Below are 56,455 nucleotides of genomic sequence, written 5' to 3' on the forward strand. Positions count from 1 at the left end.
TCGGAAGTTCAAGTCTTCCCAGGCCCACCATCCTCCCCTCGGGGGCGTAGCTCAGTTGGGAGAGCGCGTGCTTTGCAAGCATGAGGTCGTCGGTTCGATCCCGTCCGCCTCCACCAGGGAGGAAGGGCAGGGCGAATGATGACAGATCATGACGCAGACCGGGAACCAGGATATCCGCGGGAGAGAAAACAGGTATCCGCCGAGGCGGGTATGGGATCTTTGACATGTGAAGAGAATTCGTGACCGAGGATGACCCGACAGGGCCGTCGCCCCAGCGATGGGGAGGCAGTCGGTTGGGTCATGATGATGCATCTTTGCCGGATGCGTGCGGGCTTTCTCCTGCGCGTGACGCATCCGTATGTCGAGATCAAGCGTCTGAAGGGCATCTGGTGGATGCCTTGGCACTGAGAGGCGATGAAGGACGCAGCACGTTGCGATAAGCCACGGGGAGCCGCGAGCAGGCTTTGATCCGTGGATTTCCGAATGGGGCAACCCACCGCTTCGGCGGTATCTTTCTCTGAATACATAGGAGGAAGAGGCGAACCCGGGGAACTGAAACATCTAAGTACCCGGAGGAAAGGACATCAACCGAGACTCCGCAAGTAGTGGCGAGCGAACGCGGACCAGGCCAGTGGTCGCAGAGGGACAACCGGAACCGTCTGGAAAGTCGGGCCGGAGCGGGTGACAGCCCCGTACGGGTAATGACCTCCGCGATCCTCGAGTAGGGCGGGACACGTGAAATCCTGCCTGAACATGGGGGGACCACCCTCCAAGCCTAAGTACTCCTCAGTGACCGATAGTGCACCAGTACCGTGAGGGAAAGGTGAAAAGCACCCCGACGAGGGGAGTGAAACAGACCTGAAACCGGATGCCTACAAGCAGTCGGAGCGGCCCTGTGCCGTGACGGCGTACCTTTTGTATAATGGGTCAGCGACTTAGAGTATGCAGCGAGCTTAAGCCGGTAGGTGGAGGCGCAGCGAAAGCGAGTCTGAACAGGGCGTTTCAGTTGCATGCTCTAGACCCGAAACCTGATGATCTAGCCATGGGCAGGTTGAAGGTGCGGTAACACGCACTGGAGGACCGAACTCACGCCTGTTGAAAAAGTCGGAGATGACCTGTGGCTAGGGGTGAAAGGCCAATCAAATCAGGAAATAGCTGGTTCTCCGCGAAAGCTATTTAGGTAGCGCGTCGGATGATTGCCCACGGGGGTAGAGCACTGGATGGGCTAGGGGGCCTCACCGCTTACCAAACCTAACCAAACTCCGAATACCGTGGAGCACAGTCCGGCAGACAGACGGTCGGTGCTAAGGTCGATCGTCAAGAGGGAAACAGCCCAGACCGCCAGCTAAGGTCCCCAAGTGGTGGCTAAGTGGGAAAGGATGTGGGAAGGCCATGACAACCAGGAGGTTGGCTTAGAAGCAGCCATCCTTTAAAGAAAGCGTAATAGCTCACTGGTCTAGACAAGCCGGCCTGCGCCGAAAATGTACCGGGGCTCAAGCCACCCACCGAAGCTGCGGATGTCGATCATCTCACGATGACGACGTGGTAGCGGAGCGTTGCCTAGGCCGATGAAGGGCACCCGTGAGGTTGCCTGGAGGTATGGCAAGTGAGAATGCTGACATGAGTAGCGACAAAGAGTGTGAGAAACACTCTCGCCGGAAGTCCAAGGGTTCCTGCGCACGGTTAATCCGCGCAGGGTGAGCCGGCCCCTAAGGCGAGGCCGAAAGGCGTAGTCGATGGGAACCTGGTTAATATTCCAGGGCCTGGCAGAGGTGACGAATCCCGAAGTGCGTGCGGCCTTATCGGATTGGCCGTGCGCTGGAGGGGTTCCTGGAAACAGCCCTGCCATACAGACCGTACCCGAAACCGACACAGGTGGACAGGTAGAGCATACCCAGGCGCTTGAGAGAATGGTGTTGAAGGAACTCGGCAAATTACCCTCGTAACTTCGGGAGAAGAGGGCCCCGTTCCTGCGCAAGCAGGGGCGGGGGGCACAGACCAGGGGGTGGCGACTGTTTACTAAAAACACAGGGCTCTGCGAAGTCTGGCATGACGACGTATAGGGTCTGACGCCTGCCCGGTGCCGGAAGGTTAAAGGGAGGGGTGCAAGCTCCGAACTGAAGCCCCGGTAAACGGCGGCCGTAACTATAACGGTCCTAAGGTAGCGAAATTCCTTGTCGGGTAAGTTCCGACCTGCACGAATGGCGTAACGACTTCCCCGCTGTCTCCAACACCAACTCAGCGAAATTGAATTCTCCGTGAAGATGCGGAGTACCCGCGGTCAGACGGAAAGACCCCGTGCACCTTTACTCCAGCTTTGCAGTGGTGCCAGGGTTCCCATGTGTAGGATAGGTGGGAGGCTATGAAACGCAGGCGCCAGCTTGCGCGGAGCCATCCTTGAAATACCACCCTTGGGATCTCTGGCATCTAACCGCGCTCCCTGAACCGGGAGCCGGGACCCTGCATGGCGGGGAGTTTGACTGGGGCGGTCGCCTCCCAAAGAGTAACGGAGGCGCGCGAAGGTTGGCTCAGAGCGGTCGGAAATCGCTCGACGAGTGCAATGGCATAAGCCAGCCTGACTGCGAGACCGACAAGTCGAGCAGAGACGAAAGTCGGCCATAGTGATCCGGTGGTCCCGCGTGGAAGGGCCATCGCTCAACGGATAAAAGGTACGCCGGGGATAACAGGCTGATCTCCCCCAAGAGTCCACATCGACGGGGAGGTTTGGCACCTCGATGTCGGCTCATCACATCCTGGGGCTGGAGCAGGTCCCAAGGGTTCGGCTGTTCGCCGATTAAAGTGGTACGTGAGCTGGGTTTAGAACGTCGTGAGACAGTTCGGTCCCTATCTGCCGTGGGTGTCGGAGTGCTGAGAGGCGCTGTCCCTAGTACGAGAGGACCGGGATGGACGCACCTCTGGTGTACCGGTTGTGGCGCCAGCCGCATCGCCGGGTAGCTAAGTGCGGACGGGATAACCGCTGAAAGCATCTAAGCGGGAAACCCCCCTCAAAACAAGCACTCCCCTTAGAGCCGGGATAGACCATCCCGTCGATAGGAGGCGTGTGGAAGCGCGGCAACGCGTGAAGCTAAGCCTTACTAATCGCTCGATCGGCTTGATCCCGACATCGCGCGTCATGCGCAGCAGAAAGCCCGCACGACAGGCATCCGTCGAAGACGCATCGCATCCTCATCACCTCGAAGCACCCGGGCGCTTGGTCGACCTGGTGGTCATAGCGAGGGGCCCGCACCCGATCCCATCCCGAACTCGGCCGTGAAAACCCTCCGCGCCAATGGTACTGCGTCTCAAGACGTGGGAGAGTAGGTCGCCGCCAGGTCCACCAATCGCCCGCGCGCTTCAAGGCAAACCAACCGTCACGAATTCTCCCGCATGTCCGTCGCCCTGACGCGGGGTGGAGCAGCCCGGTAGCTCGTCAGGCTCATAACCTGAAGGTCGCAGGTTCAAATCCTGCCCCCGCAACCATCTTAACCTGCTGAACAAGATCGGCCGTCCGGACATCCGGGCGGCCTTTTTCTTTGCCGCCCGGCAGGACAAGGCGGTTGCGCTTCCCCGCAACCATCTTGTCCTGCAACGGGCCGCTCTCACTGAGCGGCCTGTTCGCGTTTGTGGCGAGGCTCAGGATTCCCGCGAGATCGCCATGGAGATCGATGTCGAGCTTTCCCTCCCCGTTCGGGGTGAGGACGATCCGGTCGATGAGCGAGCGCAGGATGTCGGCTGCTTCCGCGCGGTTCTCTTCGGCGCTCAGCACATGCGCAAGGCTGGCAACTTGGCTGCGGTAGTGCTCTGCCATGCCCGGATGCAGCAGGGCAGGCTCTTCCTTCGTGCCCGCGAGTAGTGCTTCCAGCTCCTCGCGCCGTGCGCTGATGCGGGCGAGGCCGTCCTTGACCTCCGCCGCCGGAACGCCGTCCTTGATCGCCTCAATGATGTTCTCGCGCTGCCTGGTAAGGCGCGCGAGCTCGGCCTTGGCCGCGTTCAGTGTCGCATTCTTCTCGCTGCGCAGACGGTTCAGATGCCGCGTGTACTCCTCGCAAAATTCGGCGAGGAGGCTCGGGTCCATGAGCTGCGTTTGCAGGGCGGAGATGACGAGCCCTTCGAGCTCGTCCTGCCTGACGGTGAGACGGTTCTCGCATGTACCCTTGTTGCGGGCAGCCGAGCAGCCGTAATGGCGCGCCGAGACCTTGCTGCATCCGCTGCCGCAGCAGCCGCACTTCAGGAGGTATGAGAGCAGCATGCGCGGGCGCTGCCGTTCATGAAACTCCGGCAGCTTGCGCATGGCACCCTGCCGCACCTTCACCGCATCCCAGAGCTCCTGATCGACGATCCGCAGCTCCGGTACGTCCTTCACGATCCATTCGGAGGGGTCGTTCAGCCGTGAGACGCGGTTACCGGTGTCAGGGTTCTTGATGTAGGCGAGCCGGTTCCAGACGAGCTTGCCGACATAGAGCTCGTTGTTGAGGATGCCGGTGCCGCGCCTCCAGTTGCCGTTGATGGTCGATGGCCCCCAGCCCTTGCCGGACGGACCGGCGATGCTCCGGGCGTTGAGGTCATGGGCAATCGCGAGCGGCGACTTGCCGGAGGCATACTCGTTGAAAATCTGCCGGACGGTGGCGGCTTCGGCTTCGTTGATCCGGCGCTCGCCACGCTCGGGATCGCCGGAGGCGGCGAACGCTTTCACCACGTCATAGCCGTAGGAGTTGCCGCCGCCGGACCTCCCCGCCTCGACGCGGCCCCGCAGGCCGCGCTTCGTCTTGTCGGCGAGGTCCTTTAGGTAGAGCGCGCCCATCGTGCCCTTGAGGCCGATGTGAAGCTCGCTCACCGGGCCTTCGGAGAGCGTGAGCATGGCGACGCCCGCAAAGCGAAGCCGCTTGTAGACGCCTGCAATATCCTCCTGATCGCGCGACAGGCGGTCGAGGGACTCCGCGATCACGACATCGAACCTGCCTGCTTGCGCGTCCTGCATCAGGCCCTGAATGCCGGGCCGCATCAGGCTTGCGCCGGAAATCGCATGATCGGTGTAGTGCTGCGTGACCTTCCAGCCTTCGCGGGCGGCGCGCTCTTCGCACAGCCGCACCTGATCCTCGATGGAGGCTTCCCGCTGGCGGTCCGATGAGTACCGCGCGTAGATCGCAACCCTAGTCATGGCGCATCCTCGAAGCTTGAATCCCTAGGATATGCACCGTTTAGACTCGGGCTCAACGGCTTTTCGGGGGTTCGTTTGGCAAGATCGCGGGCGAGCAGCCTTGCGAGCGCGGCGAAGCCTGGATGAGGCTTCTCTTTCGCCTGCGCTTTTTCGCGCGCTGCTCTGGTTTTGCTGGCTCGCATGGCCTGCCGCGTAAGCTGAATTCCTGATCGTCTTCAGAATGCGCCTCGCGGCTGCTTTTCTCTTGAGCACGGGCTGGTCACCGGCTTTGCATGCAACGATCCCGTGGCTTTCACCACGGGATCGAGGAGGCGGTTGACCTTACAGGCCGGGGCCGCGCAGACGGCGCTGGGCCATCGCAAGGCTCAGCGTCTCAAGGCTTGAGAGCGCATCGCGCCTTGCCTGCGAGCCAGCTTCGCTTTGCACCAGCTCCTGCTGGGCGGCGTGGAACAGCGCTTGCAGTTCAGGAAGGCTGCGGCCTTGCAGGCTGCCGGGAGTGATGATCCTCGTCATCGTGTCCTCCTTGGTTCTTCAGGCCCTGCCCATCAGGGCCTTTCGCGCTGCCAGACACACAAAATCGCGACAGAAAGGCCCGCCATGGGCGGCAAGGGCCGTGAGGACCGAAAGGAGGAGAGTAAGAGGAGAAGATGACCGGCGCTGCCAGGGTGCAGGCACGGATGCTGCGGGGCGTCTTTAACGTCACCCGAGGGCTGTGGATGCGTGGAAAGCGGCTCAGACCAAGGCGTTCAGCAGACTTACTTGCATTTGCAAATTTGCAGCCAGCCGGACGCAGATGTTATCATATAATTATATTATGGTAATTATTGCGAAGGAGAGAAATGGCTGGAAGCAAAGGGCCATTTGAGCCGACTGGCTTTACGATACTGTACAAAGAGCTTGGGACGATCAGCGTTGACGAGTTGGCGCACGCTCTTTGGGAAGACATCCAGGTGCTGAAGGACATCTACAACGTCCGTTATGTGAGAGCGCCGCGCCTCAAGATATTCGTGACCGACGAGCACGGCGACCAGATCAAGGTCCGCCGCCCCGGAGGCGGCTATGTCCATTACATGTACACGAACCACTTCAGGCCCGCCTGCAAGGACTACGACTTATAAGGGTCGCGGCGGACCGGAAAGGACGGAAGAGGATTGAAACTGCCTTGCTACATCGATCTGGATCAGGCTCGTCAGGTGCTCGCCGAAATGGGGCTTGAGCTCAACGAGCGGCAGATGAAGCGGGCGGCGGACAAGGACGCAACCGGCCAAAGGAAACTTCCCTTCTTCGTTGACCCCATCGATGGCAGGCTCAAGATCGAGAAGGGGACGCTGGTACGCATTTATCAGGAATTGCAGGCGCAAGCGGAAAATAGATCGAAGAACCGAGAACGGTAATATTGTTCTTGTATTTACAGAGTCCATGTTTAATCATGTTTAGCAATGTCAGATATAAGAAAAAGAACAGGCAGAAAAGGTACGACTTACCAAGTACGTTACCCGAGTAAAGCTTCTAAGACGGGCTATGCCTACAAGACCTTCACCACGCTGAAAGAAGCGCGGGCGTTCAGGGAAGATGCTGGCGCAAGATTGGCCAGCACGGCACTCAGCACAGAGATAAGGACAGTCGGTCAAGGCGTTCAAAAATGGCTCGACGTATGCGAACGGGAAGGCCGGAACGGCCGGGAGCCGGTGACGAAATACACGCTCGCCAATTACGAATACCGCGCCGGTATCATCAATGATTACGCCTGGGACAAGGAGCTCCATGAGCTGACCAAGCCGGACATCATCCAGTTTCGCTCATGGTTGCTGGAGCAGCACAGCAGGGACGTGGCGAACAAGGTTCTCACCTCCTTTCATTCGATGGTAAAGGAGCTCGTCGGTCGCGGCGCGCTCGCCTACGACATGGCGGACGGGGTCACGGTCGCGGCGACATCGCGCTATGACGAGCCGGTCGTCATCCCGAGCGAGCGCGAGATTCAGGAGCTGCTTGCCGCCGCAGATCGTCTCGCGAATGCGAGGAACCGCAAGACCCAAAAGACGTGGGAACGATACCGACCCATGCTTTACCTCGCCGTGGATTCCGGCATGCGGCCGCAGGAATATCTGGTGCTCGCGAAGGCGAGCATCAAGGAGACAGGGGTTGAGGTTGACCGGGCACTCGAAGGCGGCGGAACCGAGATCACAGTCACCAAGACGCGGGCCGGGCGCCGGTTTATCGACCTGAGCACGGACACGCTCGGTATGATCCGCCACTATGCCGACAACAAGTCCATCAAGAACGAGTACGATCTCGTGTTTCCGACGAACACCGGCAAATGGCAGAGCGTTCGCAACTGGCGCAACCGGGGATTTGCCAGCGTGTGTGAGGAAGCCGGCTTGATGGTGAAGGTAAAGGAGGATGGCGAGACGGTCGAACGTCCGAAGTACAAGCCTTACGATCTTCGCCATTTCTACGCTTCGATGCTGATCGACCAGCGGGTGAACCTGAAGCGGATACAGACCCTCATGGGGCACCGAAATATCCAGACGACCTTGAACGTCTATGGGCACCTGATCGAACGTGTTGAGGCCGCCCAGCAAAGTCCCGTCAGCGTGCTCGGCTGCATGCGGCAAAACTCATGTGGCAAGTCTGTGGCGAATGCCAGCTAACACGCTGGTTTATTGTTCTTTTTTTCTGCTCGACACGCAAGGGGTCACAAGTTCAATCCTTGTACCGCCCACCACTTTCAAATCAATGACTTAGCTTAAAGTTACGGAAAGAAACGGCACTTCGGGGTACGTTTTCGCCACAAACCACTGCCCCTCGTAAACCCGCAGAAATCTGCCATCGTCCGGCTTGGCCCGTTTCGGCGTGTGGCAAACTTGTGGCGAATCCCTCTCAGCGAAGCCGCTATTCGAAAAGCGTTTCAGGCACGCGCCGCGCTCGTGGCGCGGCGCGAAGACGTCTTACGCGAGCCACACAGTGGAAGTGTCTGGCTGGTATACCCGACGCCTAAGAAGGGGATTCCTACCGAACCACCTTTTCTATGAAGCCTAGAGTCGTTGCGTTCTCGATCAGCGTGCGCACTTTCGACCGATCCAGTCCTTTCGGAACCTCAGCATCGATCTCCAGCTTTAGCGTGACTTCGCTTCCCGGCACCGTCGTCAACTGCTCAATGATGGCCTCTACGATCTGGTGAATCTCCCGCGCTGGCCGGTCCGGTGAGATCATCACCGTCCCGATAAAGCGGGTGGGTAACTTCTCCTCGGCAGGCGCGCTTGCGCCGCCGTCCGGAGGGGTAGAGCCATTGCCACCAGACCCAGAGGCTCCAGCTCCGTCGAAGCCGCCATTCGGGGCGGCAGGCGTCTCACCTTTGGGCGCCGGGCGGTTCGCTTCAGCGACGGCCGGCTTGATAATAACGCTGTCGCTGTCGATGACGACCGGAGCATTTCCGCCCCTCTCGATCACCAGACCCAAATAAGACTGAGAAGCCTCGTCCCAACGCTCTGCATATGCAAATGGACCAGGGATCATGCCTGAAATCGCTGCCTGGACCGCTTTCACGAGTACGGCCTGATTCTTTAGGCGCGGCAGGTACGTATAGCGGTTGAGGTACTCCCACATGTCCTTGAGCGAGAGGTGCGCCTTGCCGTTCCAGATATACTTTTGCAGGTCGCGGTCGAGCCGGGTTGGCCCAAGTTCGATCAGCAGGCCTTCGTCGCTCACCAGCTTTTTGCTGGCCCGCGAAAGCAGGCCGTCCTGGGCAGGTATCTTGCCGGACGTCCACTCGACATCCGCCTGCGCGCTCTCCTGAACCGGGTACAGGAGATAGCACCAGGCTTCCTTGAGACGGGTTTTGACTGTCTCATTGGCTTCGGAGAGCTTGGCCTCTGCAAGCGCACTATCGCTGTGGGTGAGGTTGAGCCGCTTGGTGTCGCGGATGATCTCGCCCCATGCCAGCGCGGAGCGCACGGCGTCCTTCAGATTGTCCAGTTGACGGGACTCCGCAGCGATGAACACCAGCATGTTGCGGTAGACGCGAGGCGTGCTCCCGCGCTGCAGGAGTATGTCCTTCGCCTCCGTCATGGCCTCGGAACCGTCTCGCCCCGTATGCGGGTGCGCAACGCCAAGGACGATAGCGCGAACGCCGCCCGCTTCGTCCGGCACGTCGGCCGAGCTGCCCGGCGCGACTTGCACAGCGTCGAAATGGCCGCGGTCGCCGATGCTGTTGATGTACTTATTAAGCTCCTTGTCGATGTTCATCAGGACGAGGGCTTCTTCAAGCTGGCCCGCCCGGTCCGCCGCGATCCGGTTGAGGCTGGCCGACATCGAGTACCAGTAGCGGCCAAGGTCCGCGTGCATGAACTTGGCTTGGTTGGTCAGGCGGCGCAACGCATCACCAAAGATCGACGGCCGCTCACCCGGCTGGACGACGCCCAAATTGATCTGCTTGTCGTCTAGTCCCTTGTTCTGTTGTTGATGCGTGGGAGCCGTCCCCATGAACACCGCGCGAGCAACACGGCGTGTGGCGGAGTAACGGTTGAGGTTGGGGGCTGACTGATCTATCTTATATGGGGTCGCAGTCGCGCCATCTACGTCCGCAGCGATGATAGATTGCCAGCTCACATCGAGGTAGTGCAGCAATTCCGGCTCCACGCGCGCGGAACTGATGGCAACGCTCCCCGGCATGATCATCACCGAAGGATCATTGCTCATCCAGAGCTCATGGATGACCTGCGCCATCAGACGCAGAACGCCGCGCGTTCTCTGGAATTTTTCAAGTGAACCCCAGCTCGTATAGAGCTGATCGAAGAGCTCGGGATGGATCGGGTAGGCTTTCTTGAGCTTGCGGCGGTAATCCTCGTCAGCGCAGCCCTGCGGGAAGTCGTTGGTGTTTTCGCGGTATAGCTTGGCGAACTGCTTGAGTGTATTGTCCCGGTGGTGAAACTTGTCGCCCGGTATCTGCTTGAAGAGCCGCCGACGAACGATCTCATAGCTCTCTTCCTGCGAGGCAGGTCGCCACGACGATTCCACTCGGGAGAAGGTCTGCTTCAGGCGCGCGAGCGCTTCCTGACCGCCTTCACCGCCAACTTCGATCTGAGACGCCGGTAGCGACGCGACGAGCAGGGTTCCGGGGCTCGCCTTAACAGCTTCGGTAAGAGACTGTACGAACGAGAGGTTTGAATCGAAGGAGCCAGACGGTAGGCCCTCGACCTTGTAGATTTGGCGCAGGTAGGCGACCCACTCGTCGATCAGGATTAGGCAGGGCGCGTACCGCTTGAAGATTTCTTCGAGAAGGTTTGAACCTGGGGCGATCCCGGTTGCGTCGTTCTCAGCAACCATGTCGAAGCCTTCGGCCCCGCCGAGCTGCCAGGCAAGTTCGCCCCAAGTCGTGCGGATTTTTCGGCCATCGGCGTTCAGAACATCCTGCGGACCGCGTGAAGTCCCGACGAGGACCGCGCGGTTCACCTTCTTCGGCACCGTGAGTCCGTGTTCGTCGAGAAGACGATCAAGACCCGGCAGGTCCTGGGCCGGTGTGCCGCTTGCCATGTGGTAAAGGGCGAGCATCGAGTGCGTCTTGCCGCCGCCGAAATTGGTCTGCAACTCGACGACCGGATCGCCGCCTGCCTTCGAGAGCCGTTTGGCTGCGCCGATGAGCAGCGTGCTGAGGCCGTCGGTCAGGTAGGTGCGGCTGAAGAACTCTTGCGGATCGCGGTACTCCGACGGGGCGCTGCCGGTATGCACTTTGCCGAGGTCAGCGGCGAACTCCGCCTGCATGAATTCGCCCGTCGCCACATCCTGGTGTGGTTCGACGATCTCACGCCACGGCAATAGACCGGCAACAGTCTCGACCGAAATGTCGAGCCGTTGGGTCTTCCGGCGCTCTTCGTTCCGCTGAAGCTCCGTGAACTTGGTGCGCAGGATCGTGTCGCGCATCTTGCTGATCTGCTCGGCGGTCTCCCCGGCGCTGATAGCCTCCATCAGGCGGCGCATAGTGTCGAGCGCGCGTTCGGCGTCGTCGTAGGTGAAGTTCTCATTGTGGGAGAGTCTGTTCCGCACCTCGAGCAGCTCGGATACGTAGGAGCGCTCCGGATGGCCGAGCACCATGGCGAAGGCGTCTTTCCAGAACGCCATCATGGTTTTGAGCAAAGCCTGCTGGTCCCAAGCTACCTCCCCTTTAGAGTTGGCTTTGAGGCCGCTCACGCGGTTCACGACCTCGAGCTGCCAGTGCCCGGAGACGGAGCTCTCAAGGCGCTTCTCGACAAAGGGGGTCAGCGCTTCGGGAAGAAGCTCCATGCCTTCGAAAACGTACTGTCTCGTGCTTTTAGCCACTGCTCAACCCCCTCAGAAATTCATTGCGACTTGGCGGTCGCCGCTGACGTCGTGTATCGCTGCTGCTTGACGAGTCAGCTCTGTCCAAACCGCAATGAGAGAATTGTAAGACGTCGCCTCTTTGGCGTCTTTTCTCTTATTTGAGCTGATGTCATATAGGCAGTAGGCAAGATCTTTTATCGCGTCGCCCATCTCTGGCCCGACTTGTTTTAGCAACATCGCCGCTGCATGCTCTCCATCGCATTCAAGACGTCGAATCACATGCTGACAGCATTCCCACACAGTTAAGTGAGGGTCACTCAGCGGACTCCAATCTGAATAGAGCTCCTCGCGCTGAAGAATTCGAACCTTTCCGGCCGCACTCTCAACAATCTCGGCATGTTTAACACTCTCAACTGAAATCCCTCGGGCCTGGGCGATGCTATTGGCGTTCCCATACTCACCCGAATTCATTCCATTCTGTTCAAACCACGTAATTGTGAAGCGCGTCTCTGGGTCGAATTCACCTTGGAAACCACCAATGAAATCGTCCAATTCATGATTTATTAATTGAAGAGCGGACTTCACTGTCATCGGCTTATCGTCGCTCTCTATTACAGCTTCATATCTACTGAATATACCCATTCCAGGCCCGATGGATGATTGGGGCATATCGGCAGGAGTTATGCTAGCTGCTTGAAGATGACTGAGAGCAGGCCGAAGCTCACGCTTCAAGGTTCTGATGAACTCCGCTCTAGTGATAACTCCTGCATTCTTAATCCTCGGCCTGCACACCAAGAGCACAGAACTTGCAAGCGCGTTCGTTCCGATTCCGACCGATCTTGTTGCCCGCTCGGTACGTACTGGCCAGGTTGCTACGACGGACAGCCCGGAATTTAGCACGCCTTCGAGAAAACTAACCCACCCCGGAGATGACACGCCTTCGTCGCTTATCTCCTTCTGCTTGAAGGCATAGTAAATTGTGATGGGCGAAGACGGAGATGCAACTGAGCAGAGGTTTTGCATGGCCTTCTGCATCTTCTGCATGAACCAGCTCTCTGCTTCTGACCGCGTGGGATGACGGAAAGGGGATGCGATCGCTTCTTCAGTCTTTGGCACTGCCAACGTGGTGGATATGCTGGGTTCAATTGTCTGTAGATTATCGCGCGCCCACAGATAGAATAAGTCCGACAGATCAGCGTATCCGATATTGTCGTAGTATGGCGGGTCAGTGCTGATAACCGCATTTGAGACCCGCTCTTGAGAGTCAGCCGCATCGTGCTGGAACACTGTGCCTAACGGGCCATCCGGAAGATTCTCAACCGACGTGGCGACCGACTGAGAAATGGATACAAAACTCATGAGGTTTGCAAATGGGTTTACCTCGCAATAATCCCAGCTCATTGGGATAGCATGTTTTGTGAAGAGATGAGTAACATTCATGTTGTTGTTATTCCAACATGAAATCGTATTGTTATAATCTGCCATCTTCGAAATTGACATCTGAAGATACTTGCATACGGTCGAGGCGTAATGCTCCGCTTTATCGGATATACCGAATTTCTTTTGAAAATCGTCAGCTATCAGTTTCCAAACTTCTAGAATAAGTTCCGAGAAGGTCTGTAGGCAAACCTGTTGGCGAGGCGAAAAGATATCTCGGAAATCATGCATCCCATACTGTTGGACCCGGAAGCCAAGAGCCTTTTCGGGGAGAGGTATAGACGGTACTTTCGACAACTGGTCCGGGGGGATTTTGACGGGAGCAAAATCGTCAACGGCGAACGCTGTCCGTCCGGAAGGTAGGTCGCAGACGATTGCAGCTAGTTGGGCTCCCATGCGCCCGGCATCAGCCATTCTACGTATGTAATCGAGAGGAAGCGCCGCTCCAGAGATTAGGCATTCACCTCCTGATTTTGACACGCTGGGCGCACGAAGAGAATGAAAGCGATCTGCAGGTTCTTTCTTAACTACGAAGGCAATTCCGTTCGGAGTTTTTTGAGGTTCCAACCATATCTGCTTTCCTTTTTTTGAGCTGATACTGAAAGATCGGATTAGAGGCGTGTTCAGCCCTGAAAACGCCGGATCAGGACATGGGACCGTTCGGGCCCAAATGTAAGCGCTCGGAGTGTACTTAGATGACTGCACGGCGATAGCGGGGTACAGGTGTCCTATTCTCTCCTGAGCCATCGCCTGCATCCGGCCTGCATAGAACACAATATCCGAGGCGACGCCTTGTAGACCCTGGGAACCTCTGGTTGACGAGAAGCTCTCGTTCGCCCCAGGTAGGCCGAAACAAAACTCGGGCACCTCGATCTGTCCCGCGGTAATAAGCAGAGCTATCGGGTTCAGGTCCGAAGCGTGGGATCTCAGTCCGATTCGTTTCGCCTCTAGTGGAATTGCGCCTCCCCCACAGAACGGATCATAGAAGTTTAACTCGTCGAGTTTGCTGCCCATACATCTCGCAGCAATAGATTTTAGTTCTTCAAGAGCACCGCGGTCTACGTCGGCGCCCCATCCGCATCCACGAGCAATCAAGTCAAATAGCCGTTCCCGCTCTGCCTCTTGAGATTCCTCAGTGGGAAACTGCTCCGGACTAGAGGATGGATCATCTATCATTTGAGCAAATAGCACTGCCCGTGCAGTTGTATTCGGCCTCCGTGCCCACCATTGGTGCAGTGATCGGGGATGTCCTTTTAAGAATGGATTGTTTTTTTCTTTTTCAGCATGCGCATTGATAGCCTCAAGCGGAATGGCGACCTCGATCAGTTTCTTCTTATAGGGCTGGGTCATTTGGGGTTCTCCGCCCGTTCGAGCAGGCTCTTGAGGTTGACTTGAATCGCGGTGATGTGGAATTCCGGTTCTTGCGAGAACGGGCGGCGGACATAGCGGGGCTCGCGCGCGTAGCCGTTTTCTACCCGCACGATGGCGAGGATGAACTTCTCCGGCTCGTGCAGGGAGGTGATGACCTCCTGGCGGGTGACCATGATGGTGTCTGCGCCATCAATCCGGCCCTTCACTTCGATGAAGCGCAGGTGCTGTGAGGACGGGCTGTAGGACGCGATGTCGTAACCGATCTTCTGCGCGGACACGTCCGTCGGCACGTTGCCGAGTTCCTTCTCTGCGGCCATTACCGCCTCCATTGCGGCGAGTTCGATCTCGCGGCGGGCGACCGGGTCTTCCGAGAAGCCGGATGGAGCGCCGTTCGTGGCATGCTTCGCCTGGCGTGCCTCTAGTAGCCCTCGCGGTATCACCACCATGCCGCCGCGTACGCGAGGCGGCTGCGAACTGATGAACTTTTCTTCCTCGAGCTGGGCCTGACGGGTTTTGAGGCGCTCGGCCAGGTCTTCGGCACGGCGCTGTGCGTTCTGCCAGTTCAGGCGCGTCTTCTTGCCTGCCTTTTCTTCTTCCTTGAGCTCGAAGGCCCGGCTGTCCCAGAAATTGATCTCTTTCTTAAGGCGGGCCTTAACCTCGCGCTCGACCTTTTCAATCTCGGGCAGGCGGCGGGCTTTCACCTCTGCGACATGGCCCTGCGCGAGATCGACCGTGGCGAACCGGACCGCCGTCCGTTCCAGATCGGAGCGCAGCCAGTCCTCATCGAGGAGATCCTGAACGAGCGAGACTTCATCGGCTTCGGCGGGCCGCAGGTTAAGGTGCGGAGCGATGCCGGCGTTCGTGGTGCGCCCGCTCTTGTCGATGGCGGCGAATTGAAGCTTCTGCGAGATGATGTGCGGGTTGCCAGTGCTCGTGCGGCGACCGTCCTGGACGCTGTGCTCCAGCAGGAAGATAGCCGAGAGCTCCTGTCCTGCGTCGGTGTCATCGATGAGGATGGCTCCCTGTTTCATGAGCTGCTCGTAATCCTCGCGGACAATGCCGATCACGGCTTCGAGCAGAGGGTGGCCGGGGCAGACGAAGGTCGCCACCGGCTGCTGATTGATGCAGCTCTTCTCGAAGCAGATACGCTCGTACTTCTTCTGAATCGGCGCGCCGGTGCCGCTCTGCCGGTCGCGCTCACGAATGCGCACGGGAACGTGCGTGATCTCCCACCGGCCTTCCTCGCGCTTCTTGAGCCTGCCGCCGAGTTGCTGGAAGGCCTCTACGAAGAAGCTCTGAATGTGGTGAGGCTGGAGGCGCTGCGCTTCGGCGCGCTCCATCTCGAGCCGGAGCTCGTGGACCTTCGCTTCCGGCATCGTGTCGTTCGCCAGGGAGCGGCGCTTCAAAAGCTCAAGCAGGTGATTCTGATCCACCGCGCCATCGACCTGCTTGAAGAGCCGTGCCTTTACGTCCTCCTGCTCGCCGTACTGGATGGCTTCGAAGAGGAGGTCCTTGAGCGCGACCCCGTCGAACAACTCGCCGAGCACGTCATACACGCGGCCGCCCAGCGCTTCGCGCGCGGCTTCAAGCTTTTCGAGCAGGCGGGCATAGACTTCGCCCTCGCGCGTGTCGGCGGCGACGATGTTCCAGAGGTGGCAGACTTCGGTCTGGCCGATCCGGTGGATACGGCCAAAGCGCTGCTCGATCTTGTTGGGGTTCCAGGGCAGGTCGTAGTTGACCATCAGATGCCCGCGCTGGAGGTTGACGCCTTCGCCCGCCGCATCGTTGGCGATAAGCACAAGCATGTCGCGGTCCTGCATGAACCGCTCGATCACCTTGCGCCGTTCCTCGCGGGTAACGCCGCCATGGATGACGTCGACCGCTTCCGGGTTGCCGAGCCGGGACCGGACTTTGTCGAGCAGGTAGTGCAACGTGTCCTTTGGCTCAGTGAAGATGATGAGCTTGCGGCGGTTGCCGTCCTTGTCGATCATCAGATCGTCATCGAGAATTTTGTTGAGCTGCGACCACTTGGTGTCTTCGCCCGAACGCAGGACTTCCAGCGCCATGTGCTCAAGACCCTTTAGCGTCTCGACCTCGATGGCGAGCTGCTCGACCGTCTCGGCGGTGGTCGCGCCGGTTGAGATCAGGTCCTCGAGCTCGTCGATCTCTTCCTGTCCATATTCTTCGAGGTTCCGAAGCACCTCGCTGCTCACAGCAGGCTGGCCCAGATCGGCCTTGTAGCCCTTGGCCGCGAGGCGCGCTTCGGCGAGTTCGTTTTCGAGGCGCTCGCGCCGCCGCTTGAGCGACTGGTAGATGGCGGCGGGCGAAGAGGCGAGACGCCGCTGCAGGATTTGCAGCGCGAAGCCGACATTGTTGCGCTTCTTGCCGTCACCCTCGGCGAAGCGCTGCACGCGGTTCATCTCGGTGCGTACGTAATCCGTGACGGCCGTATAGAGCGCTGCCTCCTTCGGAGAGAGCGCGTATTTGACGGTGTAGGCACGGCGCTCGGGGAAGAGCGGGCGGCCGTCGAAGCGCAGGAGCTCCTCCTTGGTGAGGCGCCGCATCATGTCGGCCGTATCGGCGTAGTGGACGCCGTCGCGGAACCGGCCTTCGAACCGGTCGCCGTCGAGGAGCGCCATAAAGAGCTGGAAGTCCTCCTCCTTGCCGTTGTGCGGCGTTGCCGACATCAGAAGGAGGTGGCGGCAAATCTGCCCGAGCCGCTGCCCGACCTGGTAGCGCTTCGTGTATTTGACGTCGCCGCCGAAATAGGTCGCCGACATGCGGTGCGCTTCGTCGCAGATGATGAGATCCCACTCCTGCGACTTCAGGAGCTTCTCCTGTAGCTCCTCATTGCGGGCGAGAACATCGAGCCGGACGATCAGGCGGTTGCGGTCATTGAACGGGTTGCCCGAGCGGGACGTCTCGATCATGTCCCGCGTCAGGATATCGAACTCGAGGCTGAACTTTTCGCCGAGCTCGTCCTGCCACTGCTCGACGAGGCTGCCAGGGGCAACCACGAGGCAGCGCTCGAGATCGCTGCGCGCGATCAGCTCCTTCATCAGCAGCCCCGCCATGATGGTCTTTCCCGCGCCCGGATCATCGGCGAGCAGGAAGCGCAGGGGCTGGCGCGGCAGCATCTCGCCATACACAGCCGAAATCTGATGCGGCAGCGGATCGACGAGGCTGGTGTGGATCGCGAGATAAGGATCGAAATAATGGGCGAGCTTGATGCGGTTGGCTTCGGTCACGAGACGCAACAGCGCGCCGTCGGCATCGAAGGACCAGGGCCTGCCTCTGGCATCGAGTTCGAGCCGGTGCTCGTCGTCGCGATAAAGCGTGCTCTCGGAGACGGAGCCGTTCTGGTCGCGGAATACGACATTGAGGGCCTGGTCGCCGATCCAGTCCACCGACACGATCTGAACAGTCTGGTTCGGCGCGATACCGCGCACCACCGCTCCGTCGCGTATGTTCTCGAGTGTAACCATTACTCGCCCCCAGCCAGCGCTGAAATATCGCGGCTTGCTTCCTGCGACATGTTTGATTGCTCAAGAGCAGTTAACACTTCTGCTTTGTTTAGAGCAACTATATGTTGTCGTCGTGGATCTTCTTTTTCGGGATCAGAAAGTAATCCGAGACGCTTTAAAACGTAAAACAACATAGCGTATCGGATTAATACAGAGCCCTTGCCGTCTTTGAAGCCGTAATCTTTAGCGACGACACGTTTCTGCCCGTCAGTAAGTCCAGGATGGGGCGCAATTTCCAGCTTAAAGTATTCGTTCCAGAGTTTGTCCTGAGAGCCGGGGGCGCCGGGTTCTCCGGGATTCCTAGCATCGAGAGCGCGGGGCAGCAGGAAGTCTTTGAACTTGTCCTCGAGGTGACAGTAAGCCCGTGCGTGCCACCGCAGACCGTCATAGCCGAAAGCGTGCGGCGTGATCCGCCGCCAGACGGGCTCGGGCCGCGCGCGGTTCATCGACTGGTAGAGCACTTCTATCGAACGCTGATCCCGGACGGCGTTCAGAATTGCCCGGAGCACGCCGATGTCGATCTCTCGCTTCGGCGTCAGGGCGATATCGGCTCCAGGCGGCTGCGCAATCCACGATTCGGCGGCGCTCGTCAGTCCTTCTGCGAGCGAGCGCAGGCGCGACAGATACACGTCCGGGTCCGGCTTCAGGAAGCGAGGAGAAAACTGCTCGGCCGCAACATAGCGCTTCGCGCTCTTGTCATAGACGACGTTTCCGGGCGCGTGCTCCTGATAGAGGGACAGGTCCTTCGACGCCTGCGGCACCGAGACCCCGAACATGTCGATGATGTCGGCGCGGTTGACGCCGCCTTCCCAGAAAAGGCGGAACTCGATGAATTCGAGCCGCTGTTCGACCCCCCATCGTATGTCCTGCGTCCCATGCTCCATGCTGCCATCTTCCAAAGGGTATAGAAACTATATTGACATCGAAAGACGATGCATATAGTTTCTTACCTGACTGCGCTGGTGCGGTCAACAGAATCCTGGAGGCGAGCATGGGAAAGAACGACCGCTTTGTAACCAAGCACCCGGAAGGTTGGGCGGTACGCGCGCCCGGCGCGGATCGCGCGAGCAGCGTCCACCAGACGCAGCGTGAGGCCGAGCAGCGGGCCAAGGAGACTGTGCGCAACCTTGGCGGCGGCGAGGTCCGGGTTCAGGGCCGCGATGGCAAGTGGCGCGATTCGGATACTGTTGCTTCGGGCAACGATCCTAATCCTCCGCGCGACAACAAGCATTGAACCAGAGGAGACTGGCGGTGAAGGCGTTCATTTCATATTCCCACAAGGACAGTTGGGCGCTTGATCGCCTGCATACTCATCTCGCCGTTCTGCGCCGTGAAGGGCAGATCGAGACCTGGTTCGACCGCGATATCCTTGCGGGCAGTGAGCTGGATCACGAAATCTCGGAGCAGCTCGAGGTATGCGACCTGTTCCTTCTTCTGGTCAGCCCTGATTTTCTCGCATCTGCCTATTGCTACGAGCGCGAGATGGCCCGCGCTCTCGAGCGGCATGAAGCGTCCGAGGCGCGCGTGGTTCCGATCATCGTAGAGCCTTGCGACTGGCGCGCCTCACCCCTTCACAAGCTCAAGGCGCTGCCGCACGACGCCAAGCCAGTTGTGGAGTGGACGAATCAGAACACCGCTTTTCTGAACATCGTCACCGAGCTTCGGCGCTTAGTGCCTCAGAACGAGCCGGGGCAGGCGCCGCCCGCGCAGCCTGTGCGCGTCCGCACTGATGCGCCCCGCTATCGGGTGAAGAGGGACTTCGACGAGATAGACCGCAGCGACTTCCGGACAGGAGCTTTCGAGGCCATTCGGAGCTATTTCGACAGCGCGACCAACGAGATCAATCAGGTCGATGGGCTCCGCGCGCGCTTTGCGTCCCTTGGTCCGAACAGTTTTGGCTGTACCCTGGTCAACAGGGGCATGGATCGCGGGACGGCTCATATCACAGTCCATTCGCGTGCCGGCAATATCGGCCTGGGCGACATCTTTTATTCCTTTTCCGAGAATGCGCCGCCGAACACGGCGAATGGCAGCTTCAACATCGAAGCCGACGACTATGACCTGTTCCTGAAATCAGGGGCGTTCGGTTTCGGCGGCTCCGACGAGAGGGTTTCTCCGGAGCAAGCCGCTGAGCGGCTCTGGACCGAGTTCCTCGATCAGGCGGGGGTCTCTCATGGCTGACAGTGTTCGCTTTCGGTGCCTAAACTGCGGACACCGTTTTGAAGCCCAGGTACTCACAGAGGCCGAGCAGCGCGAAGCGCAACGCTTGAACCGGCCCACGTCCGCCGTCCAGTGCCCGCAGTGCAGCCGAACCGATATCCGGCGCGGCTGGGAATAGATAAGGCGGGGCTGGTAGATGATCGACATCGAAAAAGCAGGCGAAATTCTTGAACGCGCAAAGCAGGCTGCCGTCGAGTATTATGCACTAACCGGCAAGCCTCTTGGTATTACCGGCGAGATGGGTGAGTACCTGGCTGCCAAGATCCTGGGGCTCCAGCTCGCTGAGGCGCGCGCGCCCGGATACGACGCCATCGACGACGATGGGCGCAGAATACAGATCAAAGCCAGGTGTCAACCGACGTCAGGATGGAGCCCCCTGGCGACATGAGGAAAGGGCCCCCGGTTCAGTCCAGTGTCATTGCTGCTTACAATCCATGGTGGAACATTTCTCCTGTTGGGTGGGCCCGGTCAAGCCCGAAGCCGCCGGAGGCGGAGGCCCGCAGGGCCTGGCTTGAGGGGGCCCACCCAACAGGAGATCATCGTTCAGGGATGGGAGCAGGCGCTGGCCTGCTACTCACCCCCGGAGATATCTGCCAGGTTATACCGAAGCCTGTGCATCGGTGACGACCTGACTTGGCTTGATCAGGCCCGAGCGTCGTTTTTCGCGCAGGCGATAACTGTCGCCGCGGATCGTGATCACGTGGCTGTGGTGAAGCAAACGGTCGAGGATCGCGGTGGCGACCAGACTATCGTTGAAGATGCTGCCCCATTCGCTCACGCTCCGGTTGCTGGTGATCAGAATGCTGCCCCGTTCGTACCGGCGGCTGACCAGCATGAAGAACAAGTGCCCGGCATGGGTCTCCAGGGGCAGATAGCCAAGTTCATCGACGATCAGCAGCTTGGGCTTGGCGAAGTGGGTCAACCGCTCCTCCAGTCGCCCGTCCACCTGCGCCTTGCTCAGAACCGTTACCAGGGAGGACGCCGAGATGAACAAGACCGAGTAACCGCGCCGGATCGCTTCACGGCCGAGCCCCACGGCCAGGTGCGTCTTGCCAACCCCCGGCGGCCCCTGAACCAGAAGCGCATCGCCGTTGGCGATCCAGCGGCAGGTTGCCAGGTCGCGGATCTGCCGCGGGTCGAGCGACGGCTGGGCGTCGAACTCGAAGTCATCCAGGGTGCGCAGATACGGGAACTTGGCAAGGCTCTGGGCCATGTGGACGCGACGTTCATCCTTGCGGGCAATCTCGGCCTCGCACAGAAAGACGACCGTCTCCCGAAGGCTCATCTGTCGCCGCGCCGCTTCATCGAGCAGCGCGTCGAGCTGGTCGCGGATCGCCGTCAGCTTCAGACGCGTCAGCATCTGGGTCAGTTCATCGGTTTCGGCGCTCACCATCCACCTCCGATCACCGCTTCGTATTCCGTCAGCGGCCGGAGAAGCTCTGGTTCTGGCACCGCCGGTTCCACACGGCTCGGCGGCACCGGATGGTGAGTTCCCACACGACTTCCGACGATGCCGGCGAGGTGGCCGGGATCAAGGACACGCTGGCGTCGTCCGTTCGCCTGCTCATGACGCGCGACTTCAACTCCGGCCTGGAACACCCGTACCATTCCGGCGCTCATCTCCACCGTCACGCTCGTGCCGATCAGCCGCCAGGGCACGCTGTATTGGTTGGTGTCGATCTCGACCGTCGCCTCGGCGTGGACCTTGCGGCGCAGTTCCCGAACCTGATGATAGGGAGGACGCCCCTCCAGCGGCTGCAGGCTGGCCGCCTCGATCCGCGTGAACCGGTCGATCGGCCGCTCGCCGGTCGTGCCATGGATGCGCACGTCGGCGATGTCGCGCATCCAGGCGACCAGATGAGCTTCCAGCGCCTCCCAGCTGGCAAACCGCCGTCCCGCCAGCGCGTTCTTCTTGACGTAGCCGACCCCGTTCTCGTCCTTGCCTTTGGTCCGCGCCCGGTACGGCGCACAGGCTTGCGGCTTGAACTTCCAGTAACGGGCAAACGCATGGAAGCGCTCGTTGAACGTCACTTCCCGGGTCTCCCGGTCGTGGCGGGTCACCAGCGCCCTGGCATTGTCCATCAGAACCTCGCGCGGCACGCCCGCGAAGTGCGCAAAGGCCCTTTCCAGCCCGGTCATCCAGGTCGTCTGCCGCTCATGACGGAACACCGCGACGAAGTTGCGCCGCGAGTAACCCAGCGTCGCCACGAACAGATGCACGCGGACGACCTCCTCACCGATCACAACCCCGGTGGCGCCGAAGTCGATCTGCAATTGCCGGCCCGGCGGCGTCTCGAACCGGACCGTCGCCCTGGCCTCGGCGGCCAGTTCCCGACGCAGTCCGACCACCGCGCGCTCCACGGTACGCAACGACACCGTGATGCCGTGCTCCGTCGCCAGTTCCTGGCGAACCACGTCGGCATTGCCGCGATGGCGCCGGAACCGCTCGGCCAGCCAAACCTCAAGCCCGTCCAGGGCCCGCGACCGCTGTGGTTGCCGGTACGCCTGCCAGGCACCCTGCCGCAGATAACGCTTCACCGTCTTGCGGTCACATCCAAGCTCCCGTGCGATCCGCTTCGTCCCCCAGCCCAGTTGCTGGAGCCGCATCATCACCGTCACCTGTTCCGGCGCCAGCATCGTGTCCCCCCGAACAAATCCTTCAGAGGAACGAAAAGTTGTCTCCGTGCCGTCCATCCTTCACCCCCGCTACGTCGTTAGGGGGCCCTTTCCTCGTGTCGTCCAGGGAGGACTTTCTCACGTCGCCTGACACCAGGTGCCTACCCACGGGCTGCAGGATGGTCGGCCAGCGGCTCGGATCGATACGGCGATCATGAGTGGGAGTGTGTCATGCTCATTCTGCTCAACGAGTTCTTCGAACCGCAGGCCATCTTCGAAACCGCTCGTGCCCCTCTTGAACTCGCGCTTACGAAGCCAGGCAGCAAGGCCCGGAACGAGCGTGGTGCGCTTGCGATCACCCAGTTCATCAGGCTCGGCAAACAGGTCTGGCCCGCAGTAGATGCGACCCCGGCGCGAACGACACTCGGTCCGGAGGTAATGCAGTGACTCAGGCGATCCCGGCAAAGCGAGACGTCGTCTTCATCAGCAAGGGAACGCCGGAAGACGATGATTTCGTCCTCTGGCTCGCGCCCCGGCTTGAGGCGCAAGGCTACAAGACGTTTGCTGACGTGCTGACACTGGAGCCGGGCGACCGCTGGCGGCGCGAAATAACCGAGACACTTCAATCGCGGGCGGCCAAGATGCTCATTTGCTGCCGCGACGTGACGCTGGCGAAAGCGGGCGTGCAGGAGGAAATCGGTATCGCCTCCGATCTGGTCAAGGAACTCAAAGACTCGCGCTTCATCATCCCGCTCCGGCTTGAGAAGTACAAAAAGCTCTTCGGGATCGGTGAACTTCAGTACATCAACTTCGAGAACCGCTGGGCCGAAGGTCTCGCGGAACTGCTCGAAGCGCTTGAAAATCAGGGCGTCCCCCGCGACTGCAACGAGGTTGCAATCAATCCGAACTGGGAAAACTATAAATCTCGTCATGCGATAAGGATTGAGAATGCGCCGGAGCGCCTAACTTCGAACTGGCTGCGGATCGCCGAGATTCCGGACACGATACGTTACTTCCAGCCGAGCGGCGCAATCAGCCATCAGGCGATGCATCAGGAATGCCGCGACATGCGCTTTCCCGCAGAAATTTATCTGCGGGGATTCTTCTCTTTCTGCACCTTGGATGAAATCAACGCATCTCTCGGTCACGTAGGTCGGTTCTCTCTCGCTGCGGAGATGCCGCTCATGAGCTTCATCGAGAGTGGGGCAGAGTCTCCTGCTATCGGCAGGCGTGAAGCCGCTAATATGATCGTCTCGATGTTTCGGCAGGCCTGGGAGAGTTACTGCCGGGAGCTGGGGCTTCTTGAATATCGCTACTCGCAGGTTCCGGGATTCCACGCTTCGGACGCCCAGATGCCGATAGGCAAAAAGCTGCGCTGGGGAACACAGGGTGAGAACCGCTCGTCGATGCTGCGCAACAAGGCGCAGGGAAAAGTGTGGCAGTTCGGCGTGACCGCCGCGCCGGGGTTCTGGCCATTCCCGCACTTCAGGCTCAAGTCTCGTGTTTTGTTTGCGGAAGCCAACGGCGACAAGGCGGGGCCGGTTTTCGAAGACAAGGATTTGCAGCATCGGTTTCGCCGACGCGTATGCAAAGGTTGGCGTAACAAGCAGTGGCATGGCCGCCTCATGGCCTTCCTCGAGCTCCTTTCAGGGGATCAGGCCTTCGTGAGACTCCCGCTTGCGGCCGAGGCGTTCGTGAAGCTGGATGCCGCACCATTACTCTTCACGTCCCCGGTGACTACGGTTCTTCCGGACTTACTGGCCGATGAGGACGAGGAGCCAGACGACGAGACGCTCGGGAATGCACGGTACGAAGAGGACGAGGAATAATGGAGCTCCCGGAGAAGACATTAGCGGTCCTGCATATCCCGGAGCCTGTGATGGAGTTCGGCAATGGGCAGACATCCGATCACCCCAAGGACGGCTTGTTCCTATACGGTCCTCACGATGCACCACGCCGCGTGAAGCAGGTGTCTGTCGGCGTGGTCGGAACCGAAGCCGGTATTGGATACGTCACGACATGGGCCAAGAGGATATCCGGTCTTGTGTCGGTTCCACCTCCCGGAAAGGGCGAAAAGAAGGAACGACCTCATCTTTCGGACTTTCCCGGCCTTGCCGAAGCCTTCGGAATATCCATCAGTCCGGATGAATTTGTGCGCCGTATGGTGAGCGCAAAAGCTATCGACGAAGCGACAAAGACCCTCAACCATCACGAGGCCGTCGCGAAGGCTGTCGATCTGTATATTGACGAAATCATTCGGCACGACCGGAACGAAGAGCATAAGGTTGATGTCTGGCTTCTTGTACTGCCGGAGCTAGTGTTTGACCGTTGCAAACCACTCTCGCGGCGCTCGGGCATCGGTTTAGTCAAAGGAGATTTCATAAAACGGCAGAAGGTCCGTTCGGATCTTCCTTTGCTCGGCGAGGTCATCGACCAGAGCGATGAGCTGATCTTCGACGATATCCCCGACTTCCATCGCCAAGTGAAGGCGCGCATGCTGAAGGTTGGTTACACGTCACAGCTTCTCCGCGAGACGACACTCGCTCCGGAGAGCTTCAAGAACAGTGCAGGCTATCCAAAGCGCGCGCTTCAGGAGCCGGCTTCCATCGCATGGAATTTGGCAACCGGGCTCTACTACAAGACCCAGCCAAAGCCGCCATGGAAGCTCGCCAATGTGAGGCCGGGCGTGTGCTATGTTGGGCTCGTATTCAAGGTTCTCCCCAACCACCCGCAAAACCATGCCTGTTGCGCGGCGCAGATGTTCCTGAGCGAAGGGGACGGCGTCGTATTCCGAGGCGCGAACGGCCCATGGAAGACCGCGGAGCGTGAATTCCACCTAAAGGCGGCCGAGGCGAAAAACCTCGTATCGATGGTGCTGGAGACCTACAAGGAGAAGCATGGAACGCTTCCGAAGGAGCTGTTTATCCACGGGAGAACGACCTTTAGCGACGAGGAATGGAGAGCATTTTCAGAAGCGGCCCCGCCCGGAACGAACGTAGTCGGTGTCCGGATCAAGACGACTTCGGGAGATGTAAAGCTTTTCAGGGACGGGGATTACCCGGTTCTGCGAGGAACGGCGATGATCCTTGACAATAAGAACGCCTATCTCTGGACGAACGGGTTCCTGCCCCGCCTTGGCACATATATCGGCCCTGAAACGCCCAACCCGCTTTCTATCACGGTGCTGCGCAGCACCGGCCCGACGCCGCAGATCGAGGCGGTGCTCTCAGACATCATGGGTCTCACCAAGATCAATTATAATGCCTGCAACTTCAATGATGGCCTGCCGGTAACCGTCCGGTTCGCTGACAAGGTCGGTGATATTCTGACCATGGGTTCGGCGAAAGATGCCGAGCGTCAGCCGTTCAAATTCTACATCTGAGTTCATGGCGCGTCCGGCCTCGCCGGACCGGGCTCTATTCGCTTCGCTCGCGGAGCCGCTGATCGCCGTCTCCGCCATTCGGTGACGATCCCTCGCGCGGTCAGACAATGACAGCCTGCGGCTGACACCTCCTTCTTTTCGATTGGGGCCTGCGGCCCCTTCCTCCGTCAAGGCCAAGCCCTGCGCTTACGCTCCGGGCGTCGTCCGGCGGTATCCCCGGCCTTCCTCCCGTTGGTCGTGCAGGCCGGGTGATCCCCCTCCGCCGGAGACGGCCCTGACGGCATCCCCCCGCTCATTGGCGCGGGCCTAGTCCGGTTGCATGCGCAACCAGCAAGACTAGGAGAAAGAAAGTGAAAACAGACGTTTACGAGAGGATCACGGGCCGGATCGTGGCCGAATTGGAGCAGGGCGTCAGGCCGTGGCTCAAGCCGTGGAGCGCGGAGCACGCCGCCGGGCGGATCACGAGGCCGCTGCGCTTTAACGGCATGCCCTATCAGGGGATCAATGTCCTGATGCTGTGGGGCGAGTCCGTGGCGAAGGGCTTTGCCGCGCCGATCTGGATGACCTTCAAACAGGCGCAGGAGATGGGCGGGCATGTCCGCAAGGGCGAGCATGGCAGCCTCGTCGTCTATGCCGACCGAATCAGGAAGACCGAGCGCGACGAGGCGACCGGCGAGGAGGCCGAGCGCGAGATTCCGTTCCTCAAGGGCTATACCGTCTTCAATGTGGAGCAGGTGGAAGGGCTGCCGCAGCATTTCTATGGGCTCGCGGAACCCCGGCTCGATCCGGTGGAGCGCAACGCGCGGGCGGATGAGTTCTTCGCCGCTACCCGCGCCGATGTGCGGCACGGCGGAGACCGGGCTTACTACACCATGGCCGAAGACCGGGTGCAGATGCCGCCCTTCGAGGCCTTCCGCGATGCGGAAAGCTATTACGCGACCCTCGCTCATGAGATCACGCACTGGACGCGGCACCCTTCGCGGCTGGAGCGGGATTTTGGCCGCAAGCGCTGGGGTGATGAAGGCTATGCGATGGAAGAGCTCGTCGCGGAACTCGGGGCAGCTTTCCTGTCCGCCGATCTCGACCTTACGCCGGAGCCCCGCGAGGATCACGCCGCCTATATCGGCTCATGGCTGGAGGTACTGAAGAACGACAAGCGGGCGATCTTTACCGCCGCGTCTCATGCGCAGCGCGCCGCCGATTACCTGAACGGGCTGCAAGCCCCCGCCCTCGCGGAGGCCGCAGAATGAGCAGGGCGCAGGATCAGAGCGGGCAGCTGGGCTTCGATGCCTTGCTGTCCGCAGCTTCGGACGAGAACCGCAGGCGCAGGGTGGAGCGGGAGACCGCCCACCTGCCGGGCACGATGGCGGAGGCGATCCCGTTCTATCGCCTCCTGATCCGGCAGCATCATGCGGCGATGTTCGCCGCCGATGTCGATGCGGCGATGGCTTTGCGCAAGGAGGCAAAGCGCCTTGCGCTGCGCCTCAATGCGGGCGAGCCCGGCATTCTGGCTGGCGAGGATTCGCCGGGCTGCGTGCTGGCGCGGCAGACCGCAGCCGCGCCGGGTGCGGTGCCGCTCTGGGGACAGGAGGGCGAATTTGTCACCTGCGTGAACGGGATGCGCGTGCGCATCGAGATGGACGGCATGTTCGGGATCGGCTGCGGCATTGGGTATTGGCCGGGCTTTGCCGCGCACGCGGTCGATCATCTTCGCCCGTTCATCAGCGAGACGGGATACCGGAGCTTCCTCGGCATCCAAGCCGATCCCGCGCCGGGCCTGACGCCGGATGCGTTCGCGGCGAAGGTCATTGCCGCGCACATCAAAGGCGAGCTCAAGGGAAAGCTGCGCGCCATCGAGCCGCGCTATCGCAAGGAGGCAGTGGCGCAATCCGAGCCGTGCGGGGCGGGATAGGGCGTCCCGCCGCGCCGCGAGGCCCTTCCGGCCTCGCGGCGCGGCTTGCTAGAATTTCGTGCGCCCTGCGGGCGCGAAGGGAGGCGACGCATGAAGCTGCTGTTCGTCTGCACCGCCAACCGGCTGCGGAGCCCGACGGCGGAGGCCGTGTTTGCCGGGCATCCCGGACTCGAGGTGCGCTCGGCAGGCCTCGATGGCGCGTGCCCGCGCCCGCTGACGGACGAGCTGGTCGCATGGGCCGACAGTCTCTTCGTGATGGAGCAGCGCCACCGCGAGAAGATAAGGAAGCGCTTCCGGCAGGCGCTCGGCGACAAGCCGGTCGTCGTCCTCGGGATACCGGACGACTACGAGTTCATGCAGCCCGAGCTGGTCGCGCTGCTTAAGGAGCGGGTGCCGCGCTTTCTCGATTGAGCGCGCGCCGCGCCTGGTCATCTCCCTCCTTTTCTGGTGACGCCGCCGCCATGGTGGCCTGAACCCGTCCCGCTTCTCCTTTGTGACGGGCCGAGCCCCACCATAGCCAGCCTTTGCGCCCAGCCTGGCAGAGCGCGGTCCTCGTGGCCGCAACTTGCTTTCCCGGCTCCCCCGCCGTTCCGGCGGTCCCCCCAAGAATGCGTTGCGTCCGGCCCGGCGCCCCGCCGCACGGCAGGGCACGGCTGGCATGGGGCCAGCCCAACAACAAAAAGGAGAACGACAATGGGACTGGACATGTATGCCATGACGACGGCGGAGAACCCGGAGGCTGAAACTGACTTCAAAGTCGGCGCAGCCAATGAGCTGTCTTACTGGCGCAAGCACCCGAACCTGCATGGCTGGATGGAAGCGCTCTACCGCGAGAAAGGCGGAGCCGAAGACATCTTCAACTGCGTGAATGTCCGGCTCGGCCGCGACGATCTCGACCGGCTGGAGGCCGACGTGAAGGCGAAGCGACTGCCGCACACATCCGGCTTTTTCTTCGGCGCGTCCGATGGCTCTGAAGAGGCAGACGACCTCGCGTTCATCAACCGCGCGCGCGAGGCGCTCTCGGCAGGCCTGACCGTCTACTACACATCGTGGTGGTGAGGGCCAGTCGTCAGCGATCTGCCGGGTGCGAGCGCGTGCCCGGCAGATTTGTATATGCAAAGCCGCGAGCAGCGAATCGGATTAACATCGAAGGGCAGGACAAAAGGGGTGAAGACTGAGCAAGTACGAAACATTGTCGGCCTATCTCGCAGGCTTCGGGCCATCGTCCCGGCGCATGAGCTTTGGTGAGATCGAGGAGGTTCTCGGATTTAGCTTGCCAGCGAGCGCCCGGCAGTTCCCGGCATGGTGGGCGAACGATCCGAACCCCAGCCGCCACTCGCATTCGTGGCTCTCCGCCGGATGGGAGACGGGCGACCTCGATCTTGCCGCCGAGCAGGTGACCTTCCGGCGCGCGGGCACGGCGCAGGAGGCTGCACCGCGCCCGCGCCCCGAGCCGCCCCGAGGGACGGCTCGCAGCCATCCGCCTGCGGCGGAGGCCGTGCCGGAAGGCGATCCCGTGCAACTCGCCCTCACCATGCAGTGGCTCAAGCTCGGGCTGGTCGATCTCGACGGTACGGCTTCGCTGCGCTTCCCGTCAGTGCCGAGCGCTCCCGGCCTTTACCGGTTTCGCCTCGTCGGCGAAGACTCCCTCCGCTGCTATATCGGCGAGACCGCCGATCTGCGCCGCCGGTTCGCGCACTACCGCAAGCCCGGACCGACCCAGGCAACGAATATCCGGCTGAATGAACTCCTGCTCGCGCATCTCGGCGGTGGCGGGCGCGTGGAGCTCGATGTCGTCACCGGCGGTGTCCTTCTGGTGATCGGCGAGGCGCGCGTCCAAGCCGATCTGGCTGACAAGGCGACGCGGCGGCTTCTCGAACATGCGGCCCTCGTCGCGCAAGGCGGTGCCGCCGTCGACAGCCTGAACCGGTGAGAGGCTGATAGCGCTCGCCCCCTGTCTTTCGGAGTCGTCCTGGATGATGCGGCGGCACGACCGAAGGTGAGATCGCGGGAGGCAAAGGCCTTGCTGCTCCTACCCCACGTGCTGGGCTCGCGGCTTGCGAGGAGGGTTCAGCGCCGGGGCGGGGCCGGATAGCGGTAGCTACATTGCGGCGTTCCGGGCGTGCCGTGCCGGTCTTCTCCCTTGGGGGTTTCGGTTGCAGTGACTATCGGTTCTTGCGCAGGGCGCGCCGCAAAAGCAACGGGCTGCCCGCTCCGTTCGCATGCGCTCCCGTGTTGCCCGTTTCCCTTCGGTGCTTTGCGGCTTTGCCGCCCTGCTGCCGTGTACCGGTCATCTTGAACCGAAACCGAAGGAGAAGACCAATGACACACGACACGCAGAAAACGACCGACGAAAAGAAAGCCCCGGCTCTCATCGCCTACCACGTCCCGGATCGCGAGAACGCCTCCTGGACCCGCATCGGGGCCGCTTGGGACCACAAGGACGGCAAGGGCTTCACGCTCGCGCTCGATCTGGTCCCGGTCGCGGGGGGCCGCATCGTCCTGCGGACGAGCGAGCCGAAAGAAGAGGGGGAGAGCGCGTAAGCGCTCTCTTCATTTAGTAGCGATGGGCACGGCGCGCGCCGTGCCCATCGCTTTTGCGGGGCGTCCGCGCACATGTCACGGGTGCGCTCTGGGCTCAAGTCTGCGGGTCTGCCTTGGGCGGACGCCCGCGCTTGCGCGCGGGCTGCCTGACCGCTACCGCAAGGCCGTGCGCTTTGGCGAGCTGCTGGATTTGCGCGAGGGCCTGCTTGCGGCGCTCGCTTTGCCGCGCCGCAAGCAGGCTTTTCGCCCGGTCGATCAGATCGCGCAGGCTCTCATCCGGCAGCGCGTCAAGACTTTCCACAGGGGTTGTTTCGTTCATGGCGTCCATGGTCATCACCTCAGAACGGAAGGCCGTCATCGAGATCGGTGGTTGGTGAGGCGCGAGGCTTCTCGCCGTCCTCTTCCGGCGTGTGCTTGTCGTCGAGCACGGCGCCGGTCAGCATCACGGACAGGTAATGCTCGGGACTGCCATAGCCCCGCTGCTCTGCCGCCCACGCTGCGAACTCGTAGACGCAGTCATCGATGCGCAGGGTTATCTTCGTCATCGGGCTTTCTCCTTCGTGGACGGCCCTGCGAGCAGGAGCCGTTTCGCGGGACCGTCCGGCAAGCGCGCCAGCGCTTTCGCGCCGCCCGCCGTGAGCAGGGCAACGGCCTCGCACAGGGCGTGCAGCGGCAGCTCCGCGCCGAGCGCCGCGAACCTGCCGCCGGTTAGGCGCGCAAGTCCGCCGAACACGGCTCGTGCCGTGCCGTCATCCCCTTCGAGGAAGCTGAAGACGCGGATGCCTGCGTTCCGCAGGGCAGCGCCGACGCGTTCCGCCTCGCGCGCGTCTTCCTCGAAGCTGTCACCGATCAGGATGATGGCCGATGGCCGCATCTCTGGCGGCGCATCGAGGAACGCGGCGAGGCCAGGCAGGATTTGTGTGACACCGCTCTGGCAGCGCACGCGCGCCATAGCGGCGGCGGCCTTTTGGGGATCGTCGAACCATCCGTCATCGGTCAGCCGTCCGCCGCCGAAGCGCACGAGCCGGACCGCAAGGCGGCCCAGCTTTTGGACCGAACGGAACATCTGCGCCTGTTCCCAGCTCGATGCCCGGCTTGCCGTCGCGTCGATCAGGAAGCCGATACGGGTTACGCGCCGCCGCTGCGCTTCGCGTTCGGCAAAGCGTTCGAGGGCGCGCCGGAGCGCGCCCTTTCCGCTGGATTTCGTGAGGGTGGGAAGCATCAGTGGTCCTCCTAGCGGGCTTCGCTCCGTGGTCCCTTGCGGGGGAGCTGCGCCTCTTTGGGCTTGCGGATCGTCACCGGCTTTGTCGTTTCCACCGGCTCGAACCAGCGCCGCCTGAATTGCGGGTTGAAGTCGGGGTCCGACTCCCGCCAGTAGTTTCGCGTCGTGCTGCGCCTTGCCATTGCAGACCTCCGTTCGTGGATTGGCCTGCTCGCAGCTTCTGATTTTCGCCGCGCGATTGATTGAGCACGGGCTGGTCACTTCCAGCCGCGCGCCCTCACGATCAGATCGCGCGCCGCATTGATTTCCTGCGCGTCGCCGACTGACCCACCGGCATCCGGGTGCGCTTTTCTGATCGCCTGCCTGTAGGCACGCTCCAGCTCTGCCGCCTCGAAGACGGGCGGCAGGCCGAGCCGCGCCGCCGCCTGCGCATAGAGATCGAGAAACTCGGGCTCCGCTGGCTCGTCGGTTCGATCCTCGCGTTCCGGCCCGCGCCGGAGCTCGTCGGCAAAATAGAAAAGGATGAGGAAGGCCGAACGAAGGAGGCGGAACAGGCCCTTACAAAGCGGCCAGAGGACCGCCCTGAAGAGGAGCGCCAGCGCCTCGCAAAGGCACATCAGCAGGAATGCGAGAAGATGCAGCAGCGCCGCGAAGACATAGGCGAAGACGACCCACCCTAACAGGAGAACGAGAAGCATCGCTCACCTCCCGCCCAGGATCGCCGAAAGCACATAGAGCGCGATCGGCAGCATGATGATGCACGCGGCGATGGGGTGCGGCGCCATCCACCACACGAGCGCGAGATAAAGCCTGCCGCCGAGCGCGTTCAGATGATCGCCGGCGCTCACCCCCGGCGCGTCGTGATCGAAGTAGGGATTGCGGTAGAAGCGCCCCGCGAATTCCGGGCGGTGCCAGTACGGCGTCTTGCGCAGCGCGATTGGCGGCAGATTGCCGATGAACACGACCTGCTGATCCTCTTCGAGGCGGCGCAGCTCGTCGTCCATCAGCAGAGACCGGCCGGTTTCGGAATGGGAGCGCTCACCGCGCCCGTTCGTGCTGACGGTCCTGATCGTACACTTGCCGAGGAGCTTCTCGGTGTGCTCGGCGGTTTCGAGATCGCCGACGCCGAGGATCTGGAGCAGGCCGCAATTGCCGATGAGCGTCTGCCAGCCCTTGCCGTAAAGATCGACGAGCTGACCCATGTTCTGCCAGATGCTCCAGATCACGACGCGGTATTTGCGCATCGTCGCGAGCCAGCTCGGGAAACGCAGGATTCTTCCCAGTGCCGCCGCTTCATCGATCAGGAAGATGACCTTGCTCTTCGCAAGCGGCTTGCGCTGCATCTCCAGGATGGCGCAGGCGAGCGCGAGGCGCAGGATGGCCGCGTGGCTGTCCATGTATTCCAGCGGCAGGACGACGCTGATGATGCCGCCCCGCTGATCGGGCTTGAGGCCCTTGAGAATGGAAAAATCCACGTCCGAACGGCTGAGCTTCTCGCGGACCAGCGGATCGGCAAGAAAGCTCAAATCCTGGCGCATCGTCGATTTGATCGCCGAGAATTCTTCCGAGGCCTGTTCCCTGATCCGCTCCAATTCGCCCGCTTCGAGGCTGACGAGGCCATCGCAGGCCGGATTGGCCTTCATGGCCGACAGGAGGGCGTCCCAGCCCTTCGCGCCGCTGCTCACGTACCGGTACAGCGTTGCGAGGTTCTGCCGTTCCTCCGGCTCCGTCGTTTTGATGTGAACGATCATCGCCCGCTTTGCCGTCTGGGCCGCATCCTTGAAGTAGGCGTTGGAGCCACTCTCATTGCCGGTGCGCGGCGTCAGCATCTCGGCGAAGACCAGCGCGTCCGCCGCAAAGGCCCGGCTTTGGGGATCGAGGAAATCGAGCGGGTTGAAGCCGTGCGCAGGCAGCGCCCACGGCTCTTCCGGAAACATGCCGAAGAGGTTGATGCAGCCGAATTGAAAGCCGCGCTCCCGCCAGTGCTTCGCGGCGATGGCGGTGTTCTCGCCGCCCGGATCGATCAGGAAGAACCACGGATAGGATAGAAGGTTGGGCAGGATCGCGGATGCGCCCTTGCCTGAGCCCGAGTGACCGAAGGTGATGGCGTGAATGCCGTCATAAAAGACACTGAGCTGTCCCGCCCAGTCCCCGACCCGCAGGCCGCGCCCGTGGAACAGTCCCTTTTCGAATAGCGTCCAGACCCGCGCCCAGCTTGCCGTCCCGTATGTACCGGAATTGCGGCCCTCGAAGCGCCAGGCGAGCAGGCCGAAGAGGAGGCACGCTCCAAACCCTCCTCCGATGAGCCATCCCATGATCGCCGCTCCCTTGGTAATGTGCGGGCGCGGGTTGCCGCGCCTGATGCCATTGATGCGTCAGACAAGGGGAGTCATGCTTGAGCACGGATTGGGCACGGAGCGCGGGAGGCCGATGAACGAGCCGCAGGCAATGACCGGCTTCGACGCTGCGGAGCGCGAGCGCATCCGCCGCGCGCTGCTCCGCTATATGAAGGAGCGCCGGATCGGGGTGCCCGCGCTCTTGCCGCTCATCATCAAGTCGCACCCGCGCGAGATGGAAATGACCCTCTCGACGCTGCAACGCTTCCTCAAAGCCAGGCACCAGACGCAGGATCATTACGTCGCGCTCTGCCAGGGCTTCGTGAAGCACCTGCCGTATTACGGCGAGGGCCGCGATATCCCGCCGCTGGGCGCGGCGCTATGCGGATTTTTCGAGCGGCTGGACGATGGCGACGCCGCCGCCGCTCCGGCTTTCGCCATCGAGCGCTTCGTCGGCGCGTTCGAGGGCCGCTCGCGCCATGGCGCGATGCGGCCGCGCGTCGGCGTAGCACGCGACTTCGCGCCGCTCGCCTCGCATGCGAGTCTCGCCGCCGTGCCCGGAAAAGCCTTTCTGGAAATGCGCGAACTCGTGATCGACCGGCAGGAAGGGCGCGACCGCCGATTTGCTTTCGACGGCGTGCTCCTGTTCATCGCGCCGCTCTTCTATGCCGTGCTGCGCAACAGCCTTACGCGCCAGCCCAAGGTCTACAGTCTGGAAGCGGTCCCGGCCCCCGAGCGGGGACCGGATACGTATTCCCTGAAAGGCAACAGCTTCGAGGTCGTCGTACCCGATGATCGCAAAGCGCAGCGCTTCCGGCGCAGCGCCGACATTCAGTTCTATCCGGCAGCGGCGGAGCGGCTCGCGACATGACCGACAAGCGCCCGACCGATCACACCCGGCCCGGCGAAGGCGGCGGCTACCTGCCGCCGTCGGCGCAGCTCATCGCTGCCGCCTATAAGGGCGACATGGCGCGCGTTCGGGCCGCTATCGAGCAGGGGGCGGATGTCAATTTCCTCGACCGTGATACGGGCCTTGCCGCACTCCACCTTGCCGCCGGTACGAACGATCTCGCGCTCTGCCAGTACCTGATCGAGGAGTGCGGGGCTGCGTTCTTCCCCGACCGTTTTGGCCGCTGGCCCAGTGTCGTCGCCATCGAGTGCCAGGTCGATGATGCCGTTTCCGATTATATCGGCGAACGGGAAGCCCTGTTCATGCAACAGAACCCGTCCTGAGAGATGTCGCCCGCACGAGCCCATCAGGCTCGTACGGCGTCCATGTATAGCCCGTGACCAATGTTTGACCAACGGGCCTAAGTGCTGGTATCTTCAGCGCTTCCTGCCTTATGTCTGCCCCGTTAAGGATGGTTAAAGCTTCCTTAATATTGATGGCGGACAATAGAGAGAATAGGTCGTTAGAGCCGGATACAAGATGTGCGCGGGGTCCCCGCGCCATCTTGGCAAGGGGGCGCTAAGCCGCCCCCCGTTGCATCCCCCCGGCATCGGCTGTTCCGGGCATCGAACCCTTCCCAGCCGAGCGCACCGTATCGCCGGTGCATCACGACCAAAGAGCCTTCGTGCCCTTTGGAAACCGGACCGGGAGACTTCGCTCTCCCTGGACCCATCGACCGTGGGCTTTCGCGCCCCCGGACCCACGACCGGTGTTTCGGCACCGGCTTCGACCAAGGGAGACTTCGGCTCTCCCTGTGGAACCCATCGACCAGGGTTTTCGCACCCTGGAGGACGACCAGCGTTCCGGCGCTGGACCACGGGCAGGGAGCGTCCTTCGCCCGCGGCAACCGGAGAGAGGAGATGGCAGGCAGCGGCAGCGAAACGAGGCAGCGCCAGATCACGCTGAAGGCGCGCTTCACCGACGAGGAAGCCGCTCTGATCGCAGAGCAGGCCAACCGGGCCGCTGTGTCTGTTGCCTCTCTCATCCGCTATGCCGTGCTGGGGCAGCCGCCGCTGCGCGCGAGCCGCCAGCCCACCATCAATGAAGAAATCGCCGCCCATCTTATCGGCAAAATGGGGCAGCTCGCCTCCGCCCTGCGCGCGTGCGCAGACGCGGGCAATCCGGGAACAACCGATGCCCGGATCGAGGCTGCCCACCGCGATCTTGCCGAGATGCGCGCCGCGCTCTTTCAGGCGCTCGGGAGAGAGCCGTGATCCTGAAAGGCAACCAGCGCGGCAACGGCGCCGATCTCGCGATCCACCTGATGAACGCGTTCGACAACGAGTCCATCGAGGTGGCGGAAGTGTACGGCGCGGTCGCGAATGATCTGCTCGGCGCGTTCTCCGAGTTCGAGGCGGTGTCGCTTGGCACCCGCGCCCGCGAGTATCTCTACAGCCTCTCGATCAGTCCGCCGTCACCGCTCACGCGCGAGCAGTATTTCGAGGCCATCGGCATGATCGAGGAGCGGCTCAGTCTTGCCGGGCAGCCGCGCGCCGTCGTCTTCCATGTGAAGCCGGACGAGCGCGGTATTTCGCGCGAGCACTGCCATGTCGTCTGGTCGCGCACCAACATCGAAAAGATGCGCGCCGTGCACATGGCGCACGACCGGCGCAAGCTCATGGATATGGCGGTCGCGCTCTCGCACAAATTCGGCCTCAAGATTCCGCCCGGCCTCAAGGCCTGGGAGGACAAGCAGAAGTTTGAGAAGGAGAAGCTCGAAGCGACGCTCGCCGAGAAGGCGCAGGCGGAGGCGACCGGCATTAACCCAGAGGAGCGGCGCGCCGAAATCACCGCCGCTTACGAGGCCTCGGACACGGCGGAGGCGTTCCGGGCCGCGCTTGAGCAGAAAGGGTATGTGCTCGCCAAAGGCGATAAGCGCGGTCTTGTGGTGGTGGATAAATCCGGCGACGTGCACAGCCTCACACGGTACATCAAAGGCCACAAGGCGAGCGCGATAAAGGACAGGCTCGCGGCCCTTCGCCCGGAGCAGTTGCCGACGGTCGAAGAGGCGAAGGAGCAGGTGCGCCAGCGCGCGCAGGCTCTTGATGAGCGGCAACGCGAGCAGCGGCAGGAACAGGAGCGCGAGCAGGAGCGGCAAAGCGCGCGGCAGCGGCTGGAGGAACTGCGGCGGCAGGCCGAGGCGAAGCTCGCCGGAAACCAGGCCGCCCGCCGCCTTGAGTTGCAAATGGCCGCGCAGGAATTGCTGACGCGGCACCAGGCCGAACGGCTCGCGCTGCATGCGGCGCAGAAGAGCGAGAGCAGGGGCATCCTGTTCCGCGTGCGCAGCGCCGTCGCCGACCTGATCGCGCGCACGCCCGGCCTGCGCTCGGTTCTCTCGCATATCCAGAGGATGACGCACCTCGATCCCAAAGAGCGGCACCGGCTTGAAGACGATGCGCTCGCGCGCCGCCATGCCCGCGAGAAGCTGGAGGTCGAGAGACTGCGGCGTTTGCATGCGCGCCTCGACACGCGCGAGCGATCCTCACTCGAAAAGGCGATGCGCAAGGCGGAGCGGCTGCACGCGATCGCAGTCCTTGAGATGGAGCACAAGGCCGAGCAGACGCGCAGCGCCGAGAACATGGCAATGCAGGACTTCTACGACGCAGCGCGCGATCAGGGGTTCTGGAAGAAGCAGGATTTCGCTGAGGGCGATCTGCGGGAGCGCTTCAATGATGCCGCCGGGTTCGCGCATGGAGCCGTGGACACTGACGAGAGCGAGGATGGCTATGCACCGGACCTGCGGAACGACGCCGACGATGGAGATGACGATGGCCGGCCGCCCCGTCACGGACACCGCCATCGCAAGGGCTATGGTTACAGAAGGGATGAGTAGACCGCGGGTTTGAGGCGATTTTCGACCTGAGAGACGGTTTTGCGGCACACCGCGACGAAAATTAATGGATTTCGACCCAAGAAGCTGATATTGTGATTTTCGACCCCAACTTCATAGAAGGGGGGTTTTTCGACGACCAAGAGGACTTTTCGACCTATGCAGCTGGAGCTGGCCCATGCGCCCCATTTTCAAGAGAGCGCCGTTCCCGAAGGGACGCGCCTCGCCGGTTGGGCTGCGCTGGTTCAGGCGCTATCGATCAAAGCTCCCGTTCGGCGGCCCAGCTGCTGCTCGGAAAAGCATATCAAAGGAAGCCAGCGCGAAGAAGGCATCTGGCAGGTATTCGACAAGCGATACTGGCCCGGCGATACCTTCGCCGATCACCTGACATTCGCCTTTCGGCATGAAGTCCTCGATCTTCTGATCCTCAAACGCGTTTTCGACGCCGTTCCCATGGACTCCGTCGAAGAGCTCGTGCGCGCAGCGCCGACGGGCGTTCCGGCACGGCGCATCTGGTTTTTCTACGAGAAGCTGACCGGGAAAACTCTCAACCTGCCCGACGCCCAGAACGTCGCGGCCATCGATCTTCTCGATCCAGCAGCGTACTTCACGGCCAAGCCGCGCCTGTCGCGACGCCACCGCGTCCGCGACAACCTGCTGGGCACGGCGCGCTTCTGTCCGGTCATACGCCGCACCAAAGCGCTGGAGGAGTTCGTCGGCAAGGCGCTCGACGAGAAGGCGCGCGACACCGTCGGTCGCACCGGCTCCCACCTCGTCGTCAGAGCCGCGAGCTTCATGCTGCTGGCCGACAGCCGCGCGAGCTTCGAGATCGAAGGCGAACGTCCGCCACGCAACCGGCTGGAGCGATGGGGCCGCGCCGTCATGCAGGCGGGGCGCAACAAGCTCGATGTCGACGAAATCGTCCGGCTCCACCAAGTGCTGATCGAGGATACGAGATTCATACAGCCGGGGCTTCGGAGAGAAGGCGTGTTCCTCGGCGAGCGTGACCATAACCACGATCCGCTGCCGGAATTTATCGGTGCACGGCCTGACGACCTCGCCGACCTCATGGAGGGGCTGATCGAGGCGAACGACAGGATGAGTGAGGCGGGAATCGCCCCCGTCTTGCAGGCTACAATCACGGCCTTCGGGTTCGTCTATGTCCACCCGTTACAGGATGGCAACGGGCGGCTTCACCGTTGCCTGATCCACCATGTCCTTGCCGAACGGAAGTTTACCCCGCCAGGCATGGTTTTCCCGGTTTCCTCGGTCATGCTGGATCGGATCGACAGCTACCGGACGACCCTTCAGGCCGACACCGGACCTTTGATGCCCTTCATCGAGTGGCGGCCAACGCCGGACAGGAACGTCGAGGTACTCAACGATACAGCCGATCTCTACCGGTACTTCGACTACACGGCGGCTGCCGAATTCCTCTACGGGTGCGTCCAGCGGACGGTCGAACACGACCTGCCGCGCGAGATCGACTATCTGCGCCGCCATGACGAGGCGTTGCGCCGGATCATGGACACGGTCGAAATGCCCGACCGCCTCGCCGAGAACCTCATCATGTTCATTCGGCAGAACGGCGGGGTGCTTTCAAAGAAGCGGCGACAGGGCGAATTCGAGGCGCTCACAGATGTGGAGGTTGTGACCATAGAGGCCGTCGTTCGGGACGAATTCGACGGATTTGAAGAATTTCAGAATGGGGGCTAATTTGACGAGTGAAAAGAAGTTGGAGCCACCAACCCGCAACGAAAAGCGAGCCGCACTTCGCCGCTCTATTGAGGCTCTTGCGCAGGCTACTCCAGTCACTGCGGCTTTGGCTCATCTGTATGGATATACCCATCCCAGTCAATTCGAGCAGGATCTCGAACGGTTCTGGAATGAAATTTCCGCGCTGGTTAACAACCATGAAGATCGCCTCCAGCGTCTTGAAGCGAAGCTAGAGCCAAGTATTGTTCTGAGTAGCCTCGCTCTCGAAGTGCTGACTTGGCTGCTGTCCTCGAACACGACCGGACGAAGCGAGCCAGTGATGTTTCAAGGCATCGTGGACGCGTTCACGGGAATTGATCGACGCGACTTGGAAGAATCAGTATCTGAGCTAGCCCACCTTGGCTATGCTACAAAGTCGTCAGCCATAGGTCACCCGATACGCAGCGTGCGTCTTACGACAGACGCTTTTCTTGGGTTCGATATGGCGGCAACCGGAAACGATACGCGGGCGGATGCTATTCACGTCGCCGGGTTGTGGGTCGAGGATGAGCGTTTAACCTCGATCTACGCGCTAAAAGATCATCTAGGTTGGGAACCGCGTCGGCTAAATCCGGCAATCGCAGTTTTGTTGCCGATCTTCCCTAAGGGGCGGCGGAGCGGCGAACAACACCCGCAATTTATTACCACTTCGGTATTGGTGACGTCAGACGAGCGCTATCAGCTACGCCGCGTCATTGAGACCGGTCGGGTGGACTGAACCAGGTCGCACAAGCGCTCTGAAACGAACCTTTAGCCGCTATTCAGCCTGCGGGCATCGAACAGCAGGTTAAGGTGGTTGCGAGCCCCCGCAACCAAGTCCCAGCGAAAAGCCCGGATCGCAAGATCCGGGCTTTTCGCGTTCTGCTGTTCGCCACGCTGAAGAATCACCCGAGCCGCATCACGGAGAGCCGCGCGACGAAGGGGCGCATGAGTGAACACCGCGCTCGAAGAGGGCGGAAAAAGAACTGATATTGGGATAGTGGAGAGGAGGCGCCGCGAGCCTCGACCGGATCCGACATGATGCGATCCGGGATGGTGCTGCTGGACAGGATTGAACTGTCGACCTCTCCCTTACCAAGGGAGTGCTCTACCACTGAGCTACAGCAGCGCCGTCTGCGGTGGCGCGGTATATGCCATAGCGATCCGGCCTCCGCAAGGCCAAAGCTTCGCTTTCCATGATTTAAAATCAGCCTCCTTCCCGGGCTGCCCGCAACGCCGGATCGTGCTAAAGCTCCGCCCACACAGGGAAATCCAGCAGGGAGTGCAGGGTGATGAAGATCGGTGTGGTTGGCTGTTCCGGGCGCATGGGCCAGATGCTGGTGCGCCGCATCCTGACGACGGACGGATGCAGCCTTGCCGGCGGGACCGACCGGCCGGGAAGCGAGGCGATCGGCAAGGACATCGGGGCGCTGGCGGGTCTCGATCCTATCGGCATGCTGGCGACCGACGATCCCGTCCAGCTCTTCGCCGACGCCGACGCCGTGATCGACTTCACCAGCCCGGAGGCGACCGAGCGGCACGCCGCCCTGGCGGCCCAGGCCAAGACGGTTCACGTCGTCGGGACCACCGGTCTCAATCCCGCCCAGACCGAGGCACTGCGCAAGGCCGCGCAACACACCAGGATCGTCCACGCACCCAACATGAGCCTGGGCGTGAACCTGCTGATGGTGCTGGTCGAGCAGGTCGCCCGGACGCTGGGGCCGGACTTCGACATCGAAATCCTGGAGATGCACCACCGCCACAAGGTGGATGCGCCCTCGGGCACCTCGCTGGGCCTCGGACGGGCCGCCGCGGCGGGGCGGGGCGTCGACCTGGACGCGGTCTCGGCGCGGTTGCGCGACGGTCACACCGGCGAGCGGCGCCGCGGCGACATCGGCTTCGCCGTGATGCGCGGCGGCGACGTGGTCGGCGACCACAGCGTCGTCTTCGCGGGGGAGGGGGAGCGGATCGAGCTCGGCCACCGGGCCAACGACCGCCAGATCTACGCGGTCGGAGCCGTCCGCGCGGCGCTCTGGGCCCATGGCCAGCCGCCCGGCCTCTATTCCATGCGAGACGTCCTCGGGCTCGGCTGAAGTATTAACGCGGGCACCCGGGAACAGTGCTCCCGGCGGCGGCGAAAGGTTCCGATCACCTTGCGAATCGGACAGTCGAAAAGCCGCCGTCCCCACGATCTTCTATCTTTGTTCTCTGCGGCATTTTGGACCGGACCACTGAATGACCAGTCCCACGGCCCGGAATCTGTCTGAAGAAAGGCATAGCTGCGGCAATTTCGGGGTGTTTGTCGCTTGACAGTGTTGCTGCTGTATCAGTAATCCAGGGGGACAAGCTTCAAACGAAACCTTAACAAAGAGGCGCAACCCCATGACTGACAAGCGTAACCAGGGACGCCGGCAGGTCTGCTCGAATTTCGGGGTTAAGGCGTCCATGGTACTCCTTTTGGGAGGGCTTGTCTCGGGTTGCGCGAGCACCGGCCAGACCGGGGCTTCCGGGCCGGCGGCGCTGGAGCCTATCCAGGTCGCGGCGCTCGCCCCGGCGCCGGTCCTGCCGCCCGATCCCAAGGATCCCTGGCGCGACCTGATCGCCGAGGCGGCCGAGCGGTTCGACGTCCCGGAACAGTGGATCAGGGCGGTCATGCACCGCGAGAGCGGCGGGCGCGCCACCGTCAACGGCCGGCCCATCACCAGCCCGGCCGGCGCCATCGGCCTGATGCAGGTCATGCCGGCGACCTATGCCGAGCTGAGCGAACGCCACGGCCTGGGGCCGTCACCGACCGATCCGCGCGACAACATCATGGCCGGCACCGCCTATATCCGCGAGATGTACGACCAGTTCGGCAGCCCCGGCTTCCTCGCCGCCTACAATTGCGGCCCCGCCTGCTACACCGCGGTCCAGGCCGGGCGCCAGCGGCTGCCGCGCGAGACGCGCCAGTACATGGCGGCCCTGGCTCCCGTGGTCGGCCGGACCGCGCCGCGCGGCACCGACGGCGTGCCGGCGGTCCTGGTCGCCGCCGCCGACCGTCCGAAGCCCGTTCCCTCGGCCAAGCCGGCGCAGCCGGTGCGCGAGGCCGTCCAGGTCGCCGCCGCTCCGGAGCCGGTGCGCGTCGAGACCGTCCGCGCGGCGGTCGCCCAACCCCCGATCATCCAGGCCGCCGGCTACGACGTCGCCGGCATCGACGAGGAGGACGACGACGCTCCGCGGCTCTCCTCCCGCCCGTCGCGCCGGGAGAGCGAGGGCAGGGTGGTAATGCGCTTCACCCCCATGGGCGGCGTCGATGCCTGCGGCAGCCTGCGCGGCATTTCCGACGCCTGCGCGCCGCTCGACGACGCTGGCCGTTCCTGATCCTTCCGGCCTATGATCGCGGCCGAGATGACCGATGATCAGCCCCCCTCGACGCGCCCCGGCGCGTCCGGCCCAACTCGGCAGGAGCGGCAGGCCGCCGCCCTCCGGGAGAACCTGCGCAAACGCAAGGAGCAGGCGCGCGAGCGGCGCCAGTCCGGCGTCCCGGCCGCTCCGGACCCGGCCCCGCCGGTGCGGGAAGGGGACGGCGACCCTTGAGCTTCGCCCCGGCGTCGGGTAGAAGCGCGGGCACGCCCAGCCTTTCGGAGACCGTCGCCGATGTCGGCCACGACCGATATCCGGATTCGGGAGGCGGCGCGGCAGCGTGACATGATGAGCCGGCGCTGTGATCAACGGTCCATTAACTATAGCCGTCCTAGATAGTCGCCGCCCCCACCAAGGTGAATTGAATACCCATGGACAAGATCCGGATTCGCGGCGGCCGGCCGTTGCGCGGCAGCCTGGCGGTCGGCGGCGCGAAGAACGCGGCGCTGCCCCTGATGACGGCCAGCCTGCTGACCGACGAGACCCTGACGCTCGCCCAGCTTCCCCACCTGGCCGACATCACCACGCTGGCCAACCTGCTGGCCCAGCACGGCGTCGTCTTCGGCATGGACGGCTCCGCTCCCCAGGACGGTGCCGCCGGCCGCGTGATCGAGCTGACCACGCGGGAGATCACCAGCACCACCGCCCCTTATGACTTGGTCCGCAAGATGCGCGCCAGCGTCCTGGTGCTGGGGCCGCTGGTCGCCCGCTGCGGCGTCGCCAAGGTGTCGCTGCCGGGCGGCTGCGCGATCGGCGCCCGTCCGGTCGACCTGCACATCAAGGGCCTCGTCCAGATGGGCGCCCAGATCGAACTGGAGGGAGGCTACATCCTGGCCTCCGCCCCCAACGGCCTGCATGGCGCCCAGATCGTCTTCCCCACGGTGTCGGTCGGGGCGACCGAGAACCTGCTGATGGCCGCCTCGCTCGCCAAGGGCGAGACCGTGCTGGTCAACGCCGCCCGCGAGCCGGAGGTGACCGACCTCGCCCGCTGCCTGATCGCCATGGGCGCCGAGATCGAGGGGTTGGGCACCGACACGCTGCGCATCCAGGGCAAGGACCGGCTGCACGGCGCCTACCACACCATCGTGCCCGACCGGATCGAGACCGGCACCTACGCCATGGCCGCCGCGATCACCGGCGGCGACCTGGAGCTGATCAACGGCCGGCTGGAGCATCTCCAGTCCGTGACCAAGGTGCTGGGCGCCGCCGGCATCTCCTTCACCGAGACCGAGCGCGGCTTCCGCGTGGCGCGGGCCAACGGCGTCATGACCGGCGTCGACGTCATGACCGAGCCGTTCCCCGGCTTTCCGACCGACCTCCAGGCCCAGATGATGGCGCTGATGTGCGTCGCCGACGGCGCCGCCATGATCACCGAGACGATCTTCGAGAACCGCTTCATGCACGCGCCGGAGCTGGCGCGCATGGGCGCCAAGATCACCGTGCACGGCGCCTCCGCGCTGATCCGTGGCGTGCCGCGGCTGACCGGCGCGCCGGTCATGGCGACTGACCTGCGCGCGTCCGTCTCGCTGGTCCTGGCCGGTCTGGCGGCCGACGGCGAGACCGAGGTCAACCGGGTCTACCACCTGGATCGCGGCTACGAACGGCTGGAGGAGAAGCTGTCGGCCTGCGGCGCGGACATCGAGAGGGTGAAGGCGGGCTGATCCCTGCCTATATGCGGGGGGACTCAGTACCCCCTGCAGAACGAGACCACACCCATGACTGCCCCGATGAAGCTTCGCGCGGAGGATCAGGAAGACCTCCAGGTGATTTCCGGAATCCTCCAGGACGCCATCGTGCCGATCGGCGAGATGTGCTTCCTCCCGGAAGAGAACCGCTTCGTCATGGTCGCCAACCGCTTCAAGTGGGAGAGCGCGGTCGAGGATCCTGCGCCCGGCCAGCCCGACATCCCGGTGGACGCCAGCTATGACGGCGACGACGGCGACGACATCGCCGTTCCCTTCGAGCGGACCAACTGCGGCATTTGCTTCGACGGCGTGACCGCGGTGAAGACCAAGGGCATCGACCTGCACGAACGCCGCCAGATGCTGGCCCTGCTGGCGCTGGAGGGCATGGACAGCGGCGTGGCCCTGCATTTCTCCGGCGGCGCCTGCATCAAGCTGGAAGCCGCCGGCTGGGTCTGCCGCCTTCAAGACATCGGCGAGCCCTGGCCGACGACCCGCCGCCCCGCTCACCCGGTGGATTGAATAGTCCGTTGATCCGGACTTTCACCGGGCAAATGAAAATAAGTAAAATGCAAAGCAAACACTTTCAAATCCCGAGCATGGCGCGGTGGTAACCCGTTCTCGCCTGGGTTCCTTCGGGAAACGACCTTAGGCGGCATTGACCGCGCCGACCGCCGTCGAGCAATTTTCCTGACTGAAGCTACAGGGCCGGAGCCATGCTCCGGCCGCCCGCCAGCGGTCAGGACGGATGCAGAAAATACTCTCGGTCATCGGCACGCGCCCTGAGGCGATCAAGATGGCCCCGGTCATCAGCGCGCTCGACAGGGCTCCCGATGTCCACAGCCTGGTCTGCGTCACCGGACAGCACCGGAGCATGCTCGACCAGGTGCTGGCCCTGTTCCGGATCGTGCCGGACCACGACCTCGATATCATGAAACCGGGCCAGACCCTGGCGGACATCACCACGGCGGTGCTGACCGGCCTGACCCGGCTGTTGGCCCAGATCAAGCCCGACCGGGTGCTGGTCCACGGCGACACCACCACCGCGATGGCCGCGACGCTGGCCGCCTTCTACGCCCGCATCCCCGTGGCCCATGTGGAGGCGGGGCTTCGCACCGGCGACCTCCAACAGCCCTGGCCGGAGGAGATGAACCGCAAGGTCATCGACAGCATGGCCGACCTGCTGTTCGCGCCCACGGCCAGCTCCCGCGACAACCTGCTGCGCGAGGGGCTGGGGAACCGCCGCATCCTGGTCACCGGCAACACGGTGATCGACGCGCTGCTGCACACCGTCGGGCGCCTGCGCGGCGACGCCGGCCTTGCCCGCGAGATGGACGCGCGCTTTCCCTTCCTGTCCGGAGGCAAGCGGGTGATCCTGGTCACCGCGCACCGGCGCGAGAGCTTCGGCGGCGGCTTCGAGCGGATCTGCCACGCCCTGGCGCGGCTCGCCGACCGGGGCGACACAGCGGTCGTCTATCCGGTCCACCTCAACCCCAATGTCCGCGAGCCGGTGATGCGGCTGCTGGGCGACCGTCCCGGCGTCCACCTGATCGAGCCCCAGGACTACCTGCCCTTCGTCCACCTGATGGAGCGCTCGACCCTGATCGTGACCGACAGCGGCGGCCTCCAGGAGGAAGCGCCGTCGCTGGGCAAGCCGGTGCTGGTGATGCGCGACGTGACCGAGCGGCCGGAAGCGGTCGAGGCCGGCACGGTCCGGCTGGTCGGAACCGACATCGACCGCATCGTCGGCGCGGCCCAGCACCTGCTCGACGACGAGCGGGCCTATGCCGAGGCCCGTCGCGCCCACAATCCCTACGGCGACGGCTTTGCCGCCGAGCGCATCCTCAAGGAGCTGACCCGTGCAGCATAAGTTCTCCCGCGTCGCGATCATCGGCCTCGGCTATATCGGCCTGCCCACCGCCGCCACGCTCGCCAGCCGCGGGGTCGAGGTGATCGGCGTCGACGTCAACGAGCACGCCGTCTCGATGATCACCCAGGGCAAGGTCCATTTCAGCGAACCCGACCTGGACATGCTGGTCCGGGCCGCCGTCATGACCGGCAAGCTGCGCGCCGTCGTGACGCCGGAGCCGGCGGAGGCCTTCATCATCGCGGTACCCACTCCCCTCACGGAGGACAAGCGGCCCGACCTCGCCTACATCGACGCGGCGGCCCGGTCGATCGCCCCGGTGCTGGAAGCCGGCAACCTGATCGTGCTGGAATCCACCTCGCCGGTCGGCACCTCGGCCCGGCTGTCCCGCCAGCTCGCCGAGCTGCGGCCGGACCTGACGTTCCCCCACGCGGCGGGCGAACGCTCCGACATCCGCATCGCCTATTGCCCGGAGCGCATCCTGCCCGGCCGCATGGTGCTGGAGCTGGTCGAGAACGACCGCATCATCGGTGGCCTGACCCCGGCCTGCGCCGCCCGCGCCGACCAGCTCTACCGGATCTTCGTCAAGGGCGCCTGCCTGATGACCGACGCCAACACCGCCGAGCTGGTCAAGCTGACCGAGAACGCCTATCGCGACGTCAACATCGCCTTCGCCAACGAGCTGTCGATGATCTGCGACGGCATGGGCCTGGACGTCTGGCGGGTGATCGAGCTGTCCAACCGCCATCCCCGCGTCAAGATCCTCCAGCCCGGCCCCGGCGTCGGCGGCCATTGCATCGCGGTGGATCCCTGGTTCATCGTGGACGGCATGCCAGAGGCGTCGCGGCTGATCCGCACCGCGCGCGAAGTCAACGATTCCAAGCCGCTCCACATCATCGAACGCATCCGGCGCCATGCCCAGCGCTTCAAGGACCCGGTGATCGCCTGCCTGGGCCTGACCTACAAGCCCAACGTGGACGACCTGCGCGAGAGCCCGGCGCTGGAGATCACCGCCCACATCGCCCGGGAAGGGCTGGGCAAGGTGCTGGCGGTGGAGCCCCACGTCGCGCGCCTGCCCCGCGAACTGGCGGAGTTCGGCAACCTGCGCTTCTGCGACATGTCCGACGCCCTGGCCGAGGCCGACATCGCCGTCCTGCTGGTGGACCATGCGGAGTTCCGGGCGATTGAGGCGAAGGAACTGCTGAACAAGATCGTCATCGACACCCGCGGCTTCTGGCGGGACCGCCTCTACGTCCCCGACCGTTACGGCCGCGCCGCCGCGGAGTAGGGGCAATCCCGAGGGATATCCCGGCTCCGGCCGGGCAGCCATGCGCATCCAAATCTTCTCCCCGGCGGTTACCGTAGCCATGTGAAACGCTTGGCGCTAAACCGTCCCCGGGAGAAAGACCTGTCATGACCAGCAGCCTGTTCACGCCGATCGACCTTGCCGGCGTCGGCTTCGCCAACCGCATCGTCGTGTCGCCGATGTGCCAGTACAGCGCCGAGGACGGCAACGCCAACGACTGGCACGTGATGCATCTCGGCATGCTGGCGAACTCCGGCGCCTCCCTGGTGATCCTGGAGGCGACGGCGGTCGAACCGGCCGGCCGCATCACCCCCGGCGACCTCGGCCTCTACAACGACGAGAACGAGGCGGCGCTGGCCCGCGTCATGGCGGCCGTTCGGCGCTACGGCACCGCCAAGCTGGGAATCCAGGTCAGCCATGCCGGCCGCAAGGCGTCGGCCCAGCGCCCGTGGGAAGGCGGACGGTCGCTGCCGGCGGGGCAGGGCGAGTGGCAGACGATCGCCCCTTCCGCGATCCCGTTCGCCGAAGGCTGGCCCGCCCCGCGCGCCTTCGAGGCGGAAGACTTCAAGCGGGTCCGCGACGGCTTCGTGGCGACCGCCAAGCGGGCCGCCCGGCTGGGCTTTGACCTGATGGAACTGCACGGCGCCCACGGCTACCTGCTGCATTCCTTCCTGTCGCCCCTCGCCAACCGGCGCGAGGACTCCTACGGCGGCGACTTCGACGGCCGCACCCGCTTCCCGCTGGAAGTGTTCGACGCCGTCCGCGAGGTGTGGCCGTCCGACCGGCCGCTCGGCATCCGGATCAGCGCGTCGGACTGGGTGGACGGCGGCTGGACCATCGAGGAGTCCGTCGCCTTCGCCAAGCTGCTGAAGGCCCGCGGCTGCGACTTCATCGACTGCTCCAGCGGCGGCGTCACCCTGGGCATCAAGATCCCGACCTCGCCCGGCTACCAGGTGCCGTTCTCGGCCCGCGTCCGCCGCGAGGCCGAAATCCCGACCATGGCCGTCGGCCTGATCGTCGAACCGAAGCAGGCGGAGCGGATCGTCACCGGCGGCGAGGCCGACATGGTGGCGCTCGCCCGCACCGTCCTGGACGAGCCGCACTGGGGCTGGCGCGCCGCCCGCGAACTGGGCGGGCAGGTGGCCTTCCCGCCGCAATACGCCCGCGCCGCGCCCGACCTCTGGCCCGGCCATTCCTTCCGTGAAGACTCCTCGGTCATGGACTGACTCCCGCGACCGGGAACGATTGGATGACGATGATGAACAAACTGTCCGAAACCCCCGTTTCGGTCCTGGACCTGTCGCCGCTGGTGGAAGGGGCGACCCCGGCCGACTCCTATCGCTGCACGCTCGACCTGGCGCGGCACGCCGACCGCTGGGGCTATAACCGCTACTGGCTCGCCGAGCACCACAACATCCCCGGCGTCGCCAGCTCGGCGACCGCCGTGCTGATCGGCCATGTCGCCGGCGGGACGGAACGCATCCGCGTCGGCTCCGGCGGGATCATGCTGCCGAACCACGCGCCGCTGGTGGTGGCCGAGCAGTTCGGGACGCTGGAATCCCTCTATCCCGGCCGGATCGACCTGGGCCTGGGCCGCGCCCCCGGCACCGACCAGGTAACCGCCCACGCGCTGCGCCGGGACCTCAACCAGACCGGCGACGAGTTCCCGCAACTCCTGGCCGAACTGCGGGCCTATTTCCGCCCGGCGGTTCCCGGCCAGCGGGTCCGGGCGATCCCGGGGGAGGGGATGGACATCCCGATCTGGCTGCTCGGCTCCGGCGGCTTCAGCGCCCAGCTCGCCGGTCAGCTCGGGCTGCCGTTCTCCTTCGCGCGCCAGTTCTCGCCGGCCAACACGCTGCCGGCCCTCGACCTGTACCGGCGCGCCTTCCGCCCGTCTGAGGTCCTGTCGCAGCCCTATGCCATGGTCGGCATCAACGTGGTGGCCGCGGAAACCGACGAGGAGGCCCGGCGCCTGTTCACCTCCCACCAGCAGAGCTTCCTGAACCTGGTCCGCGGCCATCCCATGCGGATCGCGCCGCCGGTGGACGACATGGACGAACTGTGGTCCGAGCGCGAGCGCGCCGCCGTGGAAAGCCAGCTCCGGGGCTCCATCGTCGGATCGCCCGCGACCGTCCGCGCCGGCCTGGAAGCCCTGCTGGAGGACACCGCCGCTGACGAGATCATGGTCAGCGGCATGGTCTTCGACCACGCGGCCCGCCTGCGTTCCTACGAGATCGTGGCGGAGATCTTCGGCAATCTCCGCTTCTGACCGAGGCTGTAGGGCACGGTTGTCACTGATCAACCGGAGGAGCGCTCCCGGCAGCGCTCCAGTCCTTTCGCCGCCCCGCCCGACCATGCACCGCCATGCCGGAAACGGGGATGCTCATCTCGTCAGGACCGGTCAGCCCGCCTGTCTAATCAGCTTGACGACCAACCTTTCGAATTTCGTATCGACAACCCGGTTGACGAGGCGGCGATCGGCAGTAATCAGCGGCAGGTTCTGCTCCTCGGCCAGAGCGAGATAGAAGCAGTCGTAAGCTGGATGACCCATCTCCCGGGCCAGGGTCGCTGCCCGAGATGCGAGACGCTTCGTCGGCACGATGTCCTGGAACAGATCCGGCAACAGTCGGGGAATGGCGTCATATTGCTCCCGCACCATGAAGCCGCGAGAGAAGGCCTTCCAGGCGGCGTTCAGAACCTCGGGAATGACAAGGTCCGGAGCCAGGCGCGCGGTACCGCCAGCGATCAGGTCGGCCGCATCGCTCGACCCTTCCTCTTCGACGAACCACTTGAGCGCGACGCTGGCATCGACGATGGCCGCGCTCACCGTTCATCTCTCCCCTCGCGCACCAAGTCCTCGGCCAGCGGCCGGATTCCGGCCGGAGTAAGGGCACGCAGATGTGCAAGCTCCGAGAGGACGCGGTCGGGCCTGTAGGCGGCTTCGGCCAGGATGGAGCGCAGCTCCTGCTCCAGCGATGTGCCCTTGTTCACCGCGATCTGCTTCAGGCGCTCGACGACCTCGTCCTCGATGTTCCTAATGATCACCTGTGCCATGTTTCACCACAAAGAAGCTGATAGCACGTATGCTATCACGGCGGCGGGCAACGGCAATCATGCTTGACCGAGAAACTCTGGGTCAGGGGCATCGCGCCCGCACTGTCACGCGAACTTGGCCGCGTGGCCGTGCTTCTTCGGCAGCTTGCGGATGAGCTATCGAACCGCTGCCTTGTTCCGCCGGCATGGCGTACGCGCGTTCGCCGGGCCGAACCTGCCGACCCGGCGTTGGATCGCTTCGTAGGAGACTTGAAGCGCCCACCCAGCCGGCGGCTCAGGGTGAACCGAAGATGAAGCTACGCTGCGGGCTGGATGACTGCGAGGGAACGTTCCCGTCACGATGCCTCCGCCGGCCCGGACGCCGGCGGTGCGTGCCGCTTGACGGGGACCGGCGCGGCGCCGGCGTGCCCCGCGCGTCAGTGGACGCTGACGGGCTCCAGCTCGTGCTGGCGCACGGCCGCGAAGGCGGCTTCGCGCTCGGGCATCACTGTCAGGGGCGTGCCGTCGGCGGCGTGGATCGCGTAGCCGGTGGAGCCGTCGACATCGACCACCTTGATATAGGCCAGGTCGTTGACGCCGAATGCCACGAAATCCTGGCTGGAGATCTGGCGCAAAGAGTTCGGGCTGATATTCATGATGTCAGGTCTTTCTGTAACGAACTGCAACGAAACTGTCCGGCGGGCGCAGCCCGCATTCCTGGCAGGAAAGGGCGCGGCCCGCGATCTTCTCACAACGGGTTCGGTCCGTGTTCCTTCAAGGACAACATGCCGCAAGGCGTTTTGTGCTGCCGTATCGCCTACGACCCCACCTATGACCGCCCCGGCTTGGCTCCCCTCGGCCTACGACCGGCCGGGCTCCGGCGTCACGTCGATCGTGCGGGCCGTGGCGCCGTCGTCCTGCCCGCCGGGCGGCTGCTGGATCGCGATGGTCCGCACCTTCGGCTCCGGGATCGGGCGCTTCAGGTCGATGTGCAGCAGCCCGTTGTCCAGGGTGGCGCCGACCACGTCGATCCCCTCCGCCAGGACGAAGCTGCGCTGGAACTGGCGCGCCGCGATGCCGCGATGCAGATAAATGCGCGACTTGTCGTCGGTCTGGCGGCCCCGGATCACGAGCTGGTTGTCCTCTGTCTGGACAGTCAGGTCGTCCATGGTGAAGCCTGCCACCGCCAGCGTGATGCGCAGGCCGTCCTCGCCGATCTGCTCGATGTTGTAGGGCGGATACCCCTCCGCCGAGTTCTTCGAGATCCGGTCGAGCGTCCGCTCGAATTGGTCGAAACCCAGCAGAAGCGGGCTGTTGAACAGGGACAATCGTGTCGTCACGCGGCATCCTCCTCCAGCGAGCGAGTAGCTATGCGGGCCCGGAACCGGCACCCCGGAGGCAGCCCCGGCCGGCGCTGCCTCATCCCTAGATGGGGAACGCGCCGCCGCTGGGCAAGGCTGCCCTGCGTCGCGCCCTTCTCATGCGTATCTTCCTTTAAAAACAAATGACGCGCGGCTATGGTGGCCGCTCCCGGAAGGCACGAGAGTTATAGCAGTGACATCTCCGACCACCAACACGCCGATTTCCGCCATGTCCGCCGCCCCGGCCGAGTCCGGCGACGGGCAGCCCGGCGACCAGCTGGGTAGCGTGATGCAGCGGCTGAACACCTACCGTTCGGGTCCGGACGAGCATGGGCACTTCGGCATCTATGGCGGACGCTTCGTCGCCGAGACGCTGATGCCCCTGATCCTGGAGGTCGAGCAGGCCTACAACGCGGCCAAGGTCGATCCCGCCTTCAAGGCGGAACTGCGCCATTACCTGACGCACTATGTCGGCCGGCCCAGCCCGCTGTACCTCGCCGAGCGGCTGACCGCCCGGTTCGGCGGCGCCAAGGTCTACTTCAAGCGGGACGAGCTGAACCACACCGGCGCCCACAAGATCAACAACTGCATGGGCCAGATCCTGCTGGCCAGGCGGATGGGCAAGCGGCGCATCATCGCGGAGACCGGGGCCGGCCAGCACGGCGTCGCGACCGCCACGGTCTGCGCCCTGTTCGACCTGCCCTGCACGATCTACATGGGCGAGACCGACATCGAGCGGCAGAAGCCCAACGTCTTCCGGATGAAGCTGCTGGGAGCGGAGGTCAAGCCGGTCAGCTCCGGCTCGCGCACCCTCAAGGACGCCATGAACGAGGCGCTCCGCGACTGGGTGACCAACGTCGACGACACCTTCTACATCATCGGCACGGTCGCCGGCCCCCACCCCTATCCGGCCATGGTGCGCGACTTCCAATCCGTCATCGGGGAGGAAGTGCGGGAGCAGATGATGGCCGCCGAGGGGCGGCTGCCCGACAGCCTCGTCGCCTGCATCGGCGGCGGCTCCAATGCCATGGGCCTTTTCTACCCGTTCCTGGACGAGCCGACCGTCCGCATGGTCGCGGTCGAGGCCGCCGGCCACGGCATCGAGACGGGGGCCCACGCCGCCTCGCTGACCGGCGGTCGCCCCGGCGTGCTGCACGGCAACCGGACATACCTGCTCCAGAACGAGGACGGCCAGATCACCGAGGGCCACTCGATCTCGGCGGGCCTGGACTATCCCGGCATCGGGCCGGAGCATTCCTGGCTGCACGATGTCGGCCGGGTCGAGTACATTTCCGCCACCGACAACGAGGCGCTGGACGCCTTCCAGATGTGCTCGCGCCTGGAAGGCATCATCCCGGCGCTGGAGCCGTCCCACGCGCTGGCCGCTGTCACCAAGCTGGCGCCGACCCTGCCCAAGGATCACCTGCTGGTGATGAACCTGTGCGGCCGGGGCGACAAGGACATCTTCACCGTGGCGGACGCCCTGGGGGTCAAGATATGAGCGCTGCCATCGACCATGGCGACACCGCGGCGGCAATGGCCGCCCAATCCGGCCAAGATCGTTCCGGCCAGGCTGCTTCCAGCCGCGCGGCCGACAGCGGGCGGCTCGCCGCCCGGTTCGAGACCCTGAAGCGCGAGGGGCGCGGCGGGCTGGTGACTTTCGTCAGCGCCGGCGATCCCGACTACGCCACCAGCCTCAGGCTGGTCCAGGGCCTGCCGGGCGCCGGTGCCGACGTGATCGAGCTGGGCATGCCCTTCACCGATCCCATGGCCGACGGCCCGTCGATCCAGGCCTCGTCCCTGCGGGCGCTCAAGGCCGGCATGACCCTGCGCGGCACGCTGCGGCTGGTGGAGGAATTCCGCCTGACCGACGCGGAGACGCCGATCATCCTGATGGGCTATTACAATCCCATCTACGCCTACGGCGTCGACCGCTTCCTGACCGATGCGCGGGCCGCCGGCGTGGACGGCCTGATCGTGGTCGACCTGCCGCCGGAGGAAGACGTCGAGCTGTGCCTGCCGGCGCTGGCCGCCGGCGTCAACTTCATCCGGCTGGCGACGCCCACGACCGACGACCGGCGCCTCCCGGCCGTCCTGGCGAACACCAGCGGCTTCATCTACTACGTCTCGATCGCCGGCATCACCGGCGCGGGGGCCGCCACCGACGAGGCGATCTCCGCCGCCGTCGAACGGCTGCGCCGCCATACCGACCTGCCGGTGGCCGTGGGCTTCGGCATCACCACGCCGGCAGCCGCCGCCTCCGTCGCCCGGCTCGCCGACGCGGCCGTGGTCGGGTCGGCCATCGTCAACCGCATCGCCGCCAACCTGGACGAGAACGGCTCGCCCGCTCCTGGACTGGTCGACGACGTATTGGCCTTCGTGCGAACCCTGTCCGACGGCGTCCGCGCCGCTCGCGGCTGACCTCGAGGCATCCGCCTCCAGGTACGCTTTCCAGGCAAGCTTCCCAGGGATCGGCCCCCAAGCATCCAGCCTCCCGAGCAAACCGCCTCCAAGCATTCAGCCTCCACGAACGGCGAAGACCCCGAACCATGAACTGGCTTACCAATTTCGTCCGCCCGAAGATCCGCGCGCTCTACACCAAGAAGGAAGTGCCGGACAATCTCTGGCACAAGTGCGCCAACTGCGAGGCGATGATCTTCCACCGCGACCTGGAAGAGAACCTCCACGTCTGCCAGCATTGCGGCTTCCACATGCGCCTGGATGCCGACAAGCGCCTGAAGATGCTGTTCGACGACGACGACTATCAGGTCATCGAGCTGCCCAAGGTGCCGGTCGATCCGCTGCGCTTCCGCGACCAGAAGCGCTACACCGACCGCCTGAAGGAAGCCCAGGCCAAGTCCGGCAAGAACGACGCGATCCAGGTCGCCCACGGCAGGATGGGCGGCATCCCGACCGTAATCGCCGCGTTCGACTTCGGCTTCATGGGCGGCTCCATGGGGATCGCGGTGGGCGAGGGGTTGCTGGCCGCGGCACGGCTCGCCGTCCTCCAGGAGGCGCCGCTGGTCGTGGTGCCGTCCTCCGGCGGCGCCCGCATGCAGGAAGGCATCCTGTCGCTGATGCAGATGCCGCGCAGCACCATCGCGGTGCAGATGGTGAAGGAGGCGGGGCTTCCCTACATCGTCGTCCTGACCGACCCGACAACCGGCGGCGTCACGGCCTCCTTCGCGATGCTGGGCGACCTGCATATCGCCGAGAAGGGCGCGCAGATCGGCTTCGCCGGTGCCCGCGTGATCGAGGACACCATCCGCGAGACCCTGCCGGAAGGCTTCCAGCGGTCCGAGTACCTGATGGAGCACGGCATGGTGGACATGGTCGTCCACCGCAAGGACCTCAGGGCCACGCTGATCCGGGTGCTCGACCTGCTCGGCCGACCCGGCCCTTCCGCCGAAATCGTCCCCCTGCCGAAGCCGGAGGCCGAGGCCCCCGCCGCGACGGCGAAGGCCGCCCCGACCGAGGCCGAGCCCGTCGAAGCGGCCGAGCCGGAACCGGCGTCCCCGGCGCCGGCGCAACCCCAGAGCGGTGAGACAGTTGAGCCAGCCCCCAACGGCGCCCCGGCCGCCGTCACCCCCGGTGATCGTCCCGAGCGGTGAGCGTGCCGACCCGGTCCTGGACCGGCTGAAGCACCTTCACCCCAAGGTCATCGACCTGTCGCTCGGCCGAACCTTCCGGATGCTGGAGGCCGTCGGCAGCCCGCACCTGCGGCTGCCGCCGGTGGTCCATGTGGCGGGGACCAACGGCAAGGGATCGACCATCGCCTTCCTGCGCGCCTTCCTGGAGGCGGCGGGCCGGCGCGTCCACGTCTATACCTCGCCCCATCTGGTGCGCTTCCACGAGCGCATCCGGCTGGCCGGGGAGCTGATCGCCGACGACCATCTCGCCACCATCCTGGAAGAGTGCGAGGCGGCGAACCGGGGCGAGCCGATCACCTATTTCGAGATCACGACCGCCGCCGCCATGCTGGCCTTCTCCCGCGTGCCGGCTGACGTGCTCCTGCTGGAGACCGGCCTGGGCGGCCGGCTCGACAGCACCAACGTGATCGACCGCCCGGCGGTGACGGCGCTGACCCGCATCTCCTACGACCACATGCAGTTCCTCGGGCCGACCCTGTCCGCCATCGCGGGCGAGAAGGCCGGCATCATGAAGCCGGGCGTTCCCGCCGTCGTGGCGCCGCAGCCGGCGGAGGAGGCCATGGCGGTCTTCCGCGCCAGGTCCGCCGCGATCGGCGCCCCGCTCCACGCGGCGGGGGAGGAC

General features: G+C 63.5%; 53 protein-coding genes, 4 tRNA genes, 2 rRNA genes and 2 pseudogenes (2 of these 61 running past the window's edge). 41 read left to right on the top strand and 20 right to left on the bottom strand.

Going from position 1 to position 56,455, the window contains the following annotated elements:
• The 6 genes from JL101_RS04530 to JL101_RS36740 form a co-directional block, all read left to right on the top strand.
• Window positions 1-30: transfer RNA gene (locus JL101_RS04530), tRNA-Ile, on the top strand (it extends 47 nt beyond the left edge of the window).
• Between the two features lie 10 nt (window positions 31-40).
• Window positions 41-116 (top strand) — tRNA-Ala (locus JL101_RS04535).
• 249 nt (window positions 117-365) lie between these two features.
• Window positions 366-3,120 (top strand): 23S ribosomal RNA (locus JL101_RS04540).
• Between the two features lie 99 nt (window positions 3,121-3,219).
• A 5S ribosomal RNA gene (rrf, locus tag JL101_RS04545) occupies window positions 3,220-3,334 on the top strand.
• A gap of 69 nt (window positions 3,335-3,403) precedes the next feature.
• Window positions 3,404-3,480: transfer RNA gene (locus JL101_RS04550), tRNA-Met, on the top strand.
• 175 nt (window positions 3,481-3,655) lie between these two features.
• A complete protein-coding gene (locus tag JL101_RS36740) occupies window positions 3,656-3,853 on the top strand; it encodes a hypothetical protein (protein WP_323374709.1) in 198 nt (65 codons plus the stop codon).
• Window positions 3,854-4,147: 294 nt separating this feature from the next.
• Here JL101_RS36740 and JL101_RS36745 read toward each other — a convergent pair.
• Window positions 4,148-4,645, bottom strand: a pseudogene (locus JL101_RS36745) (recombinase family protein); the annotation flags it as partial.
• Here JL101_RS36745 and JL101_RS36750 point away from each other — a divergent pair.
• Window positions 4,565-4,786 (top strand): hypothetical protein, encoded by a 222-nt coding sequence (locus tag JL101_RS36750; RefSeq protein WP_323374710.1) that lies wholly within the window; start codon window positions 4,565-4,567, stop codon window positions 4,784-4,786. The pseudogene JL101_RS36745 and the gene JL101_RS36750 sit on opposite strands and share 81 nt — an antisense overlap.
• On the opposite strand, the pseudogene JL101_RS36755 reads toward JL101_RS36750, so the two are convergent.
• A pseudogene (locus JL101_RS36755) lies at window positions 4,787-5,158 on the bottom strand (recombinase family protein); the annotation flags it as partial.
• A gap of 321 nt (window positions 5,159-5,479) precedes the next feature.
• A complete protein-coding gene (locus JL101_RS04560; RefSeq protein ID WP_203099452.1) occupies window positions 5,480-5,671 on the bottom strand; it encodes a hypothetical protein in 192 nt (63 codons plus the stop codon).
• Between the two features lie 326 nt (window positions 5,672-5,997).
• On the opposite strand from JL101_RS04560, the gene JL101_RS04565 reads away from it, so the two are divergent.
• The 3 genes from JL101_RS04565 (at window position 5,998) to JL101_RS04575 (ending at window position 7,809) form a co-directional block, all read left to right on the top strand.
• Window positions 5,998-6,276 carry a hypothetical protein gene (locus JL101_RS04565; RefSeq protein WP_203099453.1) on the top strand — a complete coding sequence of 93 codons (279 nt, stop codon included), beginning with the start codon at window positions 5,998-6,000 and terminating at the stop codon, window positions 6,274-6,276.
• Between the two features lie 33 nt (window positions 6,277-6,309).
• A complete protein-coding gene (locus JL101_RS04570) occupies window positions 6,310-6,552 on the top strand; it encodes a hypothetical protein (RefSeq protein WP_203099454.1) in 243 nt (80 codons plus the stop codon).
• Between the two features lie 192 nt (window positions 6,553-6,744).
• Complete coding sequence (locus tag JL101_RS04575; RefSeq protein ID WP_203099455.1) at window positions 6,745-7,809, top strand: tyrosine-type recombinase/integrase; 1,065 nt, start codon at window positions 6,745-6,747, stop codon at window positions 7,807-7,809.
• 358 nt (window positions 7,810-8,167) lie between these two features.
• Here the strand turns inward: JL101_RS04575 and JL101_RS04580 are convergent, their stop codons facing one another.
• The 4 genes from JL101_RS04580 to JL101_RS04595 are packed head-to-tail and all read right to left on the bottom strand — an operon-like array spanning window position 8,168 to window position 18,671.
• Complete coding sequence (locus JL101_RS04580; protein ID WP_211111227.1) at window positions 8,168-11,437, bottom strand: DUF499 domain-containing protein; 3,270 nt, start codon at window positions 11,435-11,437, stop codon at window positions 8,168-8,170.
• 48 nt (window positions 11,438-11,485) lie between these two features.
• Window positions 11,486-14,242, bottom strand: a complete 2,757-nt coding sequence (locus tag JL101_RS04585) for a DUF1156 domain-containing protein (RefSeq protein WP_203099457.1) — start codon at window positions 14,240-14,242, stop codon at window positions 11,486-11,488.
• Window positions 14,239-17,748: a helicase-related protein gene (locus JL101_RS04590; RefSeq protein ID WP_203099458.1), complete on the bottom strand. Its 3,510-nt coding sequence runs from the start codon at window positions 17,746-17,748 to the stop codon at window positions 14,239-14,241. The genes JL101_RS04585 and JL101_RS04590 overlap by 4 nt, the downstream gene beginning before the upstream one ends.
• Entirely contained in the window at window positions 17,748-18,671 is a 924-nt protein-coding gene (locus JL101_RS04595; protein WP_203099459.1) for a WYL domain-containing protein, read from the bottom strand. Before JL101_RS04595 ends, JL101_RS04590 begins: the two co-directional genes overlap by 1 nt.
• A 107-nt stretch (window positions 18,672-18,778) precedes the next feature.
• Between JL101_RS04595 and JL101_RS04600 the strand changes: the two genes are divergently transcribed.
• The 3 genes from JL101_RS04600 to JL101_RS04610 all read left to right on the top strand — a co-directional run bounded on the left by JL101_RS04600 (window position 18,779) and on the right by JL101_RS04610 (window position 20,395).
• The gene (locus tag JL101_RS04600; protein WP_203099460.1) at window positions 18,779-19,021 is read left to right on the top strand and encodes a DUF2188 domain-containing protein; all 243 of its coding nucleotides are present in this window, start codon (window positions 18,779-18,781) and stop codon (window positions 19,019-19,021) included.
• A gap of 17 nt (window positions 19,022-19,038) precedes the next feature.
• The gene (locus JL101_RS04605; protein WP_203099461.1) at window positions 19,039-19,968 is read left to right on the top strand and encodes a toll/interleukin-1 receptor domain-containing protein; all 930 of its coding nucleotides are present in this window, start codon (window positions 19,039-19,041) and stop codon (window positions 19,966-19,968) included.
• Window positions 19,969-20,143: 175 nt separating this feature from the next.
• Entirely contained in the window at window positions 20,144-20,395 is a 252-nt protein-coding gene (locus JL101_RS04610) for a DUF6998 domain-containing protein (RefSeq protein WP_203099462.1), read from the top strand.
• A 210-nt stretch (window positions 20,396-20,605) separates the two neighbouring features.
• On the opposite strand, the gene istB is transcribed toward JL101_RS04610, so the two are convergent.
• Complete coding sequence (gene istB, locus JL101_RS04615) at window positions 20,606-21,400, bottom strand: IS21-like element helper ATPase IstB (RefSeq protein ID WP_203099463.1); 795 nt, start codon at window positions 21,398-21,400, stop codon at window positions 20,606-20,608.
• Window positions 21,394-22,701 (bottom strand): IS21 family transposase, encoded by a 1,308-nt coding sequence (istA, locus tag JL101_RS04620; protein WP_203099464.1) that lies wholly within the window; start codon window positions 22,699-22,701, stop codon window positions 21,394-21,396. The genes istB and istA overlap by 7 nt, the downstream gene beginning before the upstream one ends.
• A 153-nt stretch (window positions 22,702-22,854) precedes the next feature.
• Between istA and JL101_RS04625 the strand changes: the two genes are divergently transcribed.
• From JL101_RS04625 to JL101_RS04665, 9 genes are all read left to right on the top strand, one after another.
• Window positions 22,855-23,070, top strand: coding sequence for a hypothetical protein (locus JL101_RS04625; protein WP_203099465.1), 216 nt, complete (start codon window positions 22,855-22,857; stop codon window positions 23,068-23,070).
• Window positions 23,067-24,452 (top strand): toll/interleukin-1 receptor domain-containing protein, encoded by a 1,386-nt coding sequence (locus JL101_RS04630; protein WP_203099466.1) that lies wholly within the window; start codon window positions 23,067-23,069, stop codon window positions 24,450-24,452. Before JL101_RS04625 ends, JL101_RS04630 begins: the two co-directional genes overlap by 4 nt.
• Window positions 24,453-24,502: 50 nt before the next feature.
• A complete protein-coding gene (locus tag JL101_RS04635) occupies window positions 24,503-26,005 on the top strand; it encodes an argonaute/piwi family protein (protein ID WP_228435284.1) in 1,503 nt (500 codons plus the stop codon).
• A gap of 350 nt (window positions 26,006-26,355) precedes the next feature.
• On the top strand, window positions 26,356-27,255 hold the full coding sequence (locus JL101_RS04640) for an ArdC family protein (protein WP_203099468.1): 900 nt from the start codon (window positions 26,356-26,358) through the stop codon (window positions 27,253-27,255).
• Window positions 27,252-27,917 (top strand): hypothetical protein, encoded by a 666-nt coding sequence (locus JL101_RS04645; RefSeq protein WP_203099469.1) that lies wholly within the window; start codon window positions 27,252-27,254, stop codon window positions 27,915-27,917. Before JL101_RS04640 ends, JL101_RS04645 begins: the two co-directional genes overlap by 4 nt.
• Before the next feature lie 90 nt (window positions 27,918-28,007).
• Window positions 28,008-28,328, top strand: coding sequence for a low molecular weight protein tyrosine phosphatase family protein (locus JL101_RS04650; RefSeq protein ID WP_203099470.1), 321 nt, complete (start codon window positions 28,008-28,010; stop codon window positions 28,326-28,328).
• Window positions 28,329-28,610: 282 nt separating this feature from the next.
• Window positions 28,611-28,976: a hypothetical protein gene (locus tag JL101_RS04655; protein ID WP_203099471.1), complete on the top strand. Its 366-nt coding sequence runs from the start codon at window positions 28,611-28,613 to the stop codon at window positions 28,974-28,976.
• Between the two features lie 133 nt (window positions 28,977-29,109).
• The gene (locus JL101_RS04660; RefSeq protein WP_203099472.1) at window positions 29,110-29,850 is read left to right on the top strand and encodes a DUF7662 domain-containing protein; all 741 of its coding nucleotides are present in this window, start codon (window positions 29,110-29,112) and stop codon (window positions 29,848-29,850) included.
• Between the two features lie 389 nt (window positions 29,851-30,239).
• Window positions 30,240-30,461: a hypothetical protein gene (locus JL101_RS04665; protein WP_203099473.1), complete on the top strand. Its 222-nt coding sequence runs from the start codon at window positions 30,240-30,242 to the stop codon at window positions 30,459-30,461.
• A 94-nt stretch (window positions 30,462-30,555) separates the two neighbouring features.
• Here JL101_RS04665 and JL101_RS04670 read toward each other — a convergent pair whose 3' ends face one another.
• From JL101_RS04670 to JL101_RS04695, 6 genes are all read right to left on the bottom strand, one after another.
• Window positions 30,556-30,789: a hypothetical protein gene (locus JL101_RS04670; protein ID WP_203099474.1), complete on the bottom strand. Its 234-nt coding sequence runs from the start codon at window positions 30,787-30,789 to the stop codon at window positions 30,556-30,558.
• A 10-nt stretch (window positions 30,790-30,799) separates the two neighbouring features.
• A complete protein-coding gene (locus JL101_RS04675; RefSeq protein WP_203099475.1) occupies window positions 30,800-31,006 on the bottom strand; it encodes a hypothetical protein in 207 nt (68 codons plus the stop codon).
• Window positions 31,003-31,683 carry a vWA domain-containing protein gene (locus JL101_RS04680; RefSeq protein WP_203099476.1) on the bottom strand — a complete coding sequence of 227 codons (681 nt, stop codon included), beginning with the start codon at window positions 31,681-31,683 and terminating at the stop codon, window positions 31,003-31,005. Before JL101_RS04680 ends, JL101_RS04675 begins: the two co-directional genes overlap by 4 nt.
• Before the next feature lie 11 nt (window positions 31,684-31,694).
• Window positions 31,695-31,865, bottom strand: coding sequence for a hypothetical protein (locus JL101_RS04685; RefSeq protein ID WP_203099477.1), 171 nt, complete (start codon window positions 31,863-31,865; stop codon window positions 31,695-31,697).
• A gap of 75 nt (window positions 31,866-31,940) precedes the next feature.
• Complete coding sequence (locus JL101_RS04690) at window positions 31,941-32,381, bottom strand: J domain-containing protein (RefSeq protein ID WP_203099478.1); 441 nt, start codon at window positions 32,379-32,381, stop codon at window positions 31,941-31,943.
• A 3-nt stretch (window positions 32,382-32,384) separates the two neighbouring features.
• Window positions 32,385-33,998, bottom strand: a complete 1,614-nt coding sequence (locus JL101_RS04695; RefSeq protein WP_203099479.1) for a type IV secretory system conjugative DNA transfer family protein — start codon at window positions 33,996-33,998, stop codon at window positions 32,385-32,387.
• A 115-nt stretch (window positions 33,999-34,113) separates the two neighbouring features.
• Between JL101_RS04695 and JL101_RS04700 the strand changes: the two genes are divergently transcribed.
• The 6 genes from JL101_RS04700 (at window position 34,114) to JL101_RS04725 (ending at window position 40,271) form a co-directional block, all read left to right on the top strand.
• On the top strand, window positions 34,114-34,890 hold the full coding sequence (locus tag JL101_RS04700) for a hypothetical protein (RefSeq protein ID WP_203099480.1): 777 nt from the start codon (window positions 34,114-34,116) through the stop codon (window positions 34,888-34,890).
• Window positions 34,887-35,252, top strand: a complete 366-nt coding sequence (locus JL101_RS04705) for an ankyrin repeat domain-containing protein (protein WP_203099481.1) — start codon at window positions 34,887-34,889, stop codon at window positions 35,250-35,252. The genes JL101_RS04700 and JL101_RS04705 overlap by 4 nt, the downstream gene beginning before the upstream one ends.
• A gap of 576 nt (window positions 35,253-35,828) precedes the next feature.
• A complete protein-coding gene (locus JL101_RS04710; protein WP_203099482.1) occupies window positions 35,829-36,182 on the top strand; it encodes a plasmid mobilization protein in 354 nt (117 codons plus the stop codon).
• Window positions 36,179-37,801 (top strand): relaxase/mobilization nuclease domain-containing protein, encoded by a 1,623-nt coding sequence (locus tag JL101_RS04715; RefSeq protein ID WP_203099483.1) that lies wholly within the window; start codon window positions 36,179-36,181, stop codon window positions 37,799-37,801. Before JL101_RS04710 ends, JL101_RS04715 begins: the two co-directional genes overlap by 4 nt.
• A gap of 156 nt (window positions 37,802-37,957) precedes the next feature.
• Complete coding sequence (locus JL101_RS04720; RefSeq protein WP_203099484.1) at window positions 37,958-39,514, top strand: Fic family protein; 1,557 nt, start codon at window positions 37,958-37,960, stop codon at window positions 39,512-39,514.
• Between the two features lies 1 nt (window position 39,515).
• Window positions 39,516-40,271 (top strand): hypothetical protein, encoded by a 756-nt coding sequence (locus JL101_RS04725; RefSeq protein WP_203099485.1) that lies wholly within the window; start codon window positions 39,516-39,518, stop codon window positions 40,269-40,271.
• Window positions 40,272-40,586: 315 nt separating this feature from the next.
• On the opposite strand, the gene JL101_RS04730 is transcribed toward JL101_RS04725, so the two are convergent.
• Window positions 40,587-40,661, bottom strand: a tRNA-Thr gene (locus JL101_RS04730).
• Window positions 40,662-40,824: 163 nt separating this feature from the next.
• On the opposite strand from JL101_RS04730, the gene dapB reads away from it, so the two are divergent.
• The 9 genes from dapB to JL101_RS04775 all read left to right on the top strand — a co-directional run bounded on the left by dapB (window position 40,825) and on the right by JL101_RS04775 (window position 50,058).
• Window positions 40,825-41,625, top strand: coding sequence for a 4-hydroxy-tetrahydrodipicolinate reductase (gene dapB / locus JL101_RS04735; protein WP_203099486.1), 801 nt, complete (start codon window positions 40,825-40,827; stop codon window positions 41,623-41,625).
• A gap of 352 nt (window positions 41,626-41,977) precedes the next feature.
• Entirely contained in the window at window positions 41,978-42,892 is a 915-nt protein-coding gene (locus JL101_RS04740) for a lytic transglycosylase domain-containing protein (protein ID WP_203099487.1), read from the top strand.
• Between the two features lie 27 nt (window positions 42,893-42,919).
• Window positions 42,920-43,108 (top strand): hypothetical protein, encoded by a 189-nt coding sequence (locus JL101_RS04745; protein ID WP_203099488.1) that lies wholly within the window; start codon window positions 42,920-42,922, stop codon window positions 43,106-43,108.
• Window positions 43,109-43,305: 197 nt separating this feature from the next.
• A complete protein-coding gene (murA, locus tag JL101_RS04750; protein ID WP_203099489.1) occupies window positions 43,306-44,595 on the top strand; it encodes a UDP-N-acetylglucosamine 1-carboxyvinyltransferase in 1,290 nt (429 codons plus the stop codon).
• Between the two features lie 54 nt (window positions 44,596-44,649).
• Window positions 44,650-45,138 (top strand): DUF2948 family protein, encoded by a 489-nt coding sequence (locus JL101_RS04755; protein ID WP_203099490.1) that lies wholly within the window; start codon window positions 44,650-44,652, stop codon window positions 45,136-45,138.
• Between the two features lie 226 nt (window positions 45,139-45,364).
• Complete coding sequence (gene wecB, locus JL101_RS04760) at window positions 45,365-46,486, top strand: non-hydrolyzing UDP-N-acetylglucosamine 2-epimerase (protein ID WP_203099491.1); 1,122 nt, start codon at window positions 45,365-45,367, stop codon at window positions 46,484-46,486.
• Window positions 46,476-47,771, top strand: coding sequence for a UDP-N-acetyl-D-mannosamine dehydrogenase (gene wecC, locus JL101_RS04765; RefSeq protein ID WP_203099492.1), 1,296 nt, complete (start codon window positions 46,476-46,478; stop codon window positions 47,769-47,771). The genes wecB and wecC overlap by 11 nt, the downstream gene beginning before the upstream one ends.
• Window positions 47,772-47,896: 125 nt before the next feature.
• Window positions 47,897-49,015, top strand: coding sequence for an NADH:flavin oxidoreductase/NADH oxidase (locus JL101_RS04770; protein WP_203099493.1), 1,119 nt, complete (start codon window positions 47,897-47,899; stop codon window positions 49,013-49,015).
• A gap of 23 nt (window positions 49,016-49,038) precedes the next feature.
• Window positions 49,039-50,058, top strand: a complete 1,020-nt coding sequence (locus JL101_RS04775; RefSeq protein WP_323374711.1) for an LLM class flavin-dependent oxidoreductase — start codon at window positions 49,039-49,041, stop codon at window positions 50,056-50,058.
• A gap of 132 nt (window positions 50,059-50,190) precedes the next feature.
• Here JL101_RS04775 and JL101_RS04780 read toward each other — a convergent pair whose 3' ends face one another.
• The 4 genes from JL101_RS04780 to JL101_RS04795 all read right to left on the bottom strand — a co-directional run bounded on the left by JL101_RS04780 (window position 50,191) and on the right by JL101_RS04795 (window position 52,162).
• A complete protein-coding gene (locus JL101_RS04780) occupies window positions 50,191-50,616 on the bottom strand; it encodes a type II toxin-antitoxin system VapC family toxin (RefSeq protein ID WP_203099494.1) in 426 nt (141 codons plus the stop codon).
• Window positions 50,613-50,843, bottom strand: a complete 231-nt coding sequence (locus JL101_RS04785) for a FitA-like ribbon-helix-helix domain-containing protein (RefSeq protein ID WP_203099495.1) — start codon at window positions 50,841-50,843, stop codon at window positions 50,613-50,615. The genes JL101_RS04780 and JL101_RS04785 overlap by 4 nt, the downstream gene beginning before the upstream one ends.
• A gap of 416 nt (window positions 50,844-51,259) precedes the next feature.
• Window positions 51,260-51,478: a DUF1150 family protein gene (locus JL101_RS04790; protein ID WP_158044092.1), complete on the bottom strand. Its 219-nt coding sequence runs from the start codon at window positions 51,476-51,478 to the stop codon at window positions 51,260-51,262.
• Window positions 51,479-51,682: 204 nt separating this feature from the next.
• Complete coding sequence (locus tag JL101_RS04795) at window positions 51,683-52,162, bottom strand: Hsp20 family protein (RefSeq protein ID WP_203099496.1); 480 nt, start codon at window positions 52,160-52,162, stop codon at window positions 51,683-51,685.
• A gap of 310 nt (window positions 52,163-52,472) precedes the next feature.
• On the opposite strand from JL101_RS04795, the gene trpB reads away from it, so the two are divergent.
• The 4 genes from trpB to JL101_RS04815 form a co-directional block, all read left to right on the top strand.
• Window positions 52,473-53,684 (top strand): tryptophan synthase subunit beta, encoded by a 1,212-nt coding sequence (gene trpB, locus JL101_RS04800; RefSeq protein WP_203099605.1) that lies wholly within the window; start codon window positions 52,473-52,475, stop codon window positions 53,682-53,684.
• A complete protein-coding gene (gene trpA / locus JL101_RS04805) occupies window positions 53,681-54,604 on the top strand; it encodes a tryptophan synthase subunit alpha (protein ID WP_228435285.1) in 924 nt (307 codons plus the stop codon). Before trpB ends, trpA begins: the two co-directional genes overlap by 4 nt.
• 128 nt (window positions 54,605-54,732) lie before the next feature.
• The gene (gene accD / locus JL101_RS04810) at window positions 54,733-55,794 is read left to right on the top strand and encodes an acetyl-CoA carboxylase, carboxyltransferase subunit beta (RefSeq protein ID WP_203099497.1); all 1,062 of its coding nucleotides are present in this window, start codon (window positions 54,733-54,735) and stop codon (window positions 55,792-55,794) included.
• On the top strand, window positions 55,733-56,455 hold the 5' portion of the coding sequence (locus JL101_RS04815) for a bifunctional folylpolyglutamate synthase/dihydrofolate synthase (RefSeq protein WP_456115340.1). It continues 633 nt past the right edge of the window; the window shows 723 of its 1,356 coding nt (coding positions 1-723); it begins with the start codon at window positions 55,733-55,735; its stop codon lies beyond the right edge, outside the window. Before accD ends, JL101_RS04815 begins: the two co-directional genes overlap by 62 nt.

Origin of the sequence: Skermanella rosea (assembly GCF_016806835.2) — a bacterium.
Taxonomy (GTDB): domain Bacteria; phylum Pseudomonadota; class Alphaproteobacteria; order Azospirillales; family Azospirillaceae; genus Skermanella; species Skermanella rosea.

Coding starts and splice junctions, on each gene's coding strand:
- JL101_RS04690 (WP_203099478.1), bottom strand. CDS start 32,381: ATGCTTCTCGTTCTCCTGTTAGGGTGGGTCGTCTTCGCCTATGTCTTC.
- istB (WP_203099463.1), bottom strand. CDS start 21,400: ATGGTGAGCGCCGAAACCGATGAACTGACCCAGATGCTGACGCGTCTG.
- JL101_RS36750 (WP_323374710.1), top strand. CDS start 4,565: ATGGGCAATCGCGAGCGGCGACTTGCCGGAGGCATACTCGTTGAAAAT.
- JL101_RS04675 (WP_203099475.1), bottom strand. CDS start 31,006: ATGACGAAGATAACCCTGCGCATCGATGACTGCGTCTACGAGTTCGCA.
- murA (WP_203099489.1), top strand. CDS start 43,306: ATGGACAAGATCCGGATTCGCGGCGGCCGGCCGTTGCGCGGCAGCCTG.
- JL101_RS04650 (WP_203099470.1), top strand. CDS start 28,008: ATGAAGCTGCTGTTCGTCTGCACCGCCAACCGGCTGCGGAGCCCGACG.
- JL101_RS04670 (WP_203099474.1), bottom strand. CDS start 30,789: ATGGACGCCATGAACGAAACAACCCCTGTGGAAAGTCTTGACGCGCTG.
- JL101_RS04600 (WP_203099460.1), top strand. CDS start 18,779: ATGGGAAAGAACGACCGCTTTGTAACCAAGCACCCGGAAGGTTGGGCG.
- JL101_RS04625 (WP_203099465.1), top strand. CDS start 22,855: ATGCTCATTCTGCTCAACGAGTTCTTCGAACCGCAGGCCATCTTCGAA.
- JL101_RS04655 (WP_203099471.1), top strand. CDS start 28,611: ATGGGACTGGACATGTATGCCATGACGACGGCGGAGAACCCGGAGGCT.
- JL101_RS04770 (WP_203099493.1), top strand. CDS start 47,897: ATGACCAGCAGCCTGTTCACGCCGATCGACCTTGCCGGCGTCGGCTTC.
- trpB (WP_203099605.1), top strand. CDS start 52,473: ATGCAGCGGCTGAACACCTACCGTTCGGGTCCGGACGAGCATGGGCAC.
- JL101_RS04755 (WP_203099490.1), top strand. CDS start 44,650: ATGACTGCCCCGATGAAGCTTCGCGCGGAGGATCAGGAAGACCTCCAG.
- JL101_RS04585 (WP_203099457.1), bottom strand. CDS start 14,242: ATGACCCAGCCCTATAAGAAGAAACTGATCGAGGTCGCCATTCCGCTT.
- trpA (WP_228435285.1), top strand. CDS start 53,681: ATGAGCGCTGCCATCGACCATGGCGACACCGCGGCGGCAATGGCCGCC.
- JL101_RS04775 (WP_323374711.1), top strand. CDS start 49,039: ATGACGATGATGAACAAACTGTCCGAAACCCCCGTTTCGGTCCTGGAC.
- JL101_RS04680 (WP_203099476.1), bottom strand. CDS start 31,683: ATGCTTCCCACCCTCACGAAATCCAGCGGAAAGGGCGCGCTCCGGCGC.
- wecB (WP_203099491.1), top strand. CDS start 45,365: ATGCAGAAAATACTCTCGGTCATCGGCACGCGCCCTGAGGCGATCAAG.
- dapB (WP_203099486.1), top strand. CDS start 40,825: ATGAAGATCGGTGTGGTTGGCTGTTCCGGGCGCATGGGCCAGATGCTG.
- JL101_RS04710 (WP_203099482.1), top strand. CDS start 35,829: ATGGCAGGCAGCGGCAGCGAAACGAGGCAGCGCCAGATCACGCTGAAG.
- JL101_RS04790 (WP_158044092.1), bottom strand. CDS start 51,478: ATGAATATCAGCCCGAACTCTTTGCGCCAGATCTCCAGCCAGGATTTC.
- JL101_RS04665 (WP_203099473.1), top strand. CDS start 30,240: ATGACACACGACACGCAGAAAACGACCGACGAAAAGAAAGCCCCGGCT.
- JL101_RS04595 (WP_203099459.1), bottom strand. CDS start 18,671: ATGGAGCATGGGACGCAGGACATACGATGGGGGGTCGAACAGCGGCTC.
- JL101_RS04560 (WP_203099452.1), bottom strand. CDS start 5,671: ATGACGAGGATCATCACTCCCGGCAGCCTGCAAGGCCGCAGCCTTCCT.
- JL101_RS04745 (WP_203099488.1), top strand. CDS start 42,920: ATGACCGATGATCAGCCCCCCTCGACGCGCCCCGGCGCGTCCGGCCCA.
- JL101_RS04580 (WP_211111227.1), bottom strand. CDS start 11,437: ATGGAGCTTCTTCCCGAAGCGCTGACCCCCTTTGTCGAGAAGCGCCTT.
- JL101_RS04785 (WP_203099495.1), bottom strand. CDS start 50,843: ATGGCACAGGTGATCATTAGGAACATCGAGGACGAGGTCGTCGAGCGC.
- JL101_RS04610 (WP_203099462.1), top strand. CDS start 20,144: ATGATCGACATCGAAAAAGCAGGCGAAATTCTTGAACGCGCAAAGCAG.
- JL101_RS36740 (WP_323374709.1), top strand. CDS start 3,656: ATGGAGATCGATGTCGAGCTTTCCCTCCCCGTTCGGGGTGAGGACGAT.
- JL101_RS04645 (WP_203099469.1), top strand. CDS start 27,252: ATGAGCAGGGCGCAGGATCAGAGCGGGCAGCTGGGCTTCGATGCCTTG.
- JL101_RS04695 (WP_203099479.1), bottom strand. CDS start 33,998: ATGGGATGGCTCATCGGAGGAGGGTTTGGAGCGTGCCTCCTCTTCGGC.
- istA (WP_203099464.1), bottom strand. CDS start 22,701: ATGGACGGCACGGAGACAACTTTTCGTTCCTCTGAAGGATTTGTTCGG.
- JL101_RS04685 (WP_203099477.1), bottom strand. CDS start 31,865: ATGGCAAGGCGCAGCACGACGCGAAACTACTGGCGGGAGTCGGACCCC.
- JL101_RS04565 (WP_203099453.1), top strand. CDS start 5,998: ATGGCTGGAAGCAAAGGGCCATTTGAGCCGACTGGCTTTACGATACTG.
- accD (WP_203099497.1), top strand. CDS start 54,733: ATGAACTGGCTTACCAATTTCGTCCGCCCGAAGATCCGCGCGCTCTAC.
- JL101_RS04705 (WP_203099481.1), top strand. CDS start 34,887: ATGACCGACAAGCGCCCGACCGATCACACCCGGCCCGGCGAAGGCGGC.
- JL101_RS04635 (WP_228435284.1), top strand. CDS start 24,503: ATGGAGTTCGGCAATGGGCAGACATCCGATCACCCCAAGGACGGCTTG.
- JL101_RS04590 (WP_203099458.1), bottom strand. CDS start 17,748: ATGGTTACACTCGAGAACATACGCGACGGAGCGGTGGTGCGCGGTATC.
- JL101_RS04720 (WP_203099484.1), top strand. CDS start 37,958: ATGCAGCTGGAGCTGGCCCATGCGCCCCATTTTCAAGAGAGCGCCGTT.
- JL101_RS04700 (WP_203099480.1), top strand. CDS start 34,114: ATGAACGAGCCGCAGGCAATGACCGGCTTCGACGCTGCGGAGCGCGAG.
- JL101_RS04740 (WP_203099487.1), top strand. CDS start 41,978: ATGGTACTCCTTTTGGGAGGGCTTGTCTCGGGTTGCGCGAGCACCGGC.